We start from the raw sequence: 57,671 nt of genomic DNA on the forward strand, positions 1-57,671 counted from the left end.
CATCCATTTCTATAATGTGGAGCGATACCAGAAAAGATTAAACGGCCTCAGTCCTATGGAGTGTAGGAATAAGGCCGCATAAATCCTTTTTATTATTTCCACTGTCTACTTGACAGGGGGCAGTTCAGCTACTAAAAAAACCGAGCAATTGCTCGGTTTTTTATCTAGAAAAAATATACAGCACGTGTCTACTCAAGCGACCTATACAATAGTACACAAAAAACATAAACTGTGCAGTTATATTTTTTAGATTTGCTTTCTTTCATTCTGATTATAGGTGAGTGCTGCCAATCGCTCCGGCAGAATACTGCGCTTTCCATGGGCACGGCTTCAGCCAGGGAACTACTTGAATAAACTTCTTTGTCCCCTTGCACCGAGGAAGCCTACTACGAAGCGTTACTAGGAGACGCAGGTGCATCACGGGGTCTTCAGACTCGTGCTGTTCCCATAGGAGTCTCCGTATTCTGCCTCCGCTATAGGCAGTGTTCTGATTATCGAAGGAAGAGAACTTTTTGGATTTTATTCTGTGTATTTCTTCTTACTTGATGAGAAATACATACTAAGCTCCGGAAAAATGCGACACTCCAGTGGGACTAGCGCGAGCTGAAGATCCACTTGGTAAAGGGCTTTTCTTTACCAAGTTAGCTGAAGCCGTGCCCACCGCAGCGCCGAACTAGCAGTCACCGTTAGAAGAATGAAAGAACATTACACCCAAAATGAATTTTTATTGGTTCGTAGTTTGCATCAAGTACGAATTAGAGATGGCGGATTATGCCCGTTTTTTCTTATACATCTTTATATTTCTATTCTTATGATAAACAGAAAGAAATGCTGCGCCGATTACGAGTATAATACCAATGACTTGTAAAAAACTTAAGTGGTCACCAAAAATGATTACACCAATGAGTACAGCAACAATTGGTTCCATCGCTCCTAAGATAGCCGCTTTACTCGATTCAATATGAGCAAGTCCAAACGTATAAAGTGTATAAGCACCAATGGTAGAAATAATCACAATACCGCCAATATTAAACCAGACGTCAAATGATTGAAAAGCAACTGCCTTGTTCCATAAGCCGCTCGTCGGAAATATAAAAATACTGCCCATACATAAGGCATATACTGTTGTAGTAAGAAAATTATATTGTCTACTGATCTGTTTGCCAATTAAACTGTACAAACCACAGAAAAAGGCAGATAATAATCCTAAAACTACACTAATGAGAGGGATTTGCATATGCCCAAGAGGAACAAGTTGAATAGCCAGTGCACATCCAAATATAGTCAATAATAAAGAAACAACTTTCCTGCTCGACAATGGTTCATTAAAGAAATATTTAGATAATAAAGCAACAAAAACAGGAGCAGTGTAGAGCAACACAACGGCTATAGATATGGATGTTTGTTTCATTACAGTAAAATAAAACCAATTGAACAAAACTATACCACATACCCCTAAGCCAATAAAATGCGGGAGATGTTTCAACTGAATTCGTAACTTTTTTGGTGCAATAATAGCGGTTAAACTCATTAATATCACGGTCGAAGTAGTCAAACGGATGGCGACGATCTCCCATGCTGTAAAACCTTCATCATATAATCCGTCTACAAATAAGCCAGTCAGTCCCCATAAACTTGCACCAATAACCGTAACAAAATATGCAAAATAGTTCTTCATACTTTCACCTTCTTTTCTCTATCTATTTTCAAAGGTTTTTATATTCAGAAGCATAGTCATCATAGCACATATTATTTTCTCTTCAACAGTAAGTATACCCCTAAACCAATTAAAATGGCTGGCCAAAATCGTTCAACCCAACTCATAAACTGATTGATCCAGCTAAACCATCCTGGCTGATTATCAGCGAAGATAGCAAAAATAGAAATGACTAATAAAATAATACCAGGAATAAATCCTTGTCTCGTTTTAACTGCACGTGCTAGAAACGCTATAGCTACAATCATTGTATACATGCCCCAATGATCAATCCAAAATCCATAGTGGCTTAGAGCGTGGAAGTGGATTCCTAGACCAAGTAAGAGGATACCAGGAAAAACATTTTTAAAATCTTTAGTTGAAAAAGCATGAATGAGAAAAGCAACTCCTACCAAAATTAATAAGGTAGGCCAAGAGTAGAAATCAGTAAAGATAGGTAATCGTAATTCTCTAAGTAAGAAAAAGACGCCAATTCCAATCAATAAATATGCTACAAGTCCATTATTTTTCAAAAATAAACACTCCTAGATTAAAATTATTATTAACTTAGATTTATTTTCTTGATAAAATATATTGAATATGGTAAAGTACTATTGAATTCAATTCACATAACAACAACTTTCATTTTATCATAGATGATTCGTAAACTGTTCATAAAATCATCACGATTTCGAAGTGAAAACATGTTATAATAATAATACTTATGTGTTAGGCTTTTGCTTTTTTGGGGGTAGATACAGTGCATATTTTAGCAGCGAGTATAAATTATAAAACAGCTCCTGTCGAAGTAAGGGAAATGCTCGCATTCCGTGAGGATACGATTAATGATGCGATGACAGAATTAAACAGCAGAAAAAGCATTTTAGAGAATGTTATTATTTCTACCTGTAATCGCACGGAAATTTATGCGGTAGTTGATCAACTTCATACAGGAAGATATTTTATCAAACAGTTTTTGGGTGATTGGTTTGATATGGAAAAAGACACATTTGCGCCACACCTTATTATGTATGAAAACGAAGCAGCGGTGGAACATCTATTCCGTTTAAGCTGTGGATTGGAATCCATGGTAATGGGTGAAACACAAATTTTAGGTCAAGTAAAGCAAATCTTTTTAGATGCGCAAAAGCGAAAATTAACTGGTACTATTTTTAATGAGCTTTTTAAGCAAGCGATAACGATCGGTAAGAAAAGTCAGCGTGAGACATCAATCAATGAGAACGCTGTGTCTGTAAGTTATGCAGCGGTAGAATTGTCGAAAAAGATCTTTACTGATTTAAAAGAAAAACATATTGTCATTATTGGTGCTGGGAAAATGGGTGAATTAGCTGCAAAAAACATCTATGGTTCTGGTGCAGAGCAAGTTACGGTTGTAAATCGTACCAAGGAGAAAGCTGAACAACTTGCGAGCCAATTTAATGGTGTAGCAAAATCAACTTCAGATTTGGAAGACACGCTAGTGGCAGCTGATATTGTGATCAGTTCTACTGGAGCGAGTGATTACATTATTACGAAAGACCTTTATCAACGTGTAGAAAAAAAACGTAAAGGTCGTCCATTATTCCTTGTTGATATTGCCGTGCCAAGAGATTTAGATCCGGCATTGGAATCTGTGGATAATGTATTCTTATATGATATCGATGATCTGCAAAATGTAGTAGATGCTAATCTAGAGGCTCGTAAAGAAGCTTCAGAAATCATTGAATTGTGGATAGAAGAAGAGATCGTTGCATTCAATGAATGGTTACAAACACTTGGTGTTGTACCTGTTATTACAGCTTTACGTGAACAAGCATTATCCATACAGCATGAAACGATGAAAAGTATAGAACGCAAAATGCCTAACATGACAGAACGTGAACGTAAAGTGTTGAATAAACACACAAAAAGTATTGTTAATCAAATATTAAAACAACCTATTCTACAGGCAAAAGAATTTGCTGGGCAGAAAAATGCTGATCAAGCATTAGCATTATTTATGCAGATATTTGATATAGAGGATCGAGTAAAAGAAGAAGTGAAAAAAACTGAAAATGATAAGGTTATTACCTTTGAAAAAAACAAGGAAAGCGTTGTACAGAAACTACAAAATGTGTCGACACATTAATCGGGTGGTTTTCCCAATATGTTCGAAGAAAGATTTTTACAAGAGAGTATGTTATTAATCTATGGCTTTACCGTTATTATTTATTTCTTAGATTTTCTATACCATAACCGGAAAGCGAATAGAACCGCTTTCTGGTTGCTTGCAATGGTTTGGCTTTTTCAAACCATTTTTTTATTAACAGAAATTTGGCAGACATCAAGTATACCGATACAAACCTTAAACGATGGATTATATACGTATACATGGATTATTATTACGTTTTCTCTAGTTGTCCATCGGTTGTTTCGTCTCGAATTTTTTATGTTCTTTATCAGTGTATTTGGTTTTTTTATCATGCTTATTCATACATTACGATCGACGCAAATCACGGATTCTACTCAGATCCCATTAGTATTAGATGAATTGCTTTTTGCGCATATTGTACTTGCGCTCGTATCCTATGGTCTTTTTACCATTTCGTTTATATTAGCATGTCTCTACTATATGCAATATAAGTTTCTTAAAATGAAAAAAGGGTATAAATGGTTGAGAAGATTCCAAGACTTAGAAGGGTTGGAAAAAAGAGCATTTCAGTCAATTGTTCTGGGTGAACCACTATTATTGTTGTCGATTATTCTAGGAGTAGTCTGGGCATATATGACAGGGACAGAATTTTATTGGGGTGACAGTAAAACACTCGGTTCCATTATTGTGTTTATCATCTATGCAGGCTATTTATACATGCGGATTCAAAAAGGCTATAAAGGTAAAGCTATTTTAAGCTGGAATATATTCGCATTTCTGATTTTATTAATCAACTTTTTCCTGTTTAACAGTTTATCGAATTTTCATATGTAATATAACACTAAGGAGGCAACCAGATTGCGTAAAATTGTCGTAGGTTCAAGAAGAAGTAATTTAGCAATGACTCAGTCAGAATGGGTAATCGAGCAGTTAAAGAGACATGCTGGTAATAAATATGATTTTGAAATTAAAAAAATCGTAACCAAAGGTGATCAAATTCTCAATGTTACTCTTTCGAAAGTCGGAGGGAAAGGTCTGTTTGTGAAAGAGATTGAAAAAGCGATGTATGACAAAGAGATTGATTTTGCTGTACATAGTATGAAAGATATGCCAGCAGTAATGCCAGATGGTTTGATAATTGGCTCCATTCCTGTACGGGAAGACCATCGAGATGCTTTTATTTCCAATGATCATATTAAATTAGCGGATTTACCAGAAGGGTCCATTGTAGGAACCAGTAGTTTGCGTAGAGGTTCACAAATTTTAGCGGAACGTCCTGATCTAAACATTCAATGGATTCGTGGAAATATTGAAACAAGAATGAGAAAGTTAAAAGAAGAGAATTTTGATGCCATCATTCTTGCTGCAGCAGGATTGAAACGAATGAAGTGGAGCGAAGATATTGTTACGGAATATTTAGAACCAGATGTATGTGTACCTGCTGTTGGACAAGGTGCTTTAGCGATTGAATGTAGAGAAGATGATCGTGAACTATTAGCATTATTAGAAAAAATTAATGATGCGTACACGGAAAAAACGGTAACAGCGGAACGCACCTTCTTGCATTTATTAAATGGAGGTTGCCAGGTTCCAATTGGCGGTTATGCATACCTTGATGATGAAGAGATTGTATTAACTGCATTAGTTGCAAGCAGTGATGGTAAGACGATCTTAAAAGAAACTGTAAAAGGTCAAGATCCACAACAAGTAGGGAAAGAAGCAGCGGAAAAACTGCAAGCCCAAGGTGCCCAAGAGCTAGTGGATGAAGCAATCGAGGAGAACCAAGAATGAGTCAACCTTTAAAAGGTAGAAAAGTAATGGTGACAAGGGAAGCGAGACAAGCGCTCCCCTTAATCCATTTACTTAAAGGATATGGTGCAAAGTGTGAACGTGTACCACTACTCCGATTCGAAGCAAATTTCAATGATGTGAATCGTGATCAATTAATTAACATTGCTTCATTTGATTGGCTCTTCTTTACCAGTGTAAATACTGCTCGCTTTTTCCATAAATACATTACTGCACTTGGTATTCAGGTGAAAAATAACATTGCAGCTATTGGAGAAAAAACAGCTAGTTCACTAAACGAATATGGTTATCCCGTTGATTTTCAACCTTCTATCTACAGTGGTAAGACAATGGTCGAAGAATTTTTACATAGAATTGGTAACAAACGGATAGCGATTATTTGTGGAGAAAATGCCAGAAGGGAAATTCCTGAGTTACTTGAGGAAGCAGGGGTATCTTTTGAAAAAATCGTTATTTATCGTACAATAAAAAATGAGCAATCAAAATCATTGCTAAATAAGTCGGTATCAGAAGTTGATGCTGTATTTTTTACCAGTCCATCAACTGTTGATGCTTTTCAACAATTTTTGGACCCTCACCTGTTTGAACAAGCTAAAAATAGTTTGTTGACTGTTGCGATTGGAGAAACAACAGCAGAGGCTTTACGTGAACGGTCATTCTGTCATATTCTCTATCCTGAAACATTTACTTTGGAGAATATGGTAGAGGTTTATATTGATTACATAAGAAAAGGTGATACATAATGGCAAAAACACAATTTGATCGCCATCGTCGCTTAAGAAACTCTAGTGCCATGAGACGATTTGTGCGTGAAACAGATTTAAAAGTAGATGATTTAGTATATCCATTATTCGTTGTTGAAGGGGAAAATATTAAAAATGAAGTTAGTTCGATGCCAGGGGTTTTTCAAATATCATTAGATCGCCTCGATGAAGAAATGGATGAGTTATTATCACTTGGAATTCCTTCTCTTCTTTTATTCGGTGTACCAAAAGAGAAAGATGAAGTGGGGTCTGGTGCCTATGATCCGAACGGTATTGTTCAACTTGCAATTCGTCAGATTAAACAGAAGACAGATCAACTGCTAGTCATTGCAGATACGTGTTTATGTGAGTATACATCTCATGGACATTGCGGAATTATTGAAAACCAGGATGTCGATAATGACAAATCTTTACCATTACATGTGAAAACAGCTGTTACTCAAGCTGAAGCTGGTGCTGATATTATTGCTCCATCTAATATGATGGACGGTTTTGTAGCTGAAATTCGCAAAGGATTAGATGAAGCAGGTTTTGAACACATTCCGATTATGTCTTATGCCGTTAAGTATGCCTCTGCTTTTTATGGTCCATTCCGTGACGCAGCAGATAGTACGCCACAATTCGGTGACAGAAAAACGTATCAAATGGATCCTGCAAATCGTTTAGAAGCTATGCGTGAAGCAGCATCTGATGTGGAAGAAGGAGCCGACTTTTTAATTGTCAAACCTGCTTTATCCTATATGGACATTATACGTGATGTCAAGAACCAACATCCTGTACCAGTAGTTGCTTATAACGTAAGTGGAGAATATTCCATGGTAAAAGCAGCTAGTTTGAAAGGTTGGATTGATGAACAGGCAATTGTCATGGAGAAACTGACCGCAATGAAACGAGCTGGTGCGGATATTATAATTACCTATTTTGCAAAAGATGTGGCAAAATGGCTTCAAAATAAATAAGGAGGCGATCAATCCATGCGTGAAAATCAAAATTCGGTAGATGCATACAAGGAATCGGTAAGTTTAATGCCGGGAGGGGTAAACTCACCTGTTCGAGCGTTTAAATCAGTAGGCATGAATCCTATTTATATGGAATATGGAAAAGGGTCAAAAATTTATGATATTGATGGTAATGAATATATTGACTATGTATTAAGCTGGGGACCATTAATATTAGGGCATGCGGATGACCGTGTAGTTTCAAAGTTAAAAGAAACAACAGAAAAAGGGACAAGCTTTGGTGCTCCGACGTTACTAGAGAATGAATTAGCACAATTAGTGATTGATCGTGTGCCTTCGATCGAAATGGTTCGTATGGTTAATTCAGGCACAGAAGCAACGATGAGTGCTTTGCGGTTGGCTCGTGGTTATACCGGGAAAAATAAAATTCTCAAATTTGAGGGGAATTACCACGGTCATGGTGACTCATTACTTATTAAAGCTGGTTCAGGTGTTGCGACTTTAGGTCTTCCGGATAGTCCTGGTGTACCTGAAAGTGTTGCACAGCATACGGTTACAGTACCTTACAACGACTTAGAAAGTGTTCGTTATGCCTTCGAACAATTTGGTGATGATATAGCAGCCGTTATTGTGGAACCCGTATCAGGAAACATGGGAGTTGTTCCACCAAATCAGGAATTTCTAAAATCCTTACGTGATATTACCAAACAGCACGAAACTTTACTTATTTTTGATGAAGTAATGACAGGTTTCCGTGTTGGCTATCATAGTGCACAAGGTCATTTTGAGGTTACACCAGATTTAACTTGTTTAGGGAAAGTAATCGGTGGAGGTTTGCCTGTTGGTGCATATGGTGGTAAGCGTGAGATAATGGAGCGCATTGCTCCTGTAGGTGATATTTATCAGGCAGGTACGTTGTCTGGGAATCCACTAGCAATGACAGCTGGTTTAGAAACATTAAAGGCGATGGATCGTGCCTCATATGACGAGATTAATAAGAAAGTAGATCGTCTTGTGGAAGGTTACAGATTAGCAGCTGACAAACATAATGTACCATTACAAATTAATCGTGCTGGTTCTATGATTGGAGTCTTTTTCGCAAATGAACCGGTGGTTAATTATGAAACGGCATCGAAATCAGATACTGAAGCATTTGCAACGTATTACCAAACAATGGCGGAAGAAGGAATCTTTCTTCCACCTTCACAATTTGAAGGATTATTTCTGTCTATTGCCCATACAGAAGATGATATTGAAAAAACAATCGCAGCAGCAGAAAAAGCATTCGAAAAACTATCCTAATCCAAAAGCTTGTAAGCCTAAAAGGTTTGCAAGCTTTTTTAATAAGGTAGGAAAGCATATAAACGTTGGTATCATAGTATTTTTGTATCTTATTTACGTTTAAAAAGTGTAATGAATAAAGATTTAGTTGATTAGTCATGCTGTTTATGATGAAAGTTAAAGTGTCCAAGCCACCCGCTGCGGCTGACCGTTTCGCTTTCCAAGGGGCATCCTCTTCAGCTAACTTTTGCAGGAGGAGTTCGCTCCTGCAAAAGTGGATCTTCAGATCATGCTATTCCCTTAGGAGTCGAAACGGTCGGCCTCCTCTATACCTTTTTCTACAACGAATATCAGAAAAAGCATATTGCTTTTATAACCATATAAGTGATACAAGAGCCATTTTTTTACACTTTTACGAGGGTTAATAACCCAAGCTACTAGGTCTGACAAATGTTGTAGCGCATGCATGGCGCGAAGGCGCCCACTTCAACTCCTGTGGGACTCGTTTGCCCTGAAGATCCACTTTTTTGAGCGGTTTTTGCTCGAAAAAGTTAGCTGAAGGGCAAACCCCACGGAAAGGGGAGTGGGCAGCCGGAGTGGTGATCAAACGGTCGATATATTTCATAATGACTACTAATAGTAATATTCACAGACCTACTTAGCATATTGTTGTAAGACGGGGCGGGTTTTGCCTAGTTTTTCTTATGTTGATTTCTGTAAAGACTGAGCATAATATAAGTTGATAAAAACTACGAACGTACGAAAACTTGTCTTGGGTTAGTTTCCTTCGATTCTGGTTTGTGATGAGTGCTAGAATACGTTCTGGCAGAATACTCTGCTTTCACCCAAATGGACATAAGTCAACATCTGCTCAAGCAAGCTTTCGACTCCTAAGGGAACTGTAACCAAAGTGAGATCCCACCGTGAACGGTCTTTTAGTGAGTGAGGAGGCTGCAGAACGCGAAATATGTTACAACAGCGTATCCCTAGTACTCATTTCTGAGAAGAGAGAAGGGAGCAAATCTAAGGGGAATTACTACGGAGTTTATGTTTACTGCAGTATAAAATAGAGAAATCTTTTTAAAAGAAAATTAATTGAAGACTATTCATTTGATTCGTATTTTCCTAATTTAGCATGGGGAGGTTGGTGATCTAGTATTTGAACGTCTATCCATACTTTAATTTCATCATTCTTTTCAAGTTTTTCTATATCCTTCATGTTCTCAACTGAAATTAATATTGTACCATTGTAACCATATTCAGTAATGGTACCTGATTTAATATTCATTCGTATTTGATTACTATCCTCAAAAGATACAACAATCCCAATAAAATCAGGAATATCTGAATATAACTTTTCTTCAGAACAAGCTACTATAAGTAATGCCAAGATCAACAAAATACACCTTTTCATTTCTTAGCTCCCATAAATACTTATTATATTAAATTATTTTAACATTAATCATAAATGATAAAAAACAACTGGTTAGCAAAATCGAAATGCTATTACATTTTATGTATTATTAAATAGAGTTGCGTGGAAAGATAGTTCTATTTTAAAACCAGATACTAATACAAGAAAATAAGCAAGCTGAATAATTCTTGATCAAGCATATTTCCTTGGGTACCTACATATAGTTTATTGAGATGCTAGTACGCCTTAGCTAAGCAAAAGAAAGGGGGAAGTGCTTTGCAAGAAACTTTTACTTTTAATATTCATGAGGCAATAGCTTTCGATAAGGATCAACAAATCCAAGAAATGCTAGGCATTGGATTAGAACCAGTGATATCAATGGAAGAAATAGGTAATACACTTTCCATCAGAGGTGTGATGGAACTGAAAGGAGAGTATATTAAAAACGACACTCCTGATGAGAGTGAAGAACGACTAACTGACGCAACTTACGTGGAACGCGTAGAATCTTTATCTGATGAAGTCAACGAATTTTTTCATAAATTCCTTATTGATGTATCGATTCCAATGGAGAGAATTCCATCTTTAGATGATGTCTCTATTGAAGTAGATCATTTCGATTATGCATTAGATTCTGCGAATGAAATGCTAATAGAAGCAACCCTTGCTATTCATGGTATAGATGAAACGCAAGTTCAATCTGAAATTCAAGAAGAAGATACTCTGCCAGCTTTCGAAGAAAATCGCATGGAAGAACAACAAGACGAAACAGAGGATACATTTCATATTAAAGTAGATGAAGAATTGGAAACTTCACCGGAAGAAGAGAAAGTTGTTGCTATCAACAGTAAACGAAGTGATCAGGAATCAATGGAAGTAGTCGATAGCATAGATGAACAGGAACCGGAGTTAGTTAGAGAGTCAGAAGAAGATGTCGTTTTGGAAAGTGAAGATGAAGAACTGGAAGAAGAGGAAGAAAAACTTCATGTCCAAGCGAGAGAAGAGCGGACAAATGATGATACATCCTATTTATTGAATATTTTCGCAGGAGAAGAAAGTTCAAACTATACTCGACTAAAATTATATATTGTGCAACCTGATGACCAGATGCAAACCATTGCTGAGCGTTATGAAGTAACTCCAAGACAAATTATGAGAACGAATCGTCTGGAAGAAGAAGATGTATCTGCAGGTCAATTAATTTATATTCCAATAATCTCAGAGGAATAAAGCTTTAATCCCTTGGTGCCAGTCAAGGGATTTTTTGTTTCATATTTGGAAGGAGGAAACAAAATGGATTGGTCAAAAATTATAGATGGATTTCAATTACAACCGGAAGAAATCGAGCAGGTAACTGAAAGAGTGTTTAAAATTAAAGCGAATTCCCAACAGTATGCTTTGAAAAAGTCAAGACTAAATCCTGATGATCTAGGAAGATGGCAAGCGATTCAACAATTTATACAACAAAAACAGATACTTGGCTTTGTTCCCATTCATTATGCCAAAAATAAACAACCATTTGTACAGGATCAAAAACATATCTATTACCTGATGCCATGGGTGGAAAAAGAGTACATGGATCAACCAGTTGATGAGTATGCAACTACTATGCATGCAATCGGTCGTCTTCACGCTGCCACTATGGATTATCATCAGATTGCACCACTGAAACAAAATAAGACTACTATCGCGCAACAATTTCAGCAAGAGTTAGCTACCTATCGGGATCAAATGTTGAAGTACGTTCGATATTTTGAAGCAAAGCGTTTTATGTCCCCATATGAGTTACAAGTTTGCATGTATTACCGGGATATAGAACAAACATTCAATCAACTGGAAAGGTGGCAAGAAATTTATTTGGATGTAATGGAAGAAACCGAGAAGATGAAATATTCATTATGCCACGGAAATATACAACCTTCCCATTATGTCAATACACAAACCAACACGTATTTTTTGAATTGGGAAGATGCTTTTATGACTTCTCCAACATATGATTTAGTGAAATATTATCAATATTTATTTCAATTCCATGACTGTGATATGGGGAAAATAACTGATTCGTTTTCTATCTATTGTCGTTATATTGATTTATCGGATTATGAAAAATCTTTATTAGTTTTACAATTGCTTTCACCATCTAATTGGATTCAAGAGGTACTAACAAGTATGCAGGCATCCAGAAATAAAAATAATGTAACATGCTCTATTAGAATTGAACGGGAATATCGTAAGTTATTATTTGCATTTCAGTTACAGGAATTTATTTATGAAACATTAAAATCAGAGCAATTTGAAGAAACTTACTAGATCCATTCTAATTGAAAAGCAATCAGGATACCAATCAAAATTCCTAACAATAAAACATCGAACGTTGTTGGTATAAATAAAGTTCGTATCCCCTGAAAAATCACGATTGGAGGAGTGCACCGTTCACAAATTAATATCCATTCTCGAGCCCAAGGTGGTAGACGATAGCGATAATAACGAGCCAAAAAATCACCTCATTCACGATAAAATAAAGAAATGTATATTGTAGCTTATGCAGCGAAAATCGAAGCGTACACCTATTTGCAAATTTAAAAGAATTTTTTTCAATAAAAAGATTAACTATGTATGTGACGTTTGTAATTTCATAATAAATACCTAGTCCCATTTTCTTAAAACAAAGTTGTCATGCAGGAATATTATAGATGAATGTCGAATATATACATGATAATAGGTAATATGGAGTTAATGAAATGTGTCGGTGTTCTTTGATGGGGGTGATAATATATCATATCTTAATAGTGAAGGGTTTATGATTCATTACAAATGGCTTCATTCAAATGAATCAAACAAGAAAAATGTACTTGTTTTGCTTCATGGATTAGGATTGCATCTTAATTCATGGGGGCCTATTTTACCATTGTTAGAAAGGGATTATGATATTCTTCTGTTGGATTTACCAGGACATGGGCTTAGTGATTATTCTGGTGAGAAGCCAATACTAGACCGTATGTGCCGTGATCTAAGGCATTTAAAAACTTACCTCCAAATTAATGAATTTCATCTAATTGGACAAGGTTTAGGTGGTTTTGTTGCCATTCAATATGCCCATCAGTATCGAGAAGAAATTCTTTCATTAACATTAATCGCAGTTCCCATTAACTATCCTAAGAAATTGGGAGAGAAGCAAGTTACCAATCGAAAAAAAATTAGTAATCATTCTAAGAGCCTAGAGGTGTTGGGAGAAGAATTAATTCCACAGATTTGTTATAATACCACGGAAGAAAATAAAAGTATATTAAGAGAAGGATATCGTAAAGTTAACAAAGAAGTCTATTTTGAATTGTTTAATACAAGTCATATTGAAATGGCACGGAAGCAATTGCAAGCGATGAATAAGCCGTTATTGCTTTTAGTTGGTTCAGAAGACCCTGTTTACCCTCCAGAACTATTTAGTGCGACATTAAACGCTGTGCCTTCTGCAAGGTTTTTAACCGTACCTGATGCATCTTTTGTCGTTCAATTGGATCAACCATCTATCGTGGCGAAATGGATACATCAGTTTATTCAACAGAAAAGTATTAAAAATAAGGTTAAATACAAATATCTATCTGAGTTAAAATTTGAAATGGAGAGAGAATTAGAAGCACAAATTGAACGACTGGATAAGCGTGTAAATCACATTTCCGTTCTTATGTTACACCGTTTTGAAGTTATTATAAATGGTCTGGCTATTGTTCAAGGTTGGGGTAAAAGAAAAGCAAAAGTAATTTTTACTTATTTAATTTTACAGAAATCGGTTACAAGAGATGAGCTTTGCGATGCTTTTTGGCCTAATTTATCTTTAACTAAAGCTAAAAATCAATTGAGGGTCTCTTTACATCATTTAAAGAAAATACTTGAGCCTGCTCAGATAAGTCAAGATGAACCAATAGTTGTTACAGAAAGAGAGCATGTAGTAATCAGTGGTACTATTAATACTGATTATTTAGTATATCGGCAAAAACTTGAGAATGGTTTAAAATTGTCAAAGGGAATCGAAAAAGTTGAGATATATGAGGAATGTCTAAAAATTGCTTCAGATAATTTTTTCCCTGGTCTTTATGAAGATTATTTTCAACAAATTTATCATCAACTAGAACGAATTTGGGCCGGAATGGCAGAGTTTCTTGTAGACTGGTATCAGAACATAGGTGAAAAGCAAAAAGAATTACAATACAGAGAACTTTTGGAACACTTCGGTTTTAAATCCAGTTTTGATACCTAAAATGTAATTGTAATGGAAGTGTAATGATAGGAATGGTATGATAACAAGGTAACCATAGATAAAATCATATCCTTATTTTTTGAAGTTATATGTTGTACAGAAATGATCAGAAAAAGGCAAACCTATTGAGAGGTAGGGACGCAAAGTTACAGATCCGTATAATAATACATAAGTTTTCGGATGGCTGAGCTGCCTGAAATACTGTAGTGTATTTTAGGAGGGGAATACGTTTATGCCAACAAAAATAAACGTTGATTATGAATGGATTTACTTGATGGCAAAAGCGAAAGAGAGTGGTTATACGATAGAAGAAGTGCGTGAATTCCTAAAAAAGAATGAATGTAAATCCAATGTGTAATACAACGAATAAAACCCTACCTAAAAGTGGGTTTTTTCTTTTTGTTTAAAACTATGAATGTATAGACGAGGATGTCTAACATCGAGAAACTAAACGAATTATCGAGAGATTTATTCCGCATCGATGGTTAACCACTTCCACGATATAATTAATGTGTTATTGTCTCAAATTGGGGTATAGTTTATTATAGCGCAAATTGTCCATAAAACCCTGTGATGGAAGTCTCACTTTATTAGACGAGGGAATTTAATTTTGATATACTGACAGCGATTGATATGATACATACAAATTGTAAAAAAGGTGAAAACTATCGTAGTTTATTATGGGTCTAAAACAGGAAGGGAAGGATTCGATGATAGGAAACAAACCTAAAATAGTTGTACTTGGTGCAGGCTATGCAGGAATGATGACAACTAAGCGATTAACTCAACAATTTTCACAAGAAGAAGTTGAGATTACATTAGTTAACAAACACAATTATCATTATCAAACAACATGGTTACATGAAGTTGCTGCAGGAACAATTGATGTCAATCGTTCTCGAATCATGATTTCAGATGTCATTAATACTCGTCGAGTAAATTTTGTGCATGATACGGTTATAAAAATCAATAAAGAAGACAAAACAGTCCAACTAGAAAACGGTGAAATAAGCTACGATTATTTAGTCATAGGTTTAGGTTTTGAAAAGGCCACATTTGGTATTCCTGGAATGGAAGAGCATGCTTTTTCCATTCAAAGTGTTGATACGAGTCGCATGATTCGAGATCACATTGAGTATCAGTTTGCTCGTTATCGTAATGAGACAAATCCAGACCCAAGTATGCTAACAATTGTCGTTGGTGGTGCAGGTTTCACCGGCATTGAATTTTTGGGTGAATTAGCAGAACGTATTCCGCTATTATGTAAAAAATATGATATTCCACGTCAAGATGTGAAAATTATTGATGTTGAAGCAATGTCAACGATTTTACCTGGATTTAATGAAGAATTATTAAGTTATGCGAAAGAATCTCTAGAATATCGCGGTATAGAATTTAAGCTCGGAACTATGATAAAAGAAGTGAAAGCTGATTCAGTTATCGTCGGTGAAGATGAAGAGGAAATTACAGCAGGTACTATTGTCTGGACTGGTGGTGTACAAGCTAATCGTATTGTTGGAGAATCTGGTTTTGAATTAACTAAGGGTAAAGTTAATGTGGATGCAACATTACGTGCTCCAGGCCATGACGAAGTGTTTATTTTAGGTGATTGTGCATGGGTTATGAATAACGAAACTGGCAAACCATACCCTCCGACTGCGCAAATTGCTATACAAGAAGCAGATGTTTGTGCACATAATATTAAGACCATGATTTACGGAGGTACATTACAGGAATTTAAATTTGATGATAAAGGAACGGTTGCATCTTTAGGCGGAAGTGATGCAATGGGTACTGTATTTGATGGCAATAAAATATATGGAATGCAGGCAAAAGTGATGAAAAATGTGATTGATGACCGTTATCTGTTCTTATTAGGTGGACCAACACTTGTACTGAAAAAGGGTAAATTTCGTCCATTTTAATAGAACTATAATAGAGGAGGAAGTCGAATGAAAAATACATTATTTTATACATTATTAACAGTAGTTGCAACCATTGCTTATGTTTTCGTTTCTAGAAAAATGGAAGATAAGCGAGACTTTCGCTAAAGGATGAGAGCAGATACAATGGGTGTCTGCTCTTTTTTATACTATTTATTTGTAGACAGATACAAATAATAGACCAAGTATTTGGAGGGAACAGAATGTTTTCGATCAATCAATTGGTTTTTAAAGATATTTTAACCGTGAGGAAATTAGACATTGAGTCAGGTAAAGTTTACTGTTTATTTGGAGAAAGCGGAAGCGGAAAATCAACATTATTAAAGATGTTTAACAGTATGCTTACTCCTGACCAAGGAAGCATTACATATAAAGATGAACCGATCACAGATTTAGACCCAGTTCAATTAAGAAGAGAAGTCGTAATGCTTGGGCAGGACCCTGTTGTTTTTGATGGGACGGTTCGTGATAACCTTTTAATAGGCCTGCACTTTGCAGATAAAGAAGAAGTAGAAGACTGGGAGCTTACCAAATTATTAAAAGAGTTACATGTGACTAAAAATTTAGATGAAAAAGCTGATAAATTATCAGGTGGTGAACAACAGAGATTAGCATTCGGACGTGTGCTTCTGATGAATGTTGAAGTATATTTGCTGGACGAACCTACTTCAGCTCTTGATGAAGAAACGGAAACAGCAGTGATGGACTTATTTACAAAGAAGATCCGTAACGCAGGTAAAACAGCAATAATGGTAACACATTCGAAAGAAGTCGCTGAAACATATAGCGATGAAATTATCTATATGAATGACATTCTAACGAAAGAGGGTGCTCTTTCGTGAATGAAATGCTTGAAATTACTATATGGCAACTTGTAACTGCATATATTTTTATTGTTATTTTATTAGCGATCGTTCGCTGGCGTAAAATCCCACGAGAGAAAGAGATTATTATTGCGACACTAAGGATGACAATACAACTCGTATTAGTTGGCTATGTCCTTATGTTTATTTTTGAAAATGAAAAAATGATTTATTCGGTTATCACCATTATTGTCATGGAAACATTCGCAGTCTATAATATTTATAAACGAACAAAGCAATCCTTAAGTAGAGAATTAAAGAAAATCATTGCGTTTTCGATGGTGTCCGGAACATTATTTGCCTTTCTCTATTTTGATTTTATTGTAGTTCAATTTTCGCCTTGGTATGATCCTCGATATTTCATACCGATTGCTGGCATGTTAATTGGAAACTCCATGACTGGTATTACACTTGGAGTTAGTTCTTTAGTAGAAGGATTTACCTCGCGAAAGAAAGAAGTGGAGGCAGCTTTGATGTTAGGGGCCCCACCAAATAAAGCATCACAAGGTATCGTTAATCATGCTTTTGATTCAGCAATTTTACCAACGATAAACAGTATGGTTGGTATGGGGATAGTCTTTTTACCGGGGATGATGACCGGTGTTATTTTATCTGGGGCAGGTCCGATGGATGCGATCAAATATCAAATTGCGATTATGCTTGGGATCACCGGCAGTGTTTCGTTATCTGTTATTTTATTCTTGTATTTTGGCTATAAAACTTTTTTTAACAACTATGCACAGTTGAAATTATAATTAGACTTGACTTAATTGATTCCTTTTGGATAAAATAACATATAATGAATCATAAACTAGTCAGATGCGATGATGAGAAGGAGTACTTCACACTGTTCGCAAGAGAAGAAAACCCATAGGCTGAAAGGTTTTCTCGAAAAAAGGTGAAGGAAGGTAGTCTCTGATGCAGCTTTACTGAACATTTCAAGTAGGTAAAAGCCGGTGAAATCCGTTATCTTCTGCTAAGCGTATAAGTAAATATTACTTATAAATTAAGGTGGTACCGCGGAAACCCAATCCTTTTCGTCCTTTTTAACACAAGGGCGGAAAGGATTTTTTTATATGCTAGGGTTTGAAATTATGCACAAAAAACATAAACTGTGCAGTTATATTTTTTAGATTTGCTTTCTTCCATTCTGATTATAGATGAGTGCTGCCAATCGCTTCGGACCCACGGAAAGGGAGTATTTTTCCGCAGCGCCGAACTAGCAGTCACCGTTAGAAGAATGAAAGAACATTACACCCAAAATGAATTTTTATTGGTTCGTAGTTTGCATCTATTGTCAAGCAGACATAGCTCGACTAAGCGAGGCATGCCCGTTTTTCTTAAATGAAATAAGTGTAAATATAAGGAGGATATAAAATGTCAGAACAACAGGAAGTTAATTTACCGCCGAAGTACGATCCAACTACAGTGGAAAAGGGTCGTTACAACAAATGGGTAGAAGGAAAATATTTTGAAGCAGAACAAAACAAGGCCAAAGAACCTTTTACAATTGTGATCCCGCCACCAAACGTAACCGGTAAACTGCATATCGGACACGCATGGGATACAACGCTTCAGGACATCATTACCAGAATTAAACGAATGCAAGGTTATGATGTACTTTACTTACCAGGAATGGACCATGCAGGTATCGCAACCCAAGCGAAAGTAGAAGCGAAATTACGCGAGGAAGGCGTATCACGTTATGATTTAGGCAGAGAGAAGTTTCTCGACAAGGCATGGGACTGGAAAGAAGAATATGCAGGCTTTATTCGTAAACAATGGTCTAAATTAGGACTTGGACTTGATTATTCTCGCGAACGTTTTACTTTAGATGAAGGATTATCAGACGCAGTAAAAGAAGTATTTGTAACATTATACGAAAAGGGTCTTATCTATCGTGGTGAATACATTATTAATTGGGATCCTGCAACTAAAACAGCCTTATCAGATATTGAAGTAATCTATAAAGATGTTCAAGGACATTTTTACCATATGAAATATCCATTAGCAGATGGATCAGGTCATATTGAAGTTGCAACAACAAGACCAGAAACAATGCTTGGAGATACAGCGGTAGCCGTACACCCAGATGATGAGAGATATAAAGATTTGATTGGAAAAAAAGTGAAACTGCCAATAGTCGGCCGTGAAATTGAAATCGTAGCAGATGATTATGTTGACATGGAATTTGGTTCAGGGGCTGTTAAAATAACGCCTGCGCATGACCCAAACGACTTCGAAATTGGTAATCGTCATAACCTCGAACGTATACTTGTTATGAACGAAGATGGTACAATGAACGAGGTTGCAAGTAAATATCGAGGGATGGATCGCTTTGAATGCCGCAAAGCAATTGTCAAAGATCTTCAAGACCAAGGTGTCCTTTTTAAAATTGAAGAACATATGCATTCAGTAGGTCACTCAGAACGTAGCGATGCCGTTGTAGAACCATATTTATCCACACAATGGTTTGTAAACATGCAACCATTGGCAGATGCAGCTATTGAACTTCAAAAAGCAACTGATGATGAAAAAGTCCATTTTGTTCCAGACCGTTTCGAAAAAACGTATCTCAGATGGATGGAAAATATCCGTGACTGGTGTATTTCCCGACAATTATGGTGGGGCCATCGGATTCCTGCTTGGTATCATAAAGAAACAGGTGAAATGTATGTAGGAAAAGAGGAACCAGAAGATATTGAAAACTGGGAACAAGATCAGGATGTATTGGACACTTGGTTTTCATCAGCATTATGGCCATTCTCAACACTCAATTGGCCAGATACAGATAACGAAGATTTTAAACATTTCTTCCCGACTAATGTATTAGTAACAGGCTATGATATTATCTTTTTCTGGGTATCACGCATGATTTTCCAATCGATTGAATTTAACGATGAACGCCCATTCAAAGATGTATTAATTCATGGATTAGTTCGCGATGCAGAAGGACGTAAAATGAGTAAGTCCCTTGGTAACGGTGTAGATCCTATGGAAGTGATCGATAAGTACGGTGCAGATTCTTTACGTTATTTCTTAGCAACAGGATCAAGTCCTGGTCAGGATTTACGCTTTCAGTGGGAAAAAGTAGAATCGACATGGAATTTTGTTAACAAAATATGGAATGCATCCCGTTTTGCATTAATGAATATGGATGGCTTAAGTTATGATGAAATGGACTTATCAGGGAAAAAGTCCGTGGCAGATGAATGGATATTAACGAGACTTAACGAAACAATTGAACAAGTGACACGTCACGTTGATAAATATGATTTTGGTGAGGCAGGACGTTACCTGTATAACTTTATCTGGGATGACTTCTGTGACTGGTATATTGAAATGGCGAAATTACCATTATATGGAGAAGATGAGCAAGCAAAATTAACAACTCGCTCGATCTTGGCATATGTGTTAGACCATACTATGCGCATGCTTCATCCGTTTATGCCATTTGTGACAGAAGAAATCTGGCAGCAACTGCCACATGAAGGCGAGTCAATCGTATGTGCAGCATGGCCAACTGTAGATGACAGTTTATCGAATCAAGCAGCGTCTGACATCATGAAACAACTTGTAGCGATCATCCGCTCTGTTCGTAATATCCGTGCAGAAGTCGATACACCAATGTCGAAAGAAATTCCTATCATTGTGCAAGCAACAGATGAAGCAATAAAATCACACTTGGAAGAAAATCGTATCTATTTAGATCGTTTCTGTAATCCAAGTGATTTAACCATTGATACTAAAGTAGAAGTACCAGAAAAAGCAATGTCTGCGGTAGTAACTGGTGCTGAAATTTTCTTACCTTTAGAAGGATTAATCGATATTGACAAAGAAGTAGCGCGTCTTCAAGGGGAACTGGACAAATTAACTAAAGAAGTTGAACGTGTTGACAAAAAATTAGCCAATGAAGGATTTGTTAGTAAAGCTCCTGCACAGGTAGTAGAGGCAGAAAAGGAAAAACAAAAAGATTACATGGAAAAACGTGAAAAAGTACAATCACGTATTCAAGAGTTACAGAAATAAAGAAAAGAGGCTGTCATCGACAGTCTCTTTTTCACAAAAACAAGTGTATAAAACTTAAACTGCGAAGTAATACTTTTTAGATCTTTCTTCTTCCATTCTGAATTTTGATGAGTGCTACCATTCGCTTCAGCAAGATACTTCGCTTAGTGTAGAATTCTTATTTTTACAAGTGTGAATCTATGGCATTACTTCCTATGGATCTCCACTTTCATAAGATAGAACATCTATCATAGCGGAGGCAGAATACGGAGACTCCTGCGGGACAGCGAGAGCTGAAGATCCACTTTGTGAAGTGCTTTTCTTCACAAAGTTAGCGAAAAGCCTGAGCCCACGGAAAGCGCAGTATTCTGCAGGAACGGTATTTCGGCACTCTCTATAGAAAGGGTGGAAGAGAGTCTCACTCCCAAAACTTTCATTGCTTCGCAGTTGTTATCTACTTTGTTAATTAAAAGAAAGGTGTGTTTTTATGATTCAATCTGAACAGGAGTTGGAAGATTTTTTTGCATCAAGAAGAAAGTTAGGGATAAAGCCTGGATTGGAACGGTTAGATTATTTATTAGAAAAAGTTAATCATCCACAAAAATCGATTCCTACAATCCATATTGCCGGTACAAATGGTAAAGGTTCTACTCTGACGTATTTAAAAGAAGTATTAATGGAGAGTGGACGGATCGTTGGGACTTTTCAATCACCAGGTCTTCCTACTATTCTGGATCATATGGCAATTAACAATCACCCCATTATCTTGGAGGATTTTACGGCTATTCTTAATAACCTTTTACCTATAATAGATGAAATGGATCATATTGATTTAGCCCCTTCTGAATACGAAATATTAATGATTATCACGTTATTATTTTTAAAAGATAATGTTGATATCGCTGTAATCGAAACATGTATGGGTGGTCTAGAGGACGTAACAAATAGAGTGGAGCCACTGTTAACAATTATTACTACTGTTGCAATTGATCATACGAGCTTTTTAGGTGATACGTTAAGAGCTATTGCAGTGCATAAGGCGGGAATTATAAAAGAAAACGTGCCAGTTATTGTAGGTGAATTGGACGATGAAGCTTTGCAAGTTGTTCAAGAAGTAGCACTTCAACAATGTGCTACTCTGTATCAATATGAAAAGGAATTTTGGACAGAAGAAATAGATATGCCCCATTTTCTCTGGAGTAGTGGATCAAAGCATTTTTCTATTGATCTTTCCATGAAAGGTCGTCACCAAATCATGAACGCAGCCTTAGCAATACAAGCATTCAATCTACTGAATGATAATGGATTTAATATTAATGATATAGCGATAAAAAAAGGATTATTTAGAGCTAAATTACCGAATCGAATGGAAATTATTAATGAAAACCCAAGAATTATCGCTGATGGGGCACATAATGTCCAAAGTGTTAGCAAGTTAGTAGAAACAATTGAGGAAGAAAATATCGAGGGAAGCATTAAAGTCTTATTTAGTGCATTTCGTGATAAAGACATAAGTAGGATGATTGAGGAATTATCCAAGCTCACGGACGAGATTATGGTGACTACTTTTGATCATCCAAGAGCATTATCTGATGTAGAAATACCCAATCATGTCGTTTATTACCTAGATGCGCAACAAGCACTAGACAATCTATTAGTTAACAGTAATCCAAATGACTTGATACTAATCACAGGTTCACTTCACTTTGTCGAATTCATAAAGAGTGTAGTTAAAAAGTAACAAATATCCACCAAATGTTATTTAAAAATCATTGTTATTTATTAGTGGAGCAAGTATAATTGTTTTAATATTATGACAAGTTATGGAAAAATAAGTGTATGAACTCAGTACATAATAGCCTATAAATGATCCGGTTATTAAAGCTTGAAAATTACTAGCAGTGATCAATTTTATTAATTGTGTAAGGAACATAGTAATTTTTTCATAGTCAATAGAGGATAAGAGACAAAAGAAAATCTTTGGAAATAATCAGCAATTGGAGTGTGAAACCCTTTATGAACATTTAAATATTCCAGTTGCGTTTGACCCAACTTTTTTAAATAGGAGTTTATCGATGTTGGATATATTTTATAGTGGAGTATGTTTTGTTTTTGGCTTAATTTTTGGCTCATTTTTTAATGTAGTAGGTCTTAGAATTCCCCAACATACATTTTTATCCTCATCAAGATCTGTATGTCCGGCGTGTAATCATACATTAAGATGGTATGAAGTAATACCGGTTTTTTCTTTTTTAATGCAAAAAGGAAAATGTAGACATTGTCAACAATCGATATCTTTTCTCTATCCAATAGTTGAATTAATTACAGGCTTTGGCTTCCTGTTAAGCTATTTGTACCTAGGATTATCACTGGATTTATGGATTGCAATTGTTTTAGTCAGTTTGTTCTCGATTATATTAGTAACAGATCTTCGTTTTATGATTATCCCTAATAAAATTCTGCTTTTCTTTTTGCCTGTATTTATTCTGTTTAGAGTCCTTCAACCACTTGAACCATGGTGGTCCAGTATTGCTGGCGCTGCAACAGGATATGGTTTGATCGCACTTATTATCCTTGTTAGTAGAGGTGGGATGGGCGCTGGTGATATGAAATTGTTAGGACTGTTAGGCGTTGTATTAGGATTTCCATATATAATGCTTGCTTTTTTTATGGCAACATTGGTAGGTTTATTATCTAGCAGCGTGGTTCTGTTTAAGAGAGGTTTTAAAGCAAAACAAGAAGTCCCGTTCGGACCGGCGATTGTATTAGGTACTATCATCACGTTTATGTTCGGTGATAAGCTTATCGAAGCATATATGAATCTGATCTGGTATTGAAAGTGAATAGAAAGTGTATATAGAAAATGTCCAAAATTGGCAAGAGACTGTCTCGGGAATATCGTCAGCTACTTTGAACAAACTGCTAATAAAAAGAGAATGATCTAGTAGTGTAGAATACTAAATCAAGCTAAAATGATGCTAATATTAAGTTTGGCCGGATGGTAGTGGTAAAAATAACGCCTGAAGAAAAAATAACCTGAAAAGTCTCGTGTATCAAATAGAAGGGTTAGCGCCATCATATGAGTCTTTTCAGCAATTTATTACACATATAAAAGATAATGAGATTTATTTGATATGAATATTGATCGAGTTGAGAACGAAGAACCTGCATTTGAGTTCACCATCCAATTTCACGCTTTTTATGCACCCGAATTAAATTTACTCGAAATACCGAATAGTGAAAAAAGCACTCCATAAAGGAAGTGCTTTTTTTCGTGAAGATAGGATAAAGCTAATCAAATATTATTAACTGCGACGTAACTTAAGCATAGTTTTGCTTTCATCCGTCTTCTTTGAAATGGGTGCAAGATGAATGCTCCTCCATCATACTTCGCTTTCGTTTGGTTCCTTTGCACGGAAGAAAGCTGCAGGGGAGCTTGCCAAAGAGTCTCAATGCACTCGTTTTTAATCAGAATGGTAATTCGCGTTTTGTTATCCTTTTCTTAAAGTAAATGAAATAGAAAAAAATGAATGTTTTTCCTACTATCTGTCACATTTTGATGAACGCTTTTTTGATAGAACTGACAAAAGTCGTCTTACATCTCAAGATAGATATGATAGGGTGATAGAAAAGGATTTGAAACGAGGGATTACCGTGGAAAATAAAAGACAAATTTCAGTCCGGATAAACCAGAGTAAAAGTAGTTCAGCTGAGCATAAGTCTACTGATCAATCTAACTTAGAAGATTATATCAGAGAAAATCATCATCCGGTCATGGATGATCATCAGGTATTTCAACGTAACTATACACCTGATGAGAATGAATTTAATCGTTCTAAAAAGCCATCTTTCTGGTCAAAATATAAATCATTTCTTCTTTCTGCCATTACGGCTATTTTAATAGGATCTTTTCTAGGATTAATGATGTTAAAAATATTTGTAGATTTAGACCCAGAAGAAGTGGCGTTTGATCAAAATACCTCTAATGGCCAAGCAGTTTCAGCAACAAGTGACAATTCTGAGAAGGAAGATAAAACTGCTGAAAGTGAACAAGCAACTTTTCAAAGTAAAGCATTTGATTTTTTTGTTACTCAGGCAGGTGTATATTCAAATAAAGATGCAGCTAACCAATTAGTACAAGAGTTAAAAGGAGATCAAATAGAGAGTATGGTCTGGTCTCGTGAAGAAAAATATCATGTATTTGTTAGTCTAAGGTCTACTTCTGAGGAATCAAAGCAATTTTCAACCAATACTTTTCCAAGTAGTTACGAAATGTATGCCGGTAAGGATTGGCACGTCAATTCAGTTTCAATCTCACTTTCAGAAGAAGAGAAGTCCTGGCTAACTGATTTGGGAAGTTTATTGGAACAAATGATCGCAGGTAATACGGATAAGGCAGCGATTGATCAATGGTTGTCTGATAAACCCTCCAATATCTCTGAAAAGACCCAAGTTTTAAGTAAGGAGATAGAATCGTTAAAAGCAGCAGACGATGAACAATCCAGTCAAGTGATATTATTAAAGATATTAAATCAGTATGAAAATTTAGCAAATAAGTAAATTCACTTTTTCGCACTTTGTAGGTAACAAGTTTTGCTTTTTTCTTATAACGAAAATGGCAAAACTTGTTGTTTAGGGTGCTAGAAAATCCCCAATTAGCTATTTGCTGATGTTATTCCTACTCGTTAAAATAGTAGATATTGAAATGAAGGAGGAATATACATTGGAGATGCCAACCACTAAAATGAAAGAAGTGCCAAAAGAAGACCGTCCAAGAGAACGCCTGTTGGAGCATGGACCAAGTCATTTATCCAACCAGGAGTTATTGGCGATTTTATTAGGCTCTGGGACACAAAAGGAGAATGTACACCAATTAGCGGAAAAGGTTTTACAACATTTCGAAGGTTTAAGAATGTTGAAAGATGTTACTATTGAAGAACTCACTGAAATTAAAGGCATTGGTCAGGTAAAAGGTGTTAATATTCTGGCGGCTGTTGAATTTGGCAAAAGAATTCAACAATTTAAAGAAAAAGAAAGATATGTCATTAGAAGTCCGGAAGATGGAGCAAATTATGTAATGCAAGATATGAGCAGTCTTAAGCAGGAACATTTTGTTACCATTTTTCTTAACACTAAGAATCAAGTTATTCATCGACAAACGATATTCATCGGTAGTTTGAATGCTTCCATCGTCCATCCTCGGGAAGTTTACCGTGAAGCGATAAAACGGTCTGCAGCTTCGATCATCTGTGCGCATAATCATCCTTCGGGAGATCCCTCTCCTTCTCAAGAAGATATCCATGTTACAAAGCGATTATTAGAGAGTGGCAAAATGATAGGTATTGAACTTTTGGATCATTTGATTATAGGTGATCATAAATTTATTTCATTAAAAGAAAAAGGGTACTTATAGCACTATCTATTTTTGCTAAAGTTAAGTATAATAGAATAAACAAGCTTTTATAGCGCCTTATACAAGATTGCTTGTATAAAGGCGTTTATTATTGTGAAAAGAGTATAATTTCTTGATTGAAAGTCAATAAAAGCATAAAATATTGAAGTGAATGTTTTGTATAATAAAGGTTGAGAGGAAGAACAAGATTGGGAATATTTAAATTATCACAAGATTTAGGGATTGATTTGGGTACAGCAAACACATTAGTATTCATTAAAGGAAAAGGCATTGTTGTGCGCGAACCTTCCGTTGTAGCAATAAATAAAACATCAGGTGATATTGAGGCAGTTGGAAGTGATGCAAAGAATATGATTGGTCGAACTCCAGGAAATATCCAAGTTATTCGTCCGATGAAAGATGGTGTTATTGCAGATTATGATACAACTGCTGCGATGATGAAATATTATATCAAATTGGCACAGAAAAATAGATCTAGCTTAGCTAAAAAGCCTAATGTAATGGTATGTGTGCCATCGGGTATTACTATGGTAGAGGAGCGAGCTGTAATTGATGCGACCAAACAAGCGGGAGCAAAAGATGCTTTTCCGATTGCAGAGCCGTTCGCTGCTGCTATTGGTGCTGGCTTACCTGTTTGGGAACCAACTGGTAGTATGATTGTTGACATAGGTGGGGGAACAACTGAGGTTGCGGTTATTTCTCTAGGTGGTATTGTAACGAGTAGATCGATTCGTACCGCTGGTGACGATATGGATGAGGCAATTATTCAATATGTGAAAAGAACATATAATCTTATGATTGGCGAGCGTACAGCGGAATCATTAAAGATGGACATAGGATCTGCAAAAGCTTCATCTGATAAGGAACAAATGGATATTCGCGGACGTGATTTATTAACAGGTTTACCGAAAACAATAAGTGTGACCGCATCTGAAATTGCTTCCGCATTAAAAGATACAGTTGATTCCATTGTGGAAGCAGTGAAAAACACTTTAGAACGTACGCCACCAGAGCTTGCAGCAGATATTATGGACAGAGGTATTGTGTTATCCGGTGGAGGAGCACTGTTAAAAGATTTAGATGATGTGATAAGTGATGATACAAAAATGCCGGTATTTGTAGCAGATGAACCTTTAGATAGTGTCGCAATCGGAACAGGTAAATCGCTTGAATATATTGAGCATTTTCGGGCACATCCAAACGTAGGGGTGCAGCGTTTATCAGATTAAGAAGGTGTTATGATGTTTTATAAAAAAAGGCGACTGTTTATTTTGATGATTTCGTTAATCATTATTGTTGGTTTGATTGGTTTTTCGTTAAGAGACCGTACGAACCTTACAATATTTGAAGATTTTATTCATGACAGTGTAGGATGGGTACAGGAAGTAATCAATAAGCCGATTACGTTCACTACTGGCGTGGTAACCAATATTAAAGAAATTCGCAATGTCTATCAGGAAAATCAACATTTAAAATCAAGCTTAGATGAGATAAGACAGTTAGAATATGAAAATCAAGAGCTAACGAAAGAAATAGATGAATTAAAAGAACTGCTAGATAAAACAGAGTCAGATTTCCTACAGAATTTTGATGCAATTCAGGCATCCGTTATTGCAAGAAGTAAGGATCAATGGTTTAAGCAAATCACCATAAATAAAGGAACACAGCATGGTGTTGAGCCCAATATGTCAGTGGTAACAGGAAAAGGGATGATCGGAAAAGTTCAATCAAGTTCACCTTTTACCTCAACTGTGTTATTACTTAACGGATTTGACCGTACCAATCGAATTTCTGTAAATGTGTACAAAGATGAAACTGAAACAGATAGTTCAGGATTTATTGTCGGATATGATGAAGAGACTGAGTTACTTTTACTTGAAATGAACGATAATAACCAAGAGTTAAAAGCAGGTCAATATGTATTTTCTTCAGGACTTGGTGGTGTTTTTCCTAAAGGGCTTGAAATTGGTGAAGTTGTTGATGTAGAGGCTGATCGTTATGAATTAACAAGTATAGCACATGTACGACCATCAGCAGATTTAACTGATTTAAATCATGTCATTGTCATTGATCGTTCCATGACAACTATAGATGAGCAAACAGAGGAGGATGAATCATGAAACGCATGATCCCTTTTCTAATTGCTCTCATCTGCTTTATATTGGTGATACTGGAAGGGATATTAGCTAAAATAGATCTTCCGTTTGTGAAAGATGAATGGATAATTGTATCTCATTTTCTTTTTTTGTTTCTGTTATATGTAACAATATTTTTTGAGAAAGAAACAACGTATTATGCTATTTCATTATCGATAATTTTTAGTTTTATTATCGATATAGTGTATACAGATGTGATTGGGGTTTATGTATTTGCTTATACAGCAGTGTTATATGCAGTAAGAGGATTAATGAAAGTATTGCAGACGAACTTTATAATTGCGTTACTAATGACGATTCTAGGGGTTGTAGCTACAGACATTTTGCTCTTTTTCCTTTATAATATTATTCAAGTACATGATGACAGTTGGGATATGTTTTGGCAGCACCGGTTAATTCCCACAAGTATATGGAATATTTTATTCGGTGTGCTCATTTATCTTATCTTTGCAAAAAAATTAACAAAATGGTCGTACATTAAGTTTGAGCGATCAGATTGATAATGGCTAGCGAATGTTTTAAGGGGTTGAATAGAAGTGGCATCAAATAAATGGATTACAATAAAGGGAACGAGAGATGGTCTAACCCTTTTTGTGAATGATCAATGTTCATGGAACGAGTTACTACAAGAATTAGAAGAGATTCTTTCCACGAAACATATGGTAGCTGATGAGCCATTGATCACCGTAAAAGTTGAATTAGGGAACCGTTATGTTACGAAACAGCAGGAACAAACGCTAAGAGAAGTTATTCGCAAGCATAATAAGTTAGTAGTTGATCAAATCTCTTCGAATGTCATTTTAAAAGAAGATGCGTTAAAATGGAAAGAAGAAACAGATGTTGATTTACATAATAAGATTATTCGTTCTGGACAAGTTCTAGAAATTAATGGCGACTTATTATTGGTTGGTGACGTGAATCCTGGTGGAAAAATAGTTGCAACGGGAAATATTTTTGTGATGGGTCATTTGAGAGGGATTGCCCATGCTGGTTCAGATGGTAATAGAAATGCAGTAATAGCTGCTGCACATATGGCACCTAGTCAATTACGTATAGCGGAAATTATTAGCAGATCACCAGATGCTGACTCAGATGGTGTCCCAATGGAATGTGGTTTTATTGATTCAAAAGGTGAACAAATTGTAATGGACCGCATTAGTACTATTGCAAGATCGCGTCCAGATTTAAATGCTTTTGAAAGGAGAGTTATGAATGGGTGAAGCTATCGTTATTACTTCTGGTAAAGGTGGTGTCGGTAAAACGACTACTACGGCAAATCTAGGGACTTCATTAGCATTACTAGATAAGAAAGTATGTTTAATAGATACGGATATTGGACTGCGAAATTTAGATGTTATTATGGGTCTGGAAAATCGTATCATCTATGATATTGTGGATGTACTGGAAAAAAGATGTAAAATTTCGCAGGCATTAATAAAAGATAAACGATTTGACTGTTTATATTTATTGCCAGCAGCACAAACAAGTGATAAATCGGCACTAACTCCTGAAGGTATGGTGGAAATTATCGAAGAATTGAAGCCGGATTATGATTACATATTAATTGATTGCCCAGCGGGTATTGAGCAAGGTTATCGTAATGCGGTGGCAGGGGCAGATAAATCAATTGTAGTGACAACTCCTGAGAAATCAAGTGTAAGGGATGCCGATCGAATTATCGGTTTATTAGAACAAGAAGAGATGGAACCTCCTCATCTAATCGTTAACCGTATACGAAATCATATGGTGAGAAATGGCGATATGCTGGATGTAGATGAGATCATACAAGTATTGTCGATAGATTTATTAGGTATTGTGGCGGACGATGATGATGTGATTAAAGCATCTAATCATGGTGAACCTGTTGCATTTCAACCAAATACTAGAGCTTCTATCGCCTATCGTAATATTGCAAGAAGAATTCTCGGAGAATCCGTTCCACTACTCTCGTTGGAGGAAAAAGTAACGTTCATAGACAAAGTAAAAAAAGCATTCGGAATAAACAAATAAGCAAAAAAAGAGTTTGCCAGATCTAAAATGTCCTTTACAAAGGGTACACTTTAACCGGCAAACTCTTTTTTTATAAGAGAGGATAGTATATAACTGTTGGTATAACAGCATTTTGGTATCCCATTTAAAATGAGTCATAAATAAAGATATTGTTGACAAGTGATGTTATTTATTATAAATGTGATTGTGTGCAAGGAAGTCGGAGTGGTTGTCAATCTGTTGATATATTTCAAAATGGCTACTCATAGCAATCGCCACAGATTTACTTAGCATATAGTTAAGGATAGGCGTGTTTTGCCCAGTTTTTCTTACGTAAATCTTCCTACGCTTATCTTAATATTCTGGAATATGACAAAGAATAGAATTCATGGAACTTTATTCTTGTGCTTGCCTGTCACTTTATTAGAAAGCTATACTAAGCTATGGAAAGCGTCTGTGGTAGTCCCCTCATGAGATATGCAGTTTAACTTTTAACCGAATTTTTTAAGTTTTTTAAGCGCTTTTTCATATTCTGATGGTTGTCCACATATATTGTACAAACGTTGGAAAAAAGGAATGGATGCTGATGAAAAAAGATAATCTATCACAAATACGCCAAAATATTTTGAAAAGAAAAGAATCCAAAAAGAAAATCACATCATCACGCTTATCAAATGTTAAACATCACAATTATTTAAATCAGGCTTACATGGAAGATGAAGAACGACATGGCTATTCACCAAGTTTAGGAGGATATCAAAGCAGCAAGGATGACCAACCATTTATAAGACAGTTTCTCTTAAAAAGCATTGTGGCTGCCCTGATATTTTTTATTACAGTTATTTCAATGAATACCAACCAGAAGTGGCTTGAGCAACCACGCAATTGGGCAAATTATGCAATGACAGTAGAATTCCCTTTTGCAAGTGTAAATGCCTGGTATCAAGCGCGATTTGGTGCTCCATTTGCACTAGAAGCAGATCTCGGTAGCAAAGAAACGACAGAGACTACAGCACTGCCTGTCTCCGGTCAGGTCAATCAGACTTTTCAAGAAAACGGAGAAGGTATACTAATCTCATCAGCTGAAGATTCAGAGGTAATAGCTGTAGAAGGAGGTACCGTTTTATTCGCAGGTAATGATCGCGAAACTGGTAAAACGGTGATTATCCAACACGCAGATCGTAGTAAATCGATTTATGGGAATTTAACAAATATCGATGTTCATTCCTATCAATCGATAAGGACAAATCAGAAAATTGGTAACTACGAGCCTTCCGAGACAAACAAAGCGATGTACTTTGCAATAGAAAAAAATCGTGAATTTATTGATCCGATTCGGGTGATGCATGTTGATGAACAACCCTAAGTTACCTCCCATTCATATTCACCCAATTTTATTTTTTTTCTTACTTGTCGCAATTCTTACAGGTATGTTAGTGGAATTTTTTATTATTTTTTTAATAGTTTTCATTCATGAATTAGGACACTATACTTGCGCGCGCGTTTTCAAGTGGCGAATTCGGCGCATTTTTTTGTGGGTTTTTGGTGGAGTGATGGAAACAGATGAGTATGGGACAAGACCATTACGTGAAGAATTTTTGGTAACGGTGGCGGGTCCATTACAAAATGTTTTTATCTATTGCGTTATCTATATGCTCGAAATAAATGCTTTTTTGCCAGAATCAACGTTATTGCTTGCCTATCAATACAATACATTCATCCTTATAGGAAATTTATTGCCAATATGGCCACTCGATGGTGGAAAGCTCGTCCAGCTTTGCTTGGACTCTTTTTTTTCATTTCAAGTTTCTCATAAATGGATGATTGTGATTTCCATTGTTACAATTGTTTTCGTGAGTGTCTATGTATACAGTCAGGCATGGCTCTCATTAAGTTTTGTTTTACTTATGATTTTTTTAATTTGGGAAAATCGATTAGAATGGAAAAGAAGGTATTTTAAATGGTGGCGTTTTTTATGGAGTCGATATAGTGAGACCACTAAATATCGTAAACAAAGGAATATTGAAGTTCCTGCATCCATTAGTTTATTGGAATTGTTTCGATTATTTAAAAGAGATACTTACCACCACATCAAAGTATATGATCAGCATGGCAAGGTCTATTGGATATCAGAACGCGACTGTTTGCAAAGTTATTTTGATCAGAAAAATATTCACGCAAGTGTAGGTCATTTGCTTACAGGATAGAAAGAGGATTAAAATGAAGAAATTACACTTTTATACAAGTTGTTCGGAAAAAATCGGATTGCTGTTTGAAGACAAACAATGTATCGATATTTTTATTGATCGTCAGTCAAAAGATGCGCATTTAGGCTCCATCTATAAAGGGAAAATAAGAAATGTTGATGAAAGCATTGAAGCTGCATTTATCGATATTGGGGAGAAGAAAGTTGGTTTTCTGCCAAAAAGTGAAGTGCCTTTTATAAAGACAAACGAAAAACTCTCATCTTATCTGACGGATGGCGCCAGTATTATGGTCCAGGTTATCAAGGAGCCATATCAAGATAAAGGACCAAGACTTACAGCTAATATAACATTTACAGGACAACGAATAATTTACTTACCCAAAGGAAATTACGTTGCAAGTTCAAAAAAATTAACAGAAGAACTTTCAGATAAATGGAAAAGATTTTTAACTGATCAACTATCTGCTAATGAAGGAGCGATATTACGAACGGATATAGTCAATGCGGAAACAGAAGAAGTATTAAATGAATTAAATAATATCAGAAAAAAATGGAGAGAGTTGGATCAAAAAGCATCACAACAGAAAGCACCATATTTCCTTTTTCAATATCCAATGGTTCCAGATCAAATGTTAAATCAATATCAAAAAGAAGCTTTCCATGACATTACCTTTGATGAGCGTCATACACTACAAAAAATGAAGGCCACTTTTCCAAAGTTGGCAAATAAGATGAGGCTTAGGAAAGATGCTAATCAGATTGCAGGTAAAGATATAAATCAATGGGTATTTGAAGCGATTCAACCGGTGGTTCGAATGCAAGATGGTATCACGTTAACAGTTGAACAAACAGAGGCATTAACCGTGATTGACATTGACAGCAGCAAGTTTACGAGTCGCCAAAATAAACAAGACACGATTTTTCGGATTAACCAGCGCTCGGTTAAATATTGTGTGGAGGAAATTCGCAAACGGAATATATCAGGAATTATTCTGATTGATTTTTTGAAAATGGGAAAAAAAGAAGAAGCTTTCATAGTAAGAGAAATAAAGAAGACTCTACGGGAGGATCCGATAAGAACAGAGGTGTTCGGTTTTACACAGTTAGGCTTATTGGAAATGACGAGAAAAAGAGAAAGAACGGGACTTTCGGAGCTGTTAACCAATAGGGCGTCAAGTATGGAACCTGTATTATCATTAAATACGATCGGGTATCAACTCGAGCGTGAACTATTTGAGTGGAATCGAAATACAGAATGTTTGTTGCTTGTACTTCATCCAGACTTGTATATCTTTTTTAAAGAAAAATTAAGTGAAAATGTCTTATCTAAAATTCAATTGGAGCTGTATTATTATACAGATGAATCCGTACAACATTATCAAATCATACGTTCCGGGAGTAAGGAATTAATTGATCAGTATAGGGTCGACAATCCGGAAATAGTCATTGACAAGTTGCTTTAAAATATGGTAAGATCGTCTTGTTGTTTATGTAGCACCCGTTGCTACAACCGCGCAGAACAGGTTTTTAAAGCTTTGATAAGCTACCTGTATGGCGAGTCTGAGTCATATGAGGAGGTGCAGAGAATGTACGCTATTATTGAAACTGGTGGAAAACAAGTGAAAGTAGAAGAAGGTCAAGCGATCTTTGTTGAGAAACTAGCTGCTGAAGCTGGTGAATCTGTAACATTTGATAAAGTACTTGCAGTAGGTGGAGAAGATGCAAAATTTGGTACTCCATACGTTGACGGAGCTTCTGTAACTGCGAAAGTTGAAAAGCAAGGACGTCAAAAGAAAATCACTGTATTTAAGTACAAGCCAAAGAAAAACTATTCACGTAAACAAGGTCACCGTCAACCATACACAAAAGTTACTATTGAAAAAATCAATGCGTAAGGTTTTGTTTTTATGATTAATTTGACAATTGAGCGTGAGCAAACGTATATAAAATCATTTACACTGACAGGGCATGCCGGAAGCGGGCCAGAGGGGCATGATTTAGTTTGTGCTGCTGTTTCTGCTGTCTCTTTTGGGTCTGTCAATGCAGTGTTTACGTTATGTGAGATTGATTTGGACATTGACCAAGCCGGTGATGAAGGCGGATATCTGAAAGTCACAATACCTGATTCATTGGATGATCAACTTTTAAAAAAAGCATCATTACTCTTTGAAGGTATGTTGGTATCCTTACAGACCGTTGAGCGGGATTATGGTCAGTATATATCTATCTCTGAAAAATAAGGAGGTGCAACAACATGTTACGTCTAGATTTACAGTTTTTCGCAACGAAAAAAGGTGTAGGTAGTACGAAAAACGGTCGTGACTCTGAGTCTAAACGTTTAGGTGCTAAACGTGCAGATGGTCAAATCGTTTCAGGTGGTTCAATCCTTTATCGTCAACGTGGTACTAAAGTTTACCCAGGTGTAAACGTAGGCCGTGGTGGAGATGACACACTATATGCTAAAGCAGACGGTGTGGTTAAATTCGAACGCCTAGGACGCGATCGCAAAAAAGTTAGTGTATATCCTGCATAAGGAAATAAAAAAGGCTCTAATCTTTCAAGGTTAGAGCCTTTTATTTTGAACTTAAAAAAAGTTTACAAAATACATAAACTGTGAAATAACTTTATATTGGATTTGCTTTCCGTCATTCTGATTTATGCTGAGTGTTAGGGAACGCTCCGGCAAGATACTTCGCTTTCCACGGGCAGGAGCACGGCCTTATCCAAGGACCGAAGCATTACTAGAAGACGCAAGTGCATTACGGGATCTTCGGCTTGCACTGTTCCCGCAGTCTGCGTATCTAGCCTTCGCTTAGTGTAGAGTTCTGATTTTTACAAGAGCGAACCTATGGAATTACTTCCTATGGATCTCCACTTTCAAAAGATAGAACTTCTATCAAACCGTAGTATTCAGCTGAAGAGGTATTTCGGCACTCTTTAGAAAGAGTGGAAGATAGTCTCACTCCGAAAGCTTTCACAACTTCGCAGTTTTATATTATCTTCGAAAGAGGTATGACCGTCATATAGATGAATCTTATGTTTTTCTGTGCTATAATTTTCTTATTGTGTGAGGGGTGAAGACATTGAAAGAACAAGATGTAGTCGAAATGTTGCGTCATTATCGTCATGACTGGTTAAATGATTTGCAATTAATTTTGGGCTATGCTCAAATGGGAAAATTAGATAGAATTCAAAGTAAAATAACTGAAGTGATGGAAAGATCCAATCAGGAACGAGGTTTGGATCGATTAAATATACCAAAAACAATGGTCTGGCTCTACCAACTGAATTGGCGTTCCGAAACGTTTCAATTGCATTTTCAATCGTTTGTTGATGAGCAACCGGCCATTATTGATGACGAAGCGTTATTAGCTAAAGTACAAAAAGTATTTCAAATATTACCTTCGTATCAAAAGGAATATGAAGAATATATCGGCACGCTTATTTTCAAAAAAGTGAATCATACTATACATATTCAATTAACCTTTGAACTTAATTGGATCGATATAGACGAGCTGAAACAGAAATTAGAATCTTTATCCTTTATTCAACAAGTGACAATAGAAGAAAAAATGAGGATAGAGTGGCAAGAATAACGAAAGAAGGTGAGACAGTATGTTTGTTGATCAGGTCAAAGTATATGTTAAAGCAGGCGACGGTGGTAATGGGATTGTTGCTTTCAGACGTGAAATATATGTTCCGATGGGTGGTCCTGCTGGTGGCGACGGTGGTGATGGCGGTGATATCGTCTTTGAAGTTGATGAAGGTTTAAACACGCTAATGGACTTCCGCTATCAGAGACACTTTAAAGCAAAACGTGGTGAAAACGGTATGGGAAAAGGTATGCATGGTAAGAATGCAGAACCGTTAGTATTGTCAGTACCACCGGGTACCACAGTAAGAGATGTCAACACAGGTGAAGTACTCGCAGATTTGATTGAACATAAACAACAGGCAGTCATTGCAAAAGGTGGACGAGGTGGACGTGGAAATATTCGCTTCGCATCTCCAAGAAATCCTGCTCCAGAAATTGCAGAAAATGGTGAGCCTGGTGTGGAACGTGATATCCAAATTGAATTAAAATTAATTGCTGATGTTGGGTTAGTAGGATTCCCAAGTGTTGGGAAGTCTACCTTGTTATCAACTGTAAGTGCAGCAAGGCCAAAAACAGCTGACTATCATTTTACGACATTGCATCCTAATTTGGGTGTTGTCGATACAGCCGATCAGCGCAGTTTTGTATTGGCAGACTTACCAGGTTTAATCGAAGGGGCTCATGAAGGAATCGGGCTAGGCCATCAATTTTTACGACATGTCGAACGGACACGGGTCATTTTACATGTATTAGATATGGCATCAACAGAAGGTCGGGATCCTTATGAAGACTTCCTTACCATTAATAAAGAACTCGAGCAGTACGATCCGACATTATTAGAGCGCCCAATGATTATCGTTGCTAATAAAATGGATTTACCAGAAGCGGAAGAACAGCTTGCATTTTTTAAAGAGCAATTGGAAGAAGACTACCCAATCTTTCCGATCTCAACAGTTACAAAAGACGGAATTCGTGATCTATTATTTGCTGTAGCAAATAAACTGGACGAAATTCCGAAAAATTATAAACCAGTTGAAGAACATGAGGAACGAGTCGTGTATCGATTTGAAAAAGAAGAAAAAGCTTTCTCGATTACTCGTGACCCTGATGGTGCATATGTATTATATGGGGAGAAAATTGAGAAGTTATTTAAGATGACTGATTTTAGTCGTGATGAATCAGTTCAACGTTTCTCAAGACAACTTCGTGGAATGGGTGTAGATAATGCACTTAGAGAACGTGGGGCAAAAGACGGTGATACAGTTCGCCTACTTGATTATGAATTCGAGTTTATGGAATAATAGATACTATGCTCAGTAGCAAGACCATCCGTTGATAAAAAGGGGAATGAGGATGTCTGCGAAAAATGAAAAGTTCTATCTGGTAAGTGAAGATTTCTTACCGGATGGGATGAAGAAAACGCTGGAAGCGAAAAAATTATTGGAAAGTCATAAGGTGGATTCGATTCATGAGGCAACGCGCCAGGTCGGATTGTCGCGTAGTGTTTTTTATAAATATCGTGATGCTGTCTTTCCATTTCAACATATGGCCAAAGAGCAAATGATCACGCTGTTTTTTCATTTGGATGATCAAACAGGGGTATTATCTCTTCTTTTATCTGTTGTCGCACAAGCAGGTTGTAATATTTTAACGATTCACCAGACGATACCAATTCAAGGGAAAGCTAACGTAACGTTATCGTTAAATACAAATGGAATGACAACAGATATTGATCAGCTTTTATATGATTTAAAACAGATTGATTTTGTCAATCAGGTAGAAATATTAAGTTCAGGTGTTTCATAACATAGGGGGAGCAAGCTATATGAAGGAAACAATTGGCTATTTAGGTCCAAAAGGAACTTTCACAAAAATCGCTGTAGATTCGATGTTTAATGGAGAAGTAAAAAAAGGCTATAGTACCATTCCGGAATGTATTGATGCTGTTGTTAACGATGAAGTAACCTATGCTGTCTTACCTTTGGAAAATGCTATTGAAGGTACTGTTAATATAACATTGGACTACTTAATTCAAGCGGAAGATGTGAAAATTGTAAGTGAAGTAATAGTGCCGATTCGTCAGCATTTAATGGTACATCCAGATAATGTTGATAAATGGACAGAAATGGATGCTATTTATTCTCATTCTCATGCAATTGCACAATGTCACAGCTTTTTACGTAAAGAATTAGTAAAAGTATCAACACATTCGATGACGTCAACTGGAGCAGCTGCAGAATTTGTAAGTCAACACCCTGATCAAAATATTGCTGCGATTGCCAATCACTTAGCAGCAAAAGAATATGGCTTATCGATTGTGAAAAAAGACATCCATGATTTTGATAATAATCATACGAGATTTGTTGTCTTGCATAAAAACCAGACTGAATTAACTTCCAATAAATTAGAAGAAAAAGGGTTCAAAACAACGGTAACAGTCACATTACCTTCCGATCAGCCTGGTGCACTACATCAAGTATTGTCTGCTTTTGCATGGCGCAATCTCAACTTATCGAAAATTGAATCACGTCCGATGAAAACAGGACTTGGTAATTATTATTTCTTAATCGACATTGAACAAAAAATCGATGAAGTTCTGATCCCAAATGCTATCACAGAAATGGAATCGTTAGGTTGTAAAGTATCAATATTAGGGAGCTATCCGTATTATTTACACAGTGGAAATGGCGTAACGCTTGCGGTATAATCGCAAGCGTTTTTTTTTGCACTTAAAATATAAACTCGAATGAAGGTGTATATGGATTTGTTTTCTTTCATTTTGATTACGGATTTTTTGCGACTTTCAAGTCTGCGTCAATAATAAAAATCAGCTGAATCGTCCAATAAATGAAAAGAGCGGACAATCCTAGTTTATGGAATTATCCGCGAATCCGCCTTGCAAATATAGCTATTGTTCCACAATAAATCCTTTCTCTTTTAATGCTTCATATGCCTGATTTAATTTCCATTCTTCATTAGCAACGATCGTGTGATTATGAATGCCGTCGGTTAATTCGAGTAAATATGGAGCGTTTTTTTCTTCGATTTTTTTCACAAACTGATCGACATCAGCACGACTACTTACCATCACAGAGGCTTTAAGATCACCGTAAATAGGGTGTTCGATAATGACGTCTTCTACGGTCGCACCGTAATCTACTATCGTGTATAACTCTTCTTTTGTTTCCTTACCTTCATGTTTGCAGGCAATGACACGTCGAAAATCTGTATGCTTATTTTCTGCTTTCATATATAAGTAGCCATTACTTGTAGCGATAATCGGATAATTTTGCGCCTTTAATAAGGAAATATCCTGTACGATAGCTTGTCTACTCACTTTTGCTTTCTCAGCTAGCTCTGTTCCGGTTAGTGGTGTTTTACTTTCCTTTAACCAGATCAGAAGACTATCGCGTCGGGCTTTACCAGTTAACTTTTTCGTCATAGCCTCGCCTCTCCTCCTTGATACGCTTAAATATTGCATTGGATACTTTCACGATTTCCTGAATATTTTTTTCTGTTGTTTGATGGCTAAAAGAAAAACGTACAAATCTTTTACCCTCTTCAAGATTAGTAATAAAAGGCTGAATCGACTTTGGCACTTCACTTGCTCCAATACTGCATGCACTTCCTGTCGAGATAGCAATTCCATGTCGATTATATTCTAGCATGACATAATCACCTTGTACAAAATCACTGACACAACCAACAATACTAGGACATTGATTTGCGGTAACGATAGGTTGCAATGGGATACTGTCACATTTCAATTTCTGAATAAAAAGATTTCGCAGGTATTGTAAATGAGTTTGATTCTTGGCAAGATCGGCTACTGTTTCCGTGGCTGCCGCAGAAAATGCAGCTATTCCAGGTACATTAATTGTTCCTGGCCTAATACCATACTCATGATTGGTTGAAACTGGATGGGATGTTAATGCTAGATTTTTAGAAAAATATATCGCTCCGACACCTTTTGGTCCAAATACTTTATGACTTGAAATGGAAATAGAGTCTACAAAAGGAATAAGGTGTTCTATATTTATTTTACCAAATGATTGAACCATATCGCTATGAAAAGCTATGTTGCGATCTTGTAATAATTCGCCTATTTCCTTTATCGGCTGGATAACCCCCGTTTCACTATTAACATGTTGAATAGATACTAGGCATGTGTTGGGCTGGATAGATTTCTCCAGATCAGAAAGACTAATTTGTCCACTTTGGTTTACTGTTAAAAAAGTTACTTCTATATCAGGTTGACTAGCTAACTCCTTCATGTAATAGTATAGTGAACTATGCTCCACTTCTGTTGTAATGACGTGCTTTTTCCCTTGTAGTCTACTAGCTCTCAATAATGTATCAACAGCTAGCAGATTGCTTTCAGTTCCTCCGCTTGTGAATACAATCTGTCTTGCTTCTGTATTTAGAAGTTTCGCAATCATACTTCTCGAACTCTCTAGTATATCTTTTGCTTTCCCACCTGTATCATGCAAGCTGCTGGCATTTCCGAAATAATCCCGTGCCACTTCCTGATAAACATCCAATGCAAGTTCGGAAATGGGAGATGTAGCGGCGTAATCACAATAGATCATTTAATCGTCCTTTCATAAAAAAATACTTGTCATATCATTCATTATATGTAAAGATATCTGTAAAGACAACTGTAAAGTGTGGTGTTTAATTTTGCAACGACAAAAAATTGTCATTGTTGGCTCTGGACTTGCTGCATATGTATTGGCAAGTAAATTATGGCAGCATGCGGACGTCACCATTATTACTAAAAATACAACAAAGCATAGTAACTCTATTCGTGCACAGGGAGGGGTAGCTGCTGCCATTTCTGCAAAGGATCAATGGCAATTACACCTAGAAGATACCTTGAAAGCAGGTATGTATCATAATCATCAAATTGCTGTCAAAACCTTAGTAAAAGAGGGGAAGGAGGTAGTTGAAAACCTTCTTCAACAAGGGTTTCCAGCTGACCGAGATCAGCAAGGTAACATTTTATTTGGTCGTGAAGGGGCGCACAGTCAGCGAAGGATTATTCACGCAGGTGGAGATCAAACCGGAAAATATTTAATTAATTTTTATCAGAAGTTTCTGCAAGGGAAAATAGCAATTAAAGAAGGTCAACTTGCTGTAGATTGTATTGTTGAAAGAGGAGAATGCAAAGGAATCACTACTATTGACCAACACGACCAATATCACACCATTATTGCGGATCATACTGTATTGGCTACAGGAGGCTTTGCTGCACTTTATGATACAACATCAAATGACCCTAGTACTACCGGTGACGGTATAGCACTCGCATATCGTGCTGGTGCAAATGTAACCGATCTGGAATTTGTCCAATTTCACCCGACAATGCTGGCAATAAAGACACAACACAACGACCTGATTTCAGAAGCAGTTCGCGGAGAAGGTGCAAGTTTAGTTGACCAGGATTACCGGGCAATTATGAAAGGAATTCATCCGTTGGAAAATCTGGCACCTCGGGATATTGTAGCTCGAGCGATTATGGAAGAAATAACGAAAGGTAACCATATATTTTTGGATATTCGGAAAATCAAAAACTTCCAAACAAAATTCCCTTTTATTAATTCAGTATGTGAAATGAATAACATAGATTTGCATAGAGGAATGATTCCAGTAAAGCCAGGTGCTCACTTTACTATGGGCGGGGTAGAAACGGATCTACTTGGAAGGACTAATGTCTCAAGATTGTATGCGATTGGGGAAGTGGCTTGTACGCATGTTCACGGTGCAAACCGGCTGGCAAGTAATTCATTGTTAGAAGCAATGGTGTTTGCAACAAGATTAGCAAACTATTTACAATCTCAACCATTGTTGTCATCCACTAAAATTCAGAAAGTTCAACAATTACAGTTTACAAGCCAAGATCCTGACTTGGATCAATTACGTACAAGAATGACCGTGAATGTGGGGATTAATCGAGATGAAACCAGATTTAAAAATATGCTGGAATGGTTAGATAAATTTACAATTATCGAAGAAAACTGTCTAAGCGTCTTTGGTTTATCACGAAAGCAAGTCCAAATGCAGCATCATCTACTTGTTGCACGACTCGTTACCAAAGCAGCGAGGCAACGAACAGAGAGCAGAGGTGCTCATCATCGTGTTGATTATCCCTATCAAAGTGAACAATGGAAGAATAAAAGTATTACCTTTCAATTAACAAAACAAGGAGTAAGTGTATGAATCGATTACAATTAAGGCAACAATTAAGCGATTTTTTTCAGGAAGATATTGGGAACGGAGATGTCACAAGTGATCGTATTTTTGATCAACCATATCCCAGTGGAAGAGGAGAATTCATAGCAAAACAGGATGGTATTTTTTCAGGAGAGGTCGTGTTGGAAGAGGGGTATCGACTCTTTGATGAAGCGATAAAACTGGAATTGCTCAAAAATGATGGTCAAGAAGTGAATAGTGGAGACATCATTGCACGGGTAAGTGGTCCCTATCCAATATTGTTAACGTCTGAGCGGGTTATCTTAAACCTGCTGCAAAGGTTAAGTGGTATTGCGACAGTCACAGCTCAAGCAGTAAGTAATCTAGCCAATGAACAAATTAAAGTGACAGATACCCGTAAAACGACACCAGGATTACGAATGCTAGAAAAATATGCAGTACGATGTGGGGGAGGAATGAATCACCGTTTTGGACTTGATGATGCGGTGATGCTAAAGGACAATCATATCGCTGCAGTGGGCTCGATTACAGAAGCCGTAAATAAAGTAAGAGCATCTATAGGGCATATGGTTAAGGTCGAGGTTGAAATTGAAAACAAGCAACAGCTACAAGAAGCGATCACAGCAGGTGCTGATGTCATTATGTTTGACAACATGTCACCGAAAGAAATAAAAGAACAGATCGATTTGGTACCAAGTCATATTAAGACGGAAGCATCTGGAAATATCACAGTTGAAAATATTCATCTTTTTCAGGATAGCAAAGTTGACATGATCTCACTTGGGTTTATTACCCATTCAGCACAGGCATTAGATATCAGTTTTAACATAACGGGGGGAGCAAAATGAATGTAGCAACACTTTTTACTACGCATCAGCAGTTACCAGAAAAGTATCAACATATGAGTAGCGAAGAGATGCTCGAACGAATAAAAACGATCAAAAAACAGATGGGAGCAGATTTATTTATCCCAGGGCATCATTATCAAAAAGATGAAGTAATCCAGTTTGCCGATACAAGTGGAGATTCTTTGCAACTTGCTCAGGTTTCAGCAAAGCAAAAAGCGAAATATATAGTTTTTTGTGGCGTTCATTTCATGGCGGAAACTGCTGATATTTTAACAAATGATGATCAAAAGGTAATTTTGCCGGATATGCGCGCAGGTTGTTCAATGGCGGATATGGCCGATGATAAACAGACAGAAGAGGCGTGGGAGCAACTAACTGGCATGTTTGGAGATACTATTCTGCCTTTAACATATGTCAATTCTACCGCTGCAATCAAAGCATTTGTAGGACAGCATGGTGGAGCTACGGTAACCTCATCCAATGCAAAACAAATGGTACGATGGGCATTTGAGCAAAAACAGCGTCTGTTATTTTTACCTGATCAGCATTTAGGTCGGAATACTGCAGTAGAATTAGGCATACCATTAGATAAGATGGCTGTTTGGGATCCGATCGCAAGAAAATTGGAGTTTGATGGAGATTCTGAGGAACAAATACGTGTTATTTTATGGAAAGGACATTGCTCCGTACATGAGAATTTCACTATTAAAAATATCGAGCAAGTCCGTAAAAATCATCCTGATATGAATATTATTGTCCATCCGGAATGCAAGTATGAAGTTGTTCAACAAGCAGATCTTGCCGGTTCTACGAAATATATTATCGAAACAATCGAGCGAGCACCAGCAGGAACTAAGTGGGCAATCGGTACGGAAATGAATTTAGTCAATCGCTTAATTAACAATCATCAAAATAAAAAAATTATTTCACTAAACCCATTTATGTGCCCATGCTTAACTATGAATCGTATTGATCTGCCACATTTAACATGGGCATTAGAAGAAGTTAGCGAAGGAAGGAACACCAATCAAATCAGTGTACCAAGTGCAATAGCCCAAAATGCCAAACAAGCGCTAAACCGCATGCTTCACAGTACAAGATAACCAGTTTTTATAAACTAGGACAAAGAAAAAATTGAATCATGAAAGTATAACTATTTACTTGTTTTGAGCGAAGGATATTTAGATAAAAAAATATATCCTTCTTTTTTTATTCAACATTTTGGGCATTTTGCATATGTTGTTAAAGAAGATGGATTAGACCGAGATAAATGCCCTTCCATACTTATCAAGAAGAAAGGAGAAATTGCATTGAAAATTCATATTGTGCAAAAAGATGAAACACTTTGGAAAATTGCGCAAAAATATGGTGTTAACCTAGATGACGTGATTGCAGCAAATCCACAGATTTCAAATCCTGAGATGATTATGCCAGGAATGAAGATAAAGATACCTACTACTTCTGGTAGTAAACAACAACCTGCCCCATCTAACAAAAAACAGCAAGTTCAACCTGGTGTGACAGATAAAAAAGACAAACAGGAGGTAACACCACAACCACAAACACCAAATCAGATTTTACCTGCTATCGAAGAAGACGAAGACAAAAAATGGGCGCCGTTAAAAAAAGAAATGCCATCATTACCAATTCATTTTAATAAGCAACCACCTCAACCTGCACCATCTCAAGCATCACAAGATTTAAAATGGACACAATTAACTAATAACTTTGAAACACATATTCATCCAACACAAATGCCAGATGAGGACGAAGTAGCTGGAGTAGAGGATCACATGAAACCGGAACACAAACCGATGGCACCACAACACCATCATCCGCAACCATTGCCAATGCATGCACCATGTTATTCACAAGATGGAATACCTTACGGATATGGACACGCAGGACACCCAGGACAACATGGAAACATGCCACAATATCCGTTTCCAGAAGGTTTTCAACCACAGGTGATGGGGGAACAATCCGAACCGAAACAATCTGGTCATGCCCCTCAGCACCATCAAGGATGGTATCAAGCTCAAATGCCGTCTGCGAATGAATATCAGGGGCAACAAATGCCATGGGGACCACCACAAATGCCGCAAAATCAAATGATGCCACAACAAATGCCAATGCAACAACAACCAAATATGCCAGTACCAATGCCAGGAGAACCAATGATCCCACAGCCTGGTGCACCAAACTATCCATTAATGCCAATGCCATATGGAATGCAGGGACCACAACAAATGCCAAATCAACCATATGGTCAACAAGGAGCTCCTTATGGTCAACACAATAAAAATGACTGTGGTTGCGGTGGGCACAGAGAATAATAATAGAAAAAGACGATTCGAAAATGAGTCGTCTTTTTCTGTTTGATTGAAAGAACTATATAGCTTCAATATTTTCAATTTCTACTAGTTGTGATAAAGTAAGTAATGGAGACTTAGATAGATTATGAGAGGTGAGAAAGCATGGCAGGACATTCTAAGTGGAAGAATATCCAAAGAAGAAAAAATGCACAAGATGCTAAACGTGGTAAAATTTTCATGAAACATGCTAAAGATATTTATATTGCTGCTAAACAAGGCGGCGGAGATCCGGAAATGAATGCAGGTTTACGCCTTGCAGTAGAAAAAGCAAAATCTGACAACATGCCGAATGAAAATATTGATCGAGCTATTAAAAAAGCAACGGGTGACTTAGACGGTGCTAATTATGAAGAATTAACCTATGAAGGGTACGGTCCTGGTGGAACCGCTGTAATGGTTGAAGTATTAACAGATAATAAAAACCGGACGGCTTCTGACATAAGACATGCATTTAGTAAAAATGGAGGTAACCTTGGTGAGAACGGCTGTGTTGCATTTATGTTTGACCGTAAAGGATATCTGGTAATTGATCAAAGTCAAACGGATGCAGATGAAGATACGATGATGTTAGAAGCAATCGAAGCTGGTGCAGAAGAGATGGAAACAGTTGACGGTGCTTATGAAATCTATACCGATCCCGAGGATTTCCAAGATGTAAAATCTACTTTAGAAGAAAGTGGATTTGTATTTGAAACAGCGGAAATTACCATGAATCCTCAAACACTTTCAGAAGTGGATGATAGCGCAGGAAATAAAATGGTCAAACTCGTCCAAATGCTCGAAGACATGGAAGATGTCCAAGAAGTTTACCACAACATGGACGCAAACGAAGAAATTATGGAACAAATATAAATAGTATTAAAGGCTGCCCCAAAATTCGGAGGTAGCCTTTTTTATAAGGTAGGAAAGCATATAAACGTGGTATCACAGCATTTTGTTATCCTATCCCGTTTAAAATGAGTCATCAATAAAGAGATAGTTGACTAGTGATGCTGTTGATGATGAAAGTTATGGTGTGCAAGGAAGTCGGAGTGGTGGTCAAACGGTTGATATATTTCAAAATGGCCACTAATAGCATCGGTTTTTCTTACAAGACAAGGTTAAAAGAATTTCTTCCAATCTAGAGCTTTCGTTAGAGACCACTTATTCTTTTTTTTATATAATGTGGTTATATTTTCTGAAATTGGACACCCTAATAATAACAAAGCTTGATTGGAGGGTCTTTATGGGCAAAGTATGGTTTCTATTAAATTGTGTCGTCGTTTTAATTATTGGGATTATTAGTATTCAATCATTCTTTCAACAAGAAGAGGCAAAGAATCAAGATAAACAAGAAAAGCAAGAAGAAGTAATGGTCATGTCACAAGACCCACTAACAATTGAACTAACATTAGAGAAACAATATATAGATGGCAATATCGAGACAGAGCATGTCGAAGAAACAATTGCTTCCATGGAAGATTTTTGGGCAGAGTACCAAGAATGGCAAGTGATGGAGCAGGAGGAAGGTTTTATTCGTTTCCGAAAAGAAGTCGATGATATTTCACCATACTTGAAAGCAAATGGGTACTTTGGTCTTAAAGAAGGACAATTGACAATCTTTGAAGGTGTTCCTGTTCATGAGTCAGCTGTACAATCCTTTTATCAAATTGATACCAAAGAATTGGAAACGCACTTGCATGAAAAATTAAAAGAGGGTATCAAAATAAATACGAAGCAAGATTATTTAGAAGTTTTAGAAACATATAGATCCTATCAAGATGTAGAAGCAGTAAATAGTTGAACGATGAGTAGTCATCGTTCAACTTTTTTAATAGCTTGGAAATTGTAAAATTTAGGATTGTTGATAACTTATGACTTTAGATGAAAGTCATCATCGGTTCGTAACCTCATTGTGATTCCTTTTTCTCAGTCCGATCGGGTCCAGTCGCTCTTGTTTTAGACGAGCGCTCTGCGCTTTTGTTCTTTATAAGTTGCAAAAATACCAATCATTGCTAAAAATGTCATTGTTGCCATCAATTGATACATCACTTGAGAACCAAAATTGTCGAGGATAGCTCCTCCGGTTGTCCCGCCGACAGCACCACCTAAACCGAAACATGTCGACATTAACAATGCTTGCCCCGTACTGCGTAATTGGTTAGGCACAAAGCTAACAGCAGTTTGTAACGCTACAAGCCAGAATAAGCCAAATGTGAGTCCTTGTGAGATTTGAAAAAACACTATCCATTCAGCAGATTGAATAAAAGCATATAATAACCAACGAATTGTAAAAAGCATGGCAACAATTCCAAGTAAAAATAAATGGTGAAATTGTAGTATTTTCTGTGTTAAAAAATAAAAGACTGGAACTTCACTAAAAGCTGCAAGTGCCCAGGCAGCCCCAACTAAAAAAGTAGTAGCACCTAAATCTTCTAAGTGAAGAACTAGCATTGTATCATTCATCCGGTGTGGAATCATAACAAGAAAACACAGAAAAAGAAAAAGCAGGAACCCTTTATTCGTTAATACTTCTTTCACACCTTGTAAGGAGACAGGATCTGCCGAATGATTATTATCTTTTAAAAATATCGTTAATGAAATTAAAAGCAGAATCAGAATCCAAAACAAAATATAAATATTGCGAATCCCGATAAATCCTAGGATTGGACCAGAAACTACTGCAGTGAACGCAAATCCGATAGATCCCCAAAGTCGAATTTTACCGTATTGATCACGTTTTTTCGAACCTAAGCTTTTTATGGCCATGCTATCAAGTAATGGGCCTGCAGGTGACATAACAAAGTGAAAGGCAACAAAAGAAATAAAAACAATAAGAAATGAAGTGCTGAAAAAGATACTGAAACTAATTGCGATGACTGCAAAATATAAAAATAAAAGTAATCCTTTAATCGTCTTATACTTATCACTTATGTACCCGAAAAATGGTTGTGCCACAATACTCACCATGGGGGCGATTCCTAAAATAGTTCCAATTTCAACAGAAGAAAAACCTCTAAAACTCAAAAATAATGGTAAAAAAGGTAGTATAAGACCTTTGTGACTGGCGTTAAACAGAGTTAACGCTTTCAAAAATCGTATTTGACGTTTGTTTGACATGGAAGCTCATCCTTTTTTTATAAAGTCATTCTATTACTTTATCATAATTAAATAATCGCTTTCATTTATTTTGCTCTCACTTACCTTGATAAACGACTTAAGATAAGCTAAGATTAATACGAACGTATGATTGTGAGTGACAAATAGAAATTGGATCAAAGAGGAGTTCATGATATGATTGCATATATAAACGGGGAAGTAGCAGAAATAACGGATCAAGCCGTTATTTTAGAAACAAATGGTCTTGGATATGAAGTGATTTGTCCGAACCCCTACCGTTTCCAAGCGCAAGTGGGGCAAAAACAAAAAATCTATACATACCATCATGTAAGAGAGGATGCACAAATTTTATTTGGCTTTCAAAACCAAGATGAAAAAGCCTTGTTTGCACAAATTCTTAATGTCTCAGGTATTGGACCAAAAGGAGCGTTAGCAGTACTTGCAACAACGTCTGTAAAAGATTTCGTTGTTGCGATCGAACAAGAGGATGAAAAGTTTTTAACAAGTTTTCCAGGAGTCGGTAAAAAAACAGCTCGTCAAATGATATTAGATCTAAAAGGAAAACTGCCTTTTGATTATCAAGCTGAAAATATGATGCAACAGGATGAAGGGTCTTCAGGAAATAATCAGGCATTAACAGAAGCGATTGAGGCATTAAAAGCGCTTGGTTATTCTGAAAAAGAAATTAATCACATAAAACCGATGTTATCGAAAGAACAAAGTGATACAGCGGATACATATATACGAAAAGGTTTAGCGTTATTGATGAAATAAAGAGAAAGGAGCTTCAAAATGGAAGACCGGATCATTTCAGGCGAAATACAAGAAGAAGAAGTAACTGAAGAGCTCAGTCTCCGCCCACAATTCTTAAAGCAATATATTGGGCAGCATAAAGCGAAAGAAAATCTGTCGATATTTATCGAAGCAGCTAAAATGCGAAATGAAGCCTTAGATCATGTCTTATTATATGGACCACCTGGACTTGGTAAAACAACGATGGCTCAGATCATTGCGAATGAAATGGGTGTACAATTTAAGCAGACGTCAGGGCCAGCAATAGAGCGATCAGGTGACTTGGCAGCGATTTTGTCTTCATTGGAGGTAGGAGATGTTTTATTTATTGATGAAATTCATCGCTTACCGAGAGCAGTGGAAGAGATATTATATCCGGCAATGGAAGACTTTTGTTTAGATATTGTGATCGGACAGGGGCCAAGTGCTCGTTCTGTCCAATTAGATTTACCACCTTTTACTTTAGTAGGAGCAACTACACGTGCCGGATTATTATCAGCACCATTACGTGACCGTTTTGGTGTTTTATCACGTCTGGAATTTTATGAAGTAGTTGATCTTTGTGCAATTGTGGAACGAACAGCTGATATTTTCCAAGTAGAAATTGATAAAGCAGCAGCATTGGAAGTGGCTAGAAGGGCACGTGGTACTCCACGTATTGCTAATCGTTTATTAAAAAGAGTTCGCGATATTTCTCAAGTTAAAGGGGAAGCTAGTATATCAATAGAGACAACGCAAAAAGCACTGCAAATGTTACAAGTTGATCAAGAGGGACTTGACCACATTGATCATAAGCTTCTGCTAGCCATGATGGATGGCTTTAAAGGAGGACCGGTCGGATTAGATACGATCGCGGCATCCATTGGCGAAGAGTCACAAACAATTGAAGATGTCTATGAACCATACTTATTACAAGAAGGTTTTATTCAGCGTACACCAAGAGGAAGACTAGTGACACCAAAAGCTTATGCACATTTTGAACGGGAGGTGCCTGAAGCTTGACGGAGTTTGGCAAAATCTTTATTGTAATAGGAGTCGTCTTGATTATTGTTGGTCTGTTATGGGGCTATATCGGAAAATTGCCAGGTGATATCAGCTTTAAAAAAGGAAATTTTTCTTTCCATTTCCCGATTATGACCTCGATTGTGATCAGTATTATTTTGACTTTGATTTTTGCTATCATTGGACGTTTCAAATAAAAGGAGAAGAAAGATGGAAATAGAAGATTTTGACTTTGAATTACCAGAAGAATTAATAGCTCAGACTCCACTAGAGGAGCGGGCGAGTTCCAGGTTAATGGTATTAAACCGGGAAAATCGCTCGATTACCCATCATCATTTTTATGATATATTGGATTTTTTAAAAACGGGTGATTGTTTAGTATTAAATAATACGAAAGTTTTACCGGCAAGGCTTTATGGGGTAAAAGAAGAGACAGGTGCAAAAGTAGAAGTCTTATTATTAACCCAACTGGAAGCTGATGATTGGGAAGTGTTGGTTAAGCCTGCCAAGAAGGTGAAAGAAGGTACTAAAATCAGCTTTGGTGAAGGAAAGCTTACGGCTACATGTGTCAGTACCAAAGAACATGGAGGACGTGTCCTGCGCTTTCACTATGACGGTATCTTTTATGAAGTATTGGATGATTTAGGTGAGATGCCACTCCCGCCATATATTAAAGAACAATTAGATGAACGTGATCGGTATCAGACCGTTTACGCCGAAGAAAAAGGGTCTGCAGCTGCCCCTACGGCAGGGCTCCATTTCACAGAAGAGTTATTGCAACAAATTAGAGACAAAGGTGTAGAAATTGCTTTTATTACCTTACATGTCGGTTTGGGGACATTTCGTCCAGTAAGTGTAGATAATATCGAGGAACATGAAATGCATGCGGAATTTTACCAAATGACACGAGAGACAGCTAATCAATTAAACGCAGTTAAAGCAAGAGGAGACAGAATTATCTCCGTTGGTACTACCTCAACTCGAACATTAGAGACGATTGCTCGGGATACAGGAGGGAAGTTTGAAGAGCGAAATGGCTGGACAGATATTTTTATTTATCCTCCATACCAATTTAAAGCGATTGATGGCTTGATCACCAACTTCCACTTACCGAAATCAACTTTAATAATGTTAGTAAGTGCTTTAGCTGACCGGGATTTTATATTAGATGCTTACAACAAAGCAGTAGCTGAACGTTACCGATTCTTCAGTTTTGGTGACGCTATGCTAATTACGTAAGGAAAGGAAACGACTATGACTGCTATAAGATATGAACATATCAAAACGTGTAAACAAACAGGAGCAAGACTTGGAAAGGTTCATACACCACATGGCTCATTTGATACACCAGCTTTTATGCCTGTTGGAACATTGGCGACTGTTAAAACAATGAGTCCAGAGGAGTTAAAAGAGATGGGGGCGAATATCATTCTGTCCAACACCTATCACTTATGGTTACGACCTGGAGAAGATATTATCAAAGAAGCTGGTGGTTTGCATGAATTTATGAATTGGGATGGTGCGATTCTCACTGATTCGGGCGGTTTTCAAGTCTTTAGTTTAAGTGACTTACGTAAAATTGAAGAAGAGGGAGTTCACTTCAGAAATCATATAAGCGGTGAGAAACTTTTCTTATCACCAGAAAAAGCAATGAATATTCAAAATGACTTAGGTTCGGATATAATGATGGCTTTTGATGAATGTCCGCCTTTCCCAGCAGAGCATGATTATATGAAAAAGTCTGTAGAACGAACTAGCCGTTGGGCAGAACGTTGTCTAGAAGCACATGCAAGAAAAAATGTTCAAGGATTATTTGGTATTGTTCAGGGCGGTGAGTATGAAGATTTGCGTCGTCTAAGTGCCCAAGACTTAACTTCATTGGATTTTCCAGGATATGCGATCGGCGGTTTATCAGTAGGTGAACCGAAAGATGTGATGAATCGTGTGCTAGAATTCACAACACCTCTTTTACCGTCAGACAAGCCTCGTTATTTGATGGGAGTAGGTTCTCCAGATTCATTGATTGATGGTGCAATTCGCGGTGTTGATATGTTTGATTGTGTGTTACCGACTAGAATTGCGCGTAATGGAACATGTATGACATCTGAAGGTCGGTTGGTCGTTCGAAATGCAAAATTTGCTAGAGATTTTTCACCTTTAGATCCTAATTGTGATTGTCATGTATGCAAAAATTATAGCAGAGCTTACATTCGACACCTTGTCAAATCAAGTGAAACATTCGGTTTTAGACTTACTACTTATCATAATCTATATTTTCTGTTAAAATTAATGGAGCAAGTTCGTGAAGCGATTAAGCAAGACCGACTTGGTGATTTTAAAGAGGAATTCTTTGAACAATATGGTTTTAATAAACCGAATGCAAAGAACTTCTAAGAAAGGGGGCGAAATGAGTGGAAATTTTAGCAACTTTTGGACCACTGATTTTGATGGTTGTGATTTTTTATTTCTTATTGATAAGACCACAACAAAAAAAACAAAAGCAAGTCCGTCAAATGCAACAAGAATTGAAAAAGGGAGATAAAATTGTTACGATTGGCGGAATGCACGCGAGTGTACATGCATTAGATGAAGATCAGATCGTACTTCTAGCTGGTGATGGAACGAAACTTACATACGATCGTTCGGCAGTAAGAGAAGTAGTAGAACAAAGCTAATAACGGAAAAATACCATGACAATATATATTGTCATGGTATTTTTTATAATGTAAGGAAAGTATATAACCATTGGTAGACCATTTATAAGCAAGTAAGGTATGAAAAGATTGATTCAAAGCATGTCAATTAAAAAAGCAAGAATAGATAGGCAGATGAAGTAGGATGTGTACTTCTCATGGATGTCATTTTGAAAGATAGCTTCTGTAAGCCGGATCGGTTGTAAAGCCTATTATTTCTTTACAAAGGATCACGTTGATTCATCGTTATACATTTATTACGTATCATTAAAAGGACAGGGCGGGCTTTCCCGGTTTTCTTATAAGAATCAACAAAAGATGTAGAAAATCTATTGTGCTCATCTGATATTAGAACGGGAGGAAGCTATTTCAAATTTACATTAGTTTAAAGTTTTATCTAATCCGAATCAAGCATTATGAAAAAAGTGTTCTAGGCTGATTCTTCTTCACCTGAAGATAAATTCACACCGATAATTGCACCGATTACCCCAAGCAATAAGTATGCAATATGATTCACCAGTTCAACCACCGAGAAGCCCAAATGTAATCCAAGGAAACGATAACTAAATACTACAAATGTAAATAATAAACTTGTAATAGCTCCTACAAGAATCCCCTTATTCTTTGCTTTTAATCCTGCAATTAACCCTCCTGTAAATAGTGCAATAAAACTGATAAATAACGTGGCCACCTCAAGCGTAGATTCTCCTAAAGAAGTGAACCGTAACAAAAGCGTAAGGATAATACTGGCAAGTAACATGACCGCTAAAATTCCGATCCAACCATACAACACACTAACAACTGTTTTCATCGATAGCACCCCCTTATTTTAAAAACTCCTCTTTAATTATGTATGCATGTCCTTCAAAAATAGAAGAGTTCCTTTTTTGAATAGTTCCACAAAATTAGAATATAGATGATAATATAACTTGTCTTACTTTGAAGAAAAGAGAGGAGACGATCCATGTCCGTAACCATCGCAGTTGCTGTTTTTATTATTAGTTATATATTTATAATGTCTGAAAAAATAAATCGAGCGTTAGTGGCGTTGGCTGGTGGAGTATTGTTGTTATTAACAGGGGTTTATGGTTGGGAGGATGCTGTAACATCCTATATTGATTGGGATACAGTGGCATTATTATTTGCAATGATGGTATTAGTAGCGATAACGAAAAAAACTGGTGTTTTCAGTTATATTGCAATATGGTTAGCGAAAATAGTAAAGGGCCAGCCTGTTCCATTGATGGTTGGAATAGGATTTTTAACAGCTACAGGGTCGGCATTACTCGATAATGTAACAACTGTGCTATTGTTTGTACCGGTTATTTTAACATTGACAAATTTACTACAGTTGCCGTCATTACCGTATCTAATAACGATTATTTTAACAGCAAATATAGGAGGAACAGCAACATTAATAGGTGATCCACCGAATATTATGATTGGCCAGGCAGTTCCTCATTTAACCTTTATTTCTTTTTTACAGCACACGGCACCTATTGCTGCATTATTATTCGTTTTAGTTATGATCATCCTCAGTTTTCTATTTCGAAAACAATTGAAAAAAATAGATGACCATAGAATACAAGAGCTAATGAAAATGGAAGAATCGAGTTATTTAGTGAAATCCCCATTACTATATCAGTCATTATCCATATTAATACTGACAATTGTAGGTTTTTTGCTCCACCCTGTTTTTCATATTGATTTAACGATTATTGCATTATGTGGTGCAATTCTTCTGTTGATTATCAGCGAAAAAGAGGTTGAAGCCGAAACCGTATTTCAACAAGTCGAGTGGGTCACATTATTTTTCTTTATTGGTCTATTTATGCTCGTTGGAGGGTTGGAAGAGGTAGGGGTGATTGATGAGCTAGCGAGATCGATCATGATGTTAACAGAAGGTGATATGACTTATACAGCATTGTTACTTTTATGGGTTTCGGGAATTTTTTCAGGCATCGTCGATAATATTCCTTTCGTTGCTGCGATGATTCCGGTAATTAAAGAGTTTGAAACATATGGAATGGCCAATTTAGATCCATTATGGTGGTCATTGGCATTAGGAGCTTGTTTAGGAGGTAATGGTACATTGATTGGTGCTTCCGCCAATGTTGTGGTAGCAGGTCTTGCCGATGCACAGAATAAGCCAATTGGTTTTGTGAAATTTATGTTATATGGGATTCCAGTTGTAATCTTGTCATTAATTATTACAACAATTTATATTTACTTTCGCTATTTGCTACCCTTTCAACAACCTTTGTAAGTATATTACAAATAGCATTGGGAAAGCTAGCCATATCGCTTGTGAAGGGTGTGGCTGGCTTGTCAATGGAAGAAATTTTCACATTAATTTTCCGAACGTTACTTTACTATTTAAGTGTCATTCTCATCTTCCGCTTAATGGGGAAGAGAGAAGTAGGTGAATTGAGTCTTTTGGATATAGTAGTCTTTATTATGATCGCTGAAATTGCAGTTCTGACTATAGAAGACCTTGAATTATTCTTTGGTTATGGTTTAATTCCGATGGTTATTTTACTGATCATCCAGCGTTTAACGGCATGGTTATCATTAAAAAGTCCAATATTTCGGAAATGGTTTGAAGGTAAACCAACCATCATTATCTCAGAAGGGAAAATTGATGAGTATGCCATGAAGAAAAATCGATTCAATTTTGACGATTTAATGCAACAACTTCGAGAGAATGGCACCGAAAGTATAAAAGATGTTTCATACGCTATCCTAGAGCCGTCAGGTAAGCTTTCGATCATTGAAAAGAATGATTTTGCCAATATTCGAAACAAGATAAATGGACTCGTTTTACCATTAATTGTAGATGGTAGAATACAAGAAAAAGCGTTGCAGCAATTAGGGGAAAGCGAGAAATGGTTATATGAACAACTGGAAAAAAGAGATTATCACGACATCAAGCAAATTTCCTTCTGTTCAATTGATGTTAATGATGAATGGTATATTGATAAAAAGAATGAAAAAAAATGAGGTTAAGACAAAAGTGATTTGACAAAAATATAATCCGAACGATTTAATTCTACTGTCTACTTGTCAGAGGCAGTTCTGAATTGATATCGTTCGGATTTTTCCATTGCGTAATAGGAAGATAGTGCCCAGTAACTCTGGTACCAATTTTGAAATGGTTGGAACTGCTAAACCTCCGCTCCGGCTGCCAGCTTCCCTTTCCGTGGGGTTTTATCTTCAGCTAACTTTTCCAAGCAAAGACCGCTCGGAAAAGTGGATCTTCAGAGAAAACAATCCCACAGGAGTGAAAGCGGTCGCCTCCGCTATAATACGGTTCTACAATGGTTATGACAGTTAGCTTTTTGGACTTACGAAAAGACTAGTATATATGAATCAAGAAATTTGAATTGAAATTTTACTACTTTTACCCATTGTAGAATCTTTTTAGCGCAGGCGCCCACTTCGACTCCAGAGGGATCAGTGTGAGCTGAAGATCCACTTTTGTAAAGTGAAGTTCTTTACAAAAGTTAGCCTGAAGCCACGCCCCTCGGAACGAAGTGGGCAAGCCGTAGCGGTTTTTATGCAGTGTATACATGTCAAAATGACCGCTTTAATCCAATAGTTACACATCATCACTTACTAGGCATAATCCTTCTTATGTTCACTATAATTTATTACATCGTCTTTGGAGTGGAAAGAATTGATTTGTCCCAGCCTCATTTTTTTCGTAATTGTTGCAATTCATCTTTACTAATAAATTGTAATCCGAAAAGAAATATGAGATAACTAACGAACAATAAGACTAAAATAATTAAAAAGTTGACCATTTCTGATGGTTGGAAGGAGAAAGTGTGGATTAATAATTCTCCCATCCAGAAGGTTAGTCCGATTAAAACAATCATTTTTACAATCATTTTAACAGGGATATAAAAGTGGATGGACCTATATAATGTAATTAAATGAAATATCGTACCAATTATCACACCAACACACATCGCAATTGCTGCACCGTAAATACCAACTTGTGGATTGGTAGCAAGGCTGATTAATATAATAAATTTTATCATGGTTGCACCGATATTATTCCACATCGCCTGCTTGGCTAAATCTAAAGCCTGTAAAGAAGCATTTAGCGGAAATTGAATATACATAAACAAAAAACATGGCGCCATAATTTTCAAAAAGAGACCA

Annotated in this window: 58 protein-coding genes, 1 riboswitch and 2 other annotated features (1 of these 61 running past the window's edge); of the genes, 49 read left to right on the top strand and 9 right to left on the bottom strand. The window is 36.7% G+C overall.

Annotation, left to right across the window (positions count from 1 at the left end):
• The first annotated feature begins 1 nt into the window (after position 1).
• Entirely contained in the window at positions 2–82 is an 81-nt protein-coding gene (locus ACTWP4_RS17530) for an IS3 family transposase (RefSeq protein ID WP_443127340.1), read from the top strand.
• 687 nt (positions 83–769) lie between these two features.
• On the opposite strand, the gene ACTWP4_RS17535 is transcribed toward ACTWP4_RS17530, so the two are convergent.
• Positions 770–1,678, bottom strand: a complete 909-nt coding sequence (locus ACTWP4_RS17535; protein WP_443130083.1) for a DMT family transporter — start codon at positions 1,676–1,678, stop codon at positions 770–772.
• A 71-nt stretch (positions 1,679–1,749) separates the two neighbouring features.
• Complete coding sequence (locus ACTWP4_RS17540; RefSeq protein WP_443130084.1) at positions 1,750–2,229, bottom strand: LiaI-LiaF-like domain-containing protein; 480 nt, start codon at positions 2,227–2,229, stop codon at positions 1,750–1,752.
• A gap of 227 nt (positions 2,230–2,456) precedes the next feature.
• Here ACTWP4_RS17540 and hemA point away from each other — a divergent pair, with 227 nt between their 5' ends.
• From hemA to hemL, 6 genes are read left to right on the top strand one after another with little or no spacing between them, the layout of a single operon-like run.
• Positions 2,457–3,824: a glutamyl-tRNA reductase gene (hemA, locus tag ACTWP4_RS17545; protein ID WP_443130085.1), complete on the top strand. Its 1,368-nt coding sequence runs from the start codon at positions 2,457–2,459 to the stop codon at positions 3,822–3,824.
• Positions 3,825–3,842: 18 nt separating this feature from the next.
• Entirely contained in the window at positions 3,843–4,661 is an 819-nt protein-coding gene (locus ACTWP4_RS17550; RefSeq protein WP_443130086.1) for a cytochrome C assembly family protein, read from the top strand.
• Positions 4,662–4,685: 24 nt separating this feature from the next.
• The gene (gene hemC / locus ACTWP4_RS17555) at positions 4,686–5,618 is read left to right on the top strand and encodes a hydroxymethylbilane synthase (protein WP_443130087.1); all 933 of its coding nucleotides are present in this window, start codon (positions 4,686–4,688) and stop codon (positions 5,616–5,618) included.
• Positions 5,615–6,379, top strand: a complete 765-nt coding sequence (locus ACTWP4_RS17560; protein ID WP_443130088.1) for a uroporphyrinogen-III synthase — start codon at positions 5,615–5,617, stop codon at positions 6,377–6,379. The genes hemC and ACTWP4_RS17560 overlap by 4 nt, the downstream gene beginning before the upstream one ends.
• Complete coding sequence (gene hemB / locus ACTWP4_RS17565) at positions 6,379–7,359, top strand: porphobilinogen synthase (RefSeq protein WP_443130089.1); 981 nt, start codon at positions 6,379–6,381, stop codon at positions 7,357–7,359. Before ACTWP4_RS17560 ends, hemB begins: the two co-directional genes overlap by 1 nt.
• A 15-nt stretch (positions 7,360–7,374) precedes the next feature.
• Complete coding sequence (hemL, locus tag ACTWP4_RS17570; protein ID WP_443130090.1) at positions 7,375–8,661, top strand: glutamate-1-semialdehyde 2,1-aminomutase; 1,287 nt, start codon at positions 7,375–7,377, stop codon at positions 8,659–8,661.
• A gap of 1,081 nt (positions 8,662–9,742) precedes the next feature.
• Here hemL and ACTWP4_RS17575 read toward each other — a convergent pair.
• Positions 9,743–10,054 (bottom strand): hypothetical protein, encoded by a 312-nt coding sequence (locus tag ACTWP4_RS17575; protein WP_443130091.1) that lies wholly within the window; start codon positions 10,052–10,054, stop codon positions 9,743–9,745.
• Positions 10,055–10,330: 276 nt separating this feature from the next.
• On the opposite strand from ACTWP4_RS17575, the gene spoVID reads away from it, so the two are divergent.
• Both spoVID and ACTWP4_RS17585 read left to right on the top strand, forming a co-directional pair.
• Positions 10,331–11,284, top strand: a complete 954-nt coding sequence (spoVID, locus tag ACTWP4_RS17580) for a stage VI sporulation protein D (protein ID WP_443130092.1) — start codon at positions 10,331–10,333, stop codon at positions 11,282–11,284.
• 63 nt (positions 11,285–11,347) lie between these two features.
• Complete coding sequence (locus tag ACTWP4_RS17585) at positions 11,348–12,364, top strand: phosphotransferase (RefSeq protein ID WP_443130093.1); 1,017 nt, start codon at positions 11,348–11,350, stop codon at positions 12,362–12,364.
• Here the strand turns inward: ACTWP4_RS17585 and ACTWP4_RS17590 are convergent.
• Positions 12,361–12,549 (bottom strand): hypothetical protein, encoded by a 189-nt coding sequence (locus ACTWP4_RS17590; RefSeq protein ID WP_443130094.1) that lies wholly within the window; start codon positions 12,547–12,549, stop codon positions 12,361–12,363. The two genes, ACTWP4_RS17585 and ACTWP4_RS17590, sit on opposite strands and share 4 nt — an antisense overlap.
• 248 nt (positions 12,550–12,797) lie before the next feature.
• Between ACTWP4_RS17590 and ACTWP4_RS17595 the strand changes: the two genes are divergently transcribed.
• The 26 genes from ACTWP4_RS17595 (at position 12,798) to pheA (ending at position 39,189) form a co-directional block, all read left to right on the top strand.
• Complete coding sequence (locus ACTWP4_RS17595) at positions 12,798–14,309, top strand: alpha/beta fold hydrolase (protein WP_443130095.1); 1,512 nt, start codon at positions 12,798–12,800, stop codon at positions 14,307–14,309.
• Positions 14,310–14,414: 105 nt separating this feature from the next.
• Positions 14,415–14,506: riboswitch (cyclic di-GMP riboswitch) on the top strand.
• A 35-nt stretch (positions 14,507–14,541) separates the two neighbouring features.
• Entirely contained in the window at positions 14,542–14,667 is a 126-nt protein-coding gene (locus tag ACTWP4_RS17600; protein ID WP_443130096.1) for an anti-repressor SinI family protein, read from the top strand.
• 352 nt (positions 14,668–15,019) lie between these two features.
• Positions 15,020–16,234: an NAD(P)/FAD-dependent oxidoreductase gene (locus ACTWP4_RS17605; protein ID WP_443130097.1), complete on the top strand. Its 1,215-nt coding sequence runs from the start codon at positions 15,020–15,022 to the stop codon at positions 16,232–16,234.
• Positions 16,235–16,455: 221 nt separating this feature from the next.
• Positions 16,456–17,094, top strand: a complete 639-nt coding sequence (locus tag ACTWP4_RS17610) for an ABC transporter ATP-binding protein (RefSeq protein ID WP_443130098.1) — start codon at positions 16,456–16,458, stop codon at positions 17,092–17,094.
• Positions 17,091–17,870: an ABC transporter permease gene (locus ACTWP4_RS17615; RefSeq protein WP_443130099.1), complete on the top strand. Its 780-nt coding sequence runs from the start codon at positions 17,091–17,093 to the stop codon at positions 17,868–17,870. The genes ACTWP4_RS17610 and ACTWP4_RS17615 overlap by 4 nt, the downstream gene beginning before the upstream one ends.
• Before the next feature lie 60 nt (positions 17,871–17,930).
• Positions 17,931–18,163 (top strand) — a binding site (T-box leader).
• Between the two features lie 329 nt (positions 18,164–18,492).
• Positions 18,493–21,144, top strand: coding sequence for a valine--tRNA ligase (locus ACTWP4_RS17620; protein ID WP_443130100.1), 2,652 nt, complete (start codon positions 18,493–18,495; stop codon positions 21,142–21,144).
• A 466-nt stretch (positions 21,145–21,610) separates the two neighbouring features.
• Positions 21,611–22,864, top strand: a complete 1,254-nt coding sequence (locus ACTWP4_RS17625; RefSeq protein ID WP_443130101.1) for a bifunctional folylpolyglutamate synthase/dihydrofolate synthase — start codon at positions 21,611–21,613, stop codon at positions 22,862–22,864.
• A gap of 334 nt (positions 22,865–23,198) precedes the next feature.
• The gene (locus ACTWP4_RS17630; RefSeq protein WP_443130102.1) at positions 23,199–23,960 is read left to right on the top strand and encodes a prepilin peptidase; all 762 of its coding nucleotides are present in this window, start codon (positions 23,199–23,201) and stop codon (positions 23,958–23,960) included.
• 297 nt (positions 23,961–24,257) lie between these two features.
• Entirely contained in the window at positions 24,258–24,380 is a 123-nt protein-coding gene (locus tag ACTWP4_RS17635; RefSeq protein ID WP_443130103.1) for a hypothetical protein, read from the top strand.
• 397 nt (positions 24,381–24,777) lie between these two features.
• Complete coding sequence (locus ACTWP4_RS17640) at positions 24,778–25,683, top strand: hypothetical protein (protein WP_443130104.1); 906 nt, start codon at positions 24,778–24,780, stop codon at positions 25,681–25,683.
• Positions 25,684–25,852: 169 nt separating this feature from the next.
• A complete protein-coding gene (gene radC / locus ACTWP4_RS17645; protein ID WP_443130205.1) occupies positions 25,853–26,536 on the top strand; it encodes a RadC family protein in 684 nt (227 codons plus the stop codon).
• A gap of 188 nt (positions 26,537–26,724) precedes the next feature.
• A complete protein-coding gene (locus ACTWP4_RS17650) occupies positions 26,725–27,765 on the top strand; it encodes a rod shape-determining protein (RefSeq protein WP_443130105.1) in 1,041 nt (346 codons plus the stop codon).
• A gap of 12 nt (positions 27,766–27,777) precedes the next feature.
• Positions 27,778–28,656: a rod shape-determining protein MreC gene (mreC, locus tag ACTWP4_RS17655; protein WP_443130106.1), complete on the top strand. Its 879-nt coding sequence runs from the start codon at positions 27,778–27,780 to the stop codon at positions 28,654–28,656.
• Complete coding sequence (gene mreD, locus ACTWP4_RS17660) at positions 28,653–29,192, top strand: rod shape-determining protein MreD (protein WP_443130107.1); 540 nt, start codon at positions 28,653–28,655, stop codon at positions 29,190–29,192. Before mreC ends, mreD begins: the two co-directional genes overlap by 4 nt.
• Positions 29,193–29,228: 36 nt before the next feature.
• The gene (minC, locus tag ACTWP4_RS17665) at positions 29,229–29,912 is read left to right on the top strand and encodes a septum site-determining protein MinC (protein ID WP_443130108.1); all 684 of its coding nucleotides are present in this window, start codon (positions 29,229–29,231) and stop codon (positions 29,910–29,912) included.
• Positions 29,905–30,702, top strand: coding sequence for a septum site-determining protein MinD (gene minD, locus ACTWP4_RS17670; RefSeq protein WP_443130109.1), 798 nt, complete (start codon positions 29,905–29,907; stop codon positions 30,700–30,702). Before minC ends, minD begins: the two co-directional genes overlap by 8 nt.
• Before the next feature lie 565 nt (positions 30,703–31,267).
• Positions 31,268–32,047: a peptidoglycan DD-metalloendopeptidase family protein gene (locus ACTWP4_RS17675; RefSeq protein WP_443130110.1), complete on the top strand. Its 780-nt coding sequence runs from the start codon at positions 31,268–31,270 to the stop codon at positions 32,045–32,047.
• Positions 32,048–32,111: 64 nt separating this feature from the next.
• Positions 32,112–32,888: a site-2 protease family protein gene (locus tag ACTWP4_RS17680; RefSeq protein ID WP_443130206.1), complete on the top strand. Its 777-nt coding sequence runs from the start codon at positions 32,112–32,114 to the stop codon at positions 32,886–32,888.
• A 13-nt stretch (positions 32,889–32,901) separates the two neighbouring features.
• Positions 32,902–34,350 (top strand): ribonuclease E/G, encoded by a 1,449-nt coding sequence (locus tag ACTWP4_RS17685; RefSeq protein WP_443130111.1) that lies wholly within the window; start codon positions 32,902–32,904, stop codon positions 34,348–34,350.
• A gap of 35 nt (positions 34,351–34,385) precedes the next feature.
• Positions 34,386–34,459 (top strand) — a sequence feature (ribosomal protein L21 leader region).
• Positions 34,460–34,473: 14 nt separating this feature from the next.
• Complete coding sequence (gene rplU / locus ACTWP4_RS17690; protein ID WP_443130112.1) at positions 34,474–34,782, top strand: 50S ribosomal protein L21; 309 nt, start codon at positions 34,474–34,476, stop codon at positions 34,780–34,782.
• Positions 34,783–34,794: 12 nt separating this feature from the next.
• Complete coding sequence (locus ACTWP4_RS17695; protein ID WP_443130113.1) at positions 34,795–35,127, top strand: ribosomal-processing cysteine protease Prp; 333 nt, start codon at positions 34,795–34,797, stop codon at positions 35,125–35,127.
• A 14-nt stretch (positions 35,128–35,141) separates the two neighbouring features.
• The gene (gene rpmA / locus ACTWP4_RS17700; RefSeq protein ID WP_100360057.1) at positions 35,142–35,420 is read left to right on the top strand and encodes a 50S ribosomal protein L27; all 279 of its coding nucleotides are present in this window, start codon (positions 35,142–35,144) and stop codon (positions 35,418–35,420) included.
• A 550-nt stretch (positions 35,421–35,970) separates the two neighbouring features.
• The gene (locus ACTWP4_RS17705) at positions 35,971–36,483 is read left to right on the top strand and encodes a Spo0B domain-containing protein (protein WP_443130114.1); all 513 of its coding nucleotides are present in this window, start codon (positions 35,971–35,973) and stop codon (positions 36,481–36,483) included.
• Between the two features lie 19 nt (positions 36,484–36,502).
• Positions 36,503–37,783, top strand: coding sequence for a GTPase ObgE (gene obgE, locus ACTWP4_RS17710; RefSeq protein WP_443130115.1), 1,281 nt, complete (start codon positions 36,503–36,505; stop codon positions 37,781–37,783).
• Positions 37,784–37,835: 52 nt separating this feature from the next.
• Positions 37,836–38,288, top strand: a complete 453-nt coding sequence (locus ACTWP4_RS17715) for an ACT domain-containing protein (protein WP_443130116.1) — start codon at positions 37,836–37,838, stop codon at positions 38,286–38,288.
• A gap of 19 nt (positions 38,289–38,307) precedes the next feature.
• Positions 38,308–39,189 (top strand): prephenate dehydratase, encoded by an 882-nt coding sequence (gene pheA, locus ACTWP4_RS17720; RefSeq protein WP_443130117.1) that lies wholly within the window; start codon positions 38,308–38,310, stop codon positions 39,187–39,189.
• A 201-nt stretch (positions 39,190–39,390) separates the two neighbouring features.
• Here pheA and ACTWP4_RS17725 read toward each other — a convergent pair whose 3' ends face one another.
• Entirely contained in the window at positions 39,391–39,924 is a 534-nt protein-coding gene (locus ACTWP4_RS17725; RefSeq protein ID WP_443130118.1) for a transcription repressor NadR, read from the bottom strand.
• On the bottom strand, positions 39,902–41,071 hold the full coding sequence (locus ACTWP4_RS17730; RefSeq protein ID WP_443130119.1) for an IscS subfamily cysteine desulfurase: 1,170 nt from the start codon (positions 41,069–41,071) through the stop codon (positions 39,902–39,904). Before ACTWP4_RS17730 ends, ACTWP4_RS17725 begins: the two co-directional genes overlap by 23 nt.
• A 91-nt stretch (positions 41,072–41,162) precedes the next feature.
• Here ACTWP4_RS17730 and nadB point away from each other — a divergent pair, with 91 nt between their 5' ends.
• The 6 genes from nadB (at position 41,163) to ACTWP4_RS17760 (ending at position 47,701) form a co-directional block, all read left to right on the top strand.
• Positions 41,163–42,701: an L-aspartate oxidase gene (nadB, locus tag ACTWP4_RS17735; RefSeq protein ID WP_443130120.1), complete on the top strand. Its 1,539-nt coding sequence runs from the start codon at positions 41,163–41,165 to the stop codon at positions 42,699–42,701.
• Positions 42,698–43,543, top strand: coding sequence for a carboxylating nicotinate-nucleotide diphosphorylase (gene nadC, locus ACTWP4_RS17740; protein WP_443130121.1), 846 nt, complete (start codon positions 42,698–42,700; stop codon positions 43,541–43,543). The genes nadB and nadC overlap by 4 nt, the downstream gene beginning before the upstream one ends.
• Complete coding sequence (gene nadA, locus ACTWP4_RS17745; protein WP_443130122.1) at positions 43,540–44,646, top strand: quinolinate synthase NadA; 1,107 nt, start codon at positions 43,540–43,542, stop codon at positions 44,644–44,646. The genes nadC and nadA overlap by 4 nt, the downstream gene beginning before the upstream one ends.
• Before the next feature lie 207 nt (positions 44,647–44,853).
• A complete protein-coding gene (safA, locus tag ACTWP4_RS17750; protein WP_443130123.1) occupies positions 44,854–45,879 on the top strand; it encodes a SafA/ExsA family spore coat assembly protein in 1,026 nt (341 codons plus the stop codon).
• 141 nt (positions 45,880–46,020) lie between these two features.
• Positions 46,021–46,770 (top strand): YebC/PmpR family DNA-binding transcriptional regulator, encoded by a 750-nt coding sequence (locus ACTWP4_RS17755; RefSeq protein WP_443130124.1) that lies wholly within the window; start codon positions 46,021–46,023, stop codon positions 46,768–46,770.
• 373 nt (positions 46,771–47,143) lie between these two features.
• Positions 47,144–47,701 carry a BofC C-terminal domain-containing protein gene (locus ACTWP4_RS17760; RefSeq protein ID WP_443130125.1) on the top strand — a complete coding sequence of 186 codons (558 nt, stop codon included), beginning with the start codon at positions 47,144–47,146 and terminating at the stop codon, positions 47,699–47,701.
• Positions 47,702–47,856: 155 nt separating this feature from the next.
• On the opposite strand, the gene ACTWP4_RS17765 is transcribed toward ACTWP4_RS17760, so the two are convergent.
• Positions 47,857–49,017: an MFS transporter gene (locus tag ACTWP4_RS17765; protein WP_443130126.1), complete on the bottom strand. Its 1,161-nt coding sequence runs from the start codon at positions 49,015–49,017 to the stop codon at positions 47,857–47,859.
• Positions 49,018–49,191: 174 nt separating this feature from the next.
• Between ACTWP4_RS17765 and ruvA the strand changes: the two genes are divergently transcribed.
• Genes ruvA through yajC form a run of 6 tightly spaced genes read left to right on the top strand, consistent with a single transcriptional unit; the run spans position 49,192 to position 53,486 of the window.
• Positions 49,192–49,791 carry a Holliday junction branch migration protein RuvA gene (ruvA, locus tag ACTWP4_RS17770; RefSeq protein WP_443130127.1) on the top strand — a complete coding sequence of 200 codons (600 nt, stop codon included), beginning with the start codon at positions 49,192–49,194 and terminating at the stop codon, positions 49,789–49,791.
• An 18-nt stretch (positions 49,792–49,809) separates the two neighbouring features.
• Complete coding sequence (gene ruvB / locus ACTWP4_RS17775; protein ID WP_443130128.1) at positions 49,810–50,811, top strand: Holliday junction branch migration DNA helicase RuvB; 1,002 nt, start codon at positions 49,810–49,812, stop codon at positions 50,809–50,811.
• Positions 50,808–51,008, top strand: coding sequence for a DUF2905 domain-containing protein (locus ACTWP4_RS17780; RefSeq protein WP_443130129.1), 201 nt, complete (start codon positions 50,808–50,810; stop codon positions 51,006–51,008). The genes ruvB and ACTWP4_RS17780 overlap by 4 nt, the downstream gene beginning before the upstream one ends.
• A gap of 13 nt (positions 51,009–51,021) precedes the next feature.
• Positions 51,022–52,050, top strand: a complete 1,029-nt coding sequence (queA, locus tag ACTWP4_RS17785; protein WP_443130130.1) for a tRNA preQ1(34) S-adenosylmethionine ribosyltransferase-isomerase QueA — start codon at positions 51,022–51,024, stop codon at positions 52,048–52,050.
• Between the two features lie 15 nt (positions 52,051–52,065).
• Complete coding sequence (tgt, locus tag ACTWP4_RS17790; protein ID WP_443130131.1) at positions 52,066–53,205, top strand: tRNA guanosine(34) transglycosylase Tgt; 1,140 nt, start codon at positions 52,066–52,068, stop codon at positions 53,203–53,205.
• A 17-nt stretch (positions 53,206–53,222) separates the two neighbouring features.
• The gene (gene yajC / locus ACTWP4_RS17795; RefSeq protein ID WP_443130132.1) at positions 53,223–53,486 is read left to right on the top strand and encodes a preprotein translocase subunit YajC; all 264 of its coding nucleotides are present in this window, start codon (positions 53,223–53,225) and stop codon (positions 53,484–53,486) included.
• A gap of 448 nt (positions 53,487–53,934) precedes the next feature.
• On the opposite strand, the gene ACTWP4_RS17800 is transcribed toward yajC, so the two are convergent.
• On the bottom strand, positions 53,935–54,315 hold the full coding sequence (locus ACTWP4_RS17800) for a TIGR04086 family membrane protein (protein ID WP_443130133.1): 381 nt from the start codon (positions 54,313–54,315) through the stop codon (positions 53,935–53,937).
• 153 nt (positions 54,316–54,468) lie between these two features.
• Here ACTWP4_RS17800 and ACTWP4_RS17805 point away from each other — a divergent pair, with 153 nt between their 5' ends.
• Together ACTWP4_RS17805 and ACTWP4_RS17810 are read left to right on the top strand one after the other, a co-directional pair.
• The gene (locus tag ACTWP4_RS17805; RefSeq protein WP_443130134.1) at positions 54,469–55,770 is read left to right on the top strand and encodes an ArsB/NhaD family transporter; all 1,302 of its coding nucleotides are present in this window, start codon (positions 54,469–54,471) and stop codon (positions 55,768–55,770) included.
• A 65-nt stretch (positions 55,771–55,835) separates the two neighbouring features.
• Entirely contained in the window at positions 55,836–56,504 is a 669-nt protein-coding gene (locus ACTWP4_RS17810) for a DUF421 domain-containing protein (protein WP_443130207.1), read from the top strand.
• A 692-nt stretch (positions 56,505–57,196) separates the two neighbouring features.
• Here ACTWP4_RS17810 and spoVB read toward each other — a convergent pair.
• A protein-coding gene (spoVB, locus tag ACTWP4_RS17815; RefSeq protein ID WP_443130135.1) for a stage V sporulation protein B crosses the window boundary here: on the bottom strand, positions 57,197–57,671 show its final stretch. The gene runs 1,064 nt beyond the window's last position; the window shows 475 of its 1,539 coding nt (coding positions 1,065–1,539); the start codon falls outside the window, past its right edge — the gene reads right to left on this strand; it ends in the stop codon at positions 57,197–57,199.

It is taken from the genome of Gracilibacillus sp. D59, assembly GCF_052246695.1.
Taxonomy (GTDB): Bacteria; Bacillota; Bacilli; order Bacillales; family Amphibacillaceae; genus Gracilibacillus.

What these genes read in the sequence shown, in the direction of transcription:
- ACTWP4_RS17535 (WP_443130083.1), bottom strand. Translation starts at nt 1,678, where the DNA reads ATGAAGAACTATTTTGCATATTTTGTTACGGTTATTGGTGCAAGTTTA.
- ACTWP4_RS17550 (WP_443130086.1), top strand. Translation starts at nt 3,843, where the DNA reads ATGTTCGAAGAAAGATTTTTACAAGAGAGTATGTTATTAATCTATGGC.
- ACTWP4_RS17560 (WP_443130088.1), top strand. Translation starts at nt 5,615, where the DNA reads ATGAGTCAACCTTTAAAAGGTAGAAAAGTAATGGTGACAAGGGAAGCG.
- hemB (WP_443130089.1), top strand. Translation starts at nt 6,379, where the DNA reads ATGGCAAAAACACAATTTGATCGCCATCGTCGCTTAAGAAACTCTAGT.
- hemL (WP_443130090.1), top strand. Translation starts at nt 7,375, where the DNA reads ATGCGTGAAAATCAAAATTCGGTAGATGCATACAAGGAATCGGTAAGT.
- ACTWP4_RS17575 (WP_443130091.1), bottom strand. Translation starts at nt 10,054, where the DNA reads ATGAAAAGGTGTATTTTGTTGATCTTGGCATTACTTATAGTAGCTTGT.
- ACTWP4_RS17585 (WP_443130093.1), top strand. Translation starts at nt 11,348, where the DNA reads ATGGATTGGTCAAAAATTATAGATGGATTTCAATTACAACCGGAAGAA.
- ACTWP4_RS17600 (WP_443130096.1), top strand. Translation starts at nt 14,542, where the DNA reads ATGCCAACAAAAATAAACGTTGATTATGAATGGATTTACTTGATGGCA.
- ACTWP4_RS17605 (WP_443130097.1), top strand. Translation starts at nt 15,020, where the DNA reads ATGATAGGAAACAAACCTAAAATAGTTGTACTTGGTGCAGGCTATGCA.
- ACTWP4_RS17610 (WP_443130098.1), top strand. Translation starts at nt 16,456, where the DNA reads ATGTTTTCGATCAATCAATTGGTTTTTAAAGATATTTTAACCGTGAGG.
- ACTWP4_RS17620 (WP_443130100.1), top strand. Translation starts at nt 18,493, where the DNA reads ATGTCAGAACAACAGGAAGTTAATTTACCGCCGAAGTACGATCCAACT.
- ACTWP4_RS17625 (WP_443130101.1), top strand. Translation starts at nt 21,611, where the DNA reads ATGATTCAATCTGAACAGGAGTTGGAAGATTTTTTTGCATCAAGAAGA.
- ACTWP4_RS17630 (WP_443130102.1), top strand. Translation starts at nt 23,199, where the DNA reads ATGTTGGATATATTTTATAGTGGAGTATGTTTTGTTTTTGGCTTAATT.
- ACTWP4_RS17635 (WP_443130103.1), top strand. Translation starts at nt 24,258, where the DNA reads ATGAATATTGATCGAGTTGAGAACGAAGAACCTGCATTTGAGTTCACC.
- radC (WP_443130205.1), top strand. Translation starts at nt 25,853, where the DNA reads ATGCCAACCACTAAAATGAAAGAAGTGCCAAAAGAAGACCGTCCAAGA.
- mreC (WP_443130106.1), top strand. Translation starts at nt 27,778, where the DNA reads ATGTTTTATAAAAAAAGGCGACTGTTTATTTTGATGATTTCGTTAATC.
- mreD (WP_443130107.1), top strand. Translation starts at nt 28,653, where the DNA reads ATGAAACGCATGATCCCTTTTCTAATTGCTCTCATCTGCTTTATATTG.
- minD (WP_443130109.1), top strand. Translation starts at nt 29,905, where the DNA reads ATGGGTGAAGCTATCGTTATTACTTCTGGTAAAGGTGGTGTCGGTAAA.
- ACTWP4_RS17675 (WP_443130110.1), top strand. Translation starts at nt 31,268, where the DNA reads ATGAAAAAAGATAATCTATCACAAATACGCCAAAATATTTTGAAAAGA.
- ACTWP4_RS17680 (WP_443130206.1), top strand. Translation starts at nt 32,112, where the DNA reads ATGTTAGTGGAATTTTTTATTATTTTTTTAATAGTTTTCATTCATGAA.
- ACTWP4_RS17685 (WP_443130111.1), top strand. Translation starts at nt 32,902, where the DNA reads ATGAAGAAATTACACTTTTATACAAGTTGTTCGGAAAAAATCGGATTG.
- rplU (WP_443130112.1), top strand. Translation starts at nt 34,474, where the DNA reads ATGTACGCTATTATTGAAACTGGTGGAAAACAAGTGAAAGTAGAAGAA.
- ACTWP4_RS17695 (WP_443130113.1), top strand. Translation starts at nt 34,795, where the DNA reads ATGATTAATTTGACAATTGAGCGTGAGCAAACGTATATAAAATCATTT.
- rpmA (WP_100360057.1), top strand. Translation starts at nt 35,142, where the DNA reads ATGTTACGTCTAGATTTACAGTTTTTCGCAACGAAAAAAGGTGTAGGT.
- obgE (WP_443130115.1), top strand. Translation starts at nt 36,503, where the DNA reads ATGTTTGTTGATCAGGTCAAAGTATATGTTAAAGCAGGCGACGGTGGT.
- ACTWP4_RS17715 (WP_443130116.1), top strand. Translation starts at nt 37,836, where the DNA reads ATGTCTGCGAAAAATGAAAAGTTCTATCTGGTAAGTGAAGATTTCTTA.
- pheA (WP_443130117.1), top strand. Translation starts at nt 38,308, where the DNA reads ATGAAGGAAACAATTGGCTATTTAGGTCCAAAAGGAACTTTCACAAAA.
- ACTWP4_RS17725 (WP_443130118.1), bottom strand. Translation starts at nt 39,924, where the DNA reads ATGACGAAAAAGTTAACTGGTAAAGCCCGACGCGATAGTCTTCTGATC.
- ACTWP4_RS17730 (WP_443130119.1), bottom strand. Translation starts at nt 41,071, where the DNA reads ATGATCTATTGTGATTACGCCGCTACATCTCCCATTTCCGAACTTGCA.
- nadC (WP_443130121.1), top strand. Translation starts at nt 42,698, where the DNA reads ATGAATCGATTACAATTAAGGCAACAATTAAGCGATTTTTTTCAGGAA.
- nadA (WP_443130122.1), top strand. Translation starts at nt 43,540, where the DNA reads ATGAATGTAGCAACACTTTTTACTACGCATCAGCAGTTACCAGAAAAG.
- ACTWP4_RS17755 (WP_443130124.1), top strand. Translation starts at nt 46,021, where the DNA reads ATGGCAGGACATTCTAAGTGGAAGAATATCCAAAGAAGAAAAAATGCA.
- ACTWP4_RS17760 (WP_443130125.1), top strand. Translation starts at nt 47,144, where the DNA reads ATGGGCAAAGTATGGTTTCTATTAAATTGTGTCGTCGTTTTAATTATT.
- ACTWP4_RS17765 (WP_443130126.1), bottom strand. Translation starts at nt 49,017, where the DNA reads ATGTCAAACAAACGTCAAATACGATTTTTGAAAGCGTTAACTCTGTTT.
- ruvA (WP_443130127.1), top strand. Translation starts at nt 49,192, where the DNA reads ATGATTGCATATATAAACGGGGAAGTAGCAGAAATAACGGATCAAGCC.
- ruvB (WP_443130128.1), top strand. Translation starts at nt 49,810, where the DNA reads ATGGAAGACCGGATCATTTCAGGCGAAATACAAGAAGAAGAAGTAACT.
- queA (WP_443130130.1), top strand. Translation starts at nt 51,022, where the DNA reads ATGGAAATAGAAGATTTTGACTTTGAATTACCAGAAGAATTAATAGCT.
- tgt (WP_443130131.1), top strand. Translation starts at nt 52,066, where the DNA reads ATGACTGCTATAAGATATGAACATATCAAAACGTGTAAACAAACAGGA.
- ACTWP4_RS17800 (WP_443130133.1), bottom strand. Translation starts at nt 54,315, where the DNA reads ATGAAAACAGTTGTTAGTGTGTTGTATGGTTGGATCGGAATTTTAGCG.
- ACTWP4_RS17805 (WP_443130134.1), top strand. Translation starts at nt 54,469, where the DNA reads ATGTCCGTAACCATCGCAGTTGCTGTTTTTATTATTAGTTATATATTT.
- ACTWP4_RS17810 (WP_443130207.1), top strand. Translation starts at nt 55,836, where the DNA reads ATGGAAGAAATTTTCACATTAATTTTCCGAACGTTACTTTACTATTTA.